This window comes from Stenotrophomonas maltophilia, from assembly GCF_013464485.1.
Lineage (GTDB): Bacteria > Pseudomonadota > Gammaproteobacteria > Xanthomonadales > Xanthomonadaceae > Stenotrophomonas > Stenotrophomonas maltophilia_AW.
On record NZ_RAUX01000013.1, the window covers coordinates 1 to 57,260 of the forward strand.

48 protein-coding genes, 1 tRNA gene and 1 pseudogene are annotated in these 57,260 nt (G+C 66.1%); 37 read left to right on the plus strand and 13 right to left on the minus strand.

Annotation, left to right across the window (positions count from 1 at the left end; genetic code table 11):
- Positions 1-104: 104 nt before the first annotated feature.
- From D7Y61_RS06250 to parE, 3 genes are all read right to left on the minus strand, one after another.
- Positions 105-1,601, minus strand: coding sequence for a S10 family peptidase (locus tag D7Y61_RS06250; RefSeq protein ID WP_180865566.1), 1,497 nt, complete (start codon positions 1,599-1,601; stop codon positions 105-107).
- A 109-nt stretch (positions 1,602-1,710) separates the two neighbouring features.
- The gene (locus D7Y61_RS06255) at positions 1,711-2,289 is read right to left on the minus strand and encodes a GNAT family N-acetyltransferase (protein ID WP_180865606.1); all 579 of its coding nucleotides are present in this window, start codon (positions 2,287-2,289) and stop codon (positions 1,711-1,713) included.
- Between the two features lie 153 nt (positions 2,290-2,442).
- Positions 2,443-4,332, minus strand: a complete 1,890-nt coding sequence (parE, locus tag D7Y61_RS06260; protein ID WP_180865567.1) for a DNA topoisomerase IV subunit B — start codon at positions 4,330-4,332, stop codon at positions 2,443-2,445.
- Between the two features lie 172 nt (positions 4,333-4,504).
- Here parE and D7Y61_RS06265 point away from each other — a divergent pair, with 172 nt between their 5' ends.
- The 9 genes from D7Y61_RS06265 to truD all read left to right on the plus strand — a co-directional run bounded on the left by D7Y61_RS06265 (position 4,505) and on the right by truD (position 11,619).
- On the plus strand, positions 4,505-4,738 hold the full coding sequence (locus D7Y61_RS06265) for a hypothetical protein (RefSeq protein WP_005408997.1): 234 nt from the start codon (positions 4,505-4,507) through the stop codon (positions 4,736-4,738).
- Positions 4,739-5,138: 400 nt separating this feature from the next.
- Positions 5,139-6,803: a CTP synthase gene (locus tag D7Y61_RS06270; protein ID WP_180865568.1), complete on the plus strand. Its 1,665-nt coding sequence runs from the start codon at positions 5,139-5,141 to the stop codon at positions 6,801-6,803.
- Between the two features lie 137 nt (positions 6,804-6,940).
- The gene (locus tag D7Y61_RS06275) at positions 6,941-7,288 is read left to right on the plus strand and encodes a hypothetical protein (RefSeq protein ID WP_180865569.1); all 348 of its coding nucleotides are present in this window, start codon (positions 6,941-6,943) and stop codon (positions 7,286-7,288) included.
- Entirely contained in the window at positions 7,288-7,617 is a 330-nt protein-coding gene (locus tag D7Y61_RS06280) for a hypothetical protein (protein WP_180865570.1), read from the plus strand. The genes D7Y61_RS06275 and D7Y61_RS06280 overlap by 1 nt, the downstream gene beginning before the upstream one ends.
- 96 nt (positions 7,618-7,713) lie before the next feature.
- The gene (gene eno, locus D7Y61_RS06285) at positions 7,714-9,006 is read left to right on the plus strand and encodes a phosphopyruvate hydratase (RefSeq protein ID WP_180865571.1); all 1,293 of its coding nucleotides are present in this window, start codon (positions 7,714-7,716) and stop codon (positions 9,004-9,006) included.
- Between the two features lie 4 nt (positions 9,007-9,010).
- On the plus strand, positions 9,011-9,364 hold the full coding sequence (ftsB, locus tag D7Y61_RS06290) for a cell division protein FtsB (protein WP_164138871.1): 354 nt from the start codon (positions 9,011-9,013) through the stop codon (positions 9,362-9,364).
- Positions 9,361-10,059, plus strand: coding sequence for a 2-C-methyl-D-erythritol 4-phosphate cytidylyltransferase (ispD, locus tag D7Y61_RS06295; protein WP_180865572.1), 699 nt, complete (start codon positions 9,361-9,363; stop codon positions 10,057-10,059). The genes ftsB and ispD overlap by 4 nt, the downstream gene beginning before the upstream one ends.
- Before the next feature lie 34 nt (positions 10,060-10,093).
- A complete protein-coding gene (gene ispF / locus D7Y61_RS06300) occupies positions 10,094-10,591 on the plus strand; it encodes a 2-C-methyl-D-erythritol 2,4-cyclodiphosphate synthase (protein ID WP_005409005.1) in 498 nt (165 codons plus the stop codon).
- Positions 10,588-11,619, plus strand: a complete 1,032-nt coding sequence (gene truD / locus D7Y61_RS06305; RefSeq protein WP_180865573.1) for a tRNA pseudouridine(13) synthase TruD — start codon at positions 10,588-10,590, stop codon at positions 11,617-11,619. The genes ispF and truD overlap by 4 nt, the downstream gene beginning before the upstream one ends.
- A 389-nt stretch (positions 11,620-12,008) precedes the next feature.
- On the opposite strand, the gene D7Y61_RS06310 is transcribed toward truD, so the two are convergent.
- Positions 12,009-12,548 carry a Smr/MutS family protein gene (locus D7Y61_RS06310; RefSeq protein WP_180865574.1) on the minus strand — a complete coding sequence of 180 codons (540 nt, stop codon included), beginning with the start codon at positions 12,546-12,548 and terminating at the stop codon, positions 12,009-12,011.
- 209 nt (positions 12,549-12,757) lie between these two features.
- Between D7Y61_RS06310 and surE the strand changes: the two genes are divergently transcribed.
- The 5 genes from surE to D7Y61_RS06335 all read left to right on the plus strand — a co-directional run bounded on the left by surE (position 12,758) and on the right by D7Y61_RS06335 (position 16,368).
- Entirely contained in the window at positions 12,758-13,537 is a 780-nt protein-coding gene (gene surE, locus D7Y61_RS06315) for a 5'/3'-nucleotidase SurE (RefSeq protein ID WP_012510655.1), read from the plus strand.
- Positions 13,534-14,211 carry a protein-L-isoaspartate(D-aspartate) O-methyltransferase gene (locus tag D7Y61_RS06320; RefSeq protein WP_180865575.1) on the plus strand — a complete coding sequence of 226 codons (678 nt, stop codon included), beginning with the start codon at positions 13,534-13,536 and terminating at the stop codon, positions 14,209-14,211. The genes surE and D7Y61_RS06320 overlap by 4 nt, the downstream gene beginning before the upstream one ends.
- Positions 14,212-14,229: 18 nt before the next feature.
- Complete coding sequence (locus D7Y61_RS06325) at positions 14,230-14,844, plus strand: YqaA family protein (RefSeq protein ID WP_180865576.1); 615 nt, start codon at positions 14,230-14,232, stop codon at positions 14,842-14,844.
- Positions 14,841-15,626, plus strand: coding sequence for a peptidoglycan DD-metalloendopeptidase family protein (locus D7Y61_RS06330; RefSeq protein WP_180865577.1), 786 nt, complete (start codon positions 14,841-14,843; stop codon positions 15,624-15,626). Before D7Y61_RS06325 ends, D7Y61_RS06330 begins: the two co-directional genes overlap by 4 nt.
- Positions 15,627-15,879: 253 nt before the next feature.
- Complete coding sequence (locus D7Y61_RS06335) at positions 15,880-16,368, plus strand: hypothetical protein (RefSeq protein WP_180865578.1); 489 nt, start codon at positions 15,880-15,882, stop codon at positions 16,366-16,368.
- A gap of 27 nt (positions 16,369-16,395) precedes the next feature.
- On the opposite strand, the gene D7Y61_RS06340 is transcribed toward D7Y61_RS06335, so the two are convergent.
- Together D7Y61_RS06340 and yhbY are read right to left on the minus strand one after the other, a co-directional pair.
- The gene (locus tag D7Y61_RS06340) at positions 16,396-16,770 is read right to left on the minus strand and encodes an Mth938-like domain-containing protein (RefSeq protein ID WP_180865579.1); all 375 of its coding nucleotides are present in this window, start codon (positions 16,768-16,770) and stop codon (positions 16,396-16,398) included.
- A gap of 13 nt (positions 16,771-16,783) precedes the next feature.
- Positions 16,784-17,089, minus strand: coding sequence for a ribosome assembly RNA-binding protein YhbY (yhbY, locus tag D7Y61_RS06345; protein WP_057495897.1), 306 nt, complete (start codon positions 17,087-17,089; stop codon positions 16,784-16,786).
- A 65-nt stretch (positions 17,090-17,154) separates the two neighbouring features.
- Between yhbY and rlmE the strand changes: the two genes are divergently transcribed.
- The 15 genes and pseudogenes from rlmE to D7Y61_RS06415 all read left to right on the plus strand — a co-directional run bounded on the left by rlmE (position 17,155) and on the right by D7Y61_RS06415 (position 32,531).
- Positions 17,155-17,787, plus strand: coding sequence for a 23S rRNA (uridine(2552)-2'-O)-methyltransferase RlmE (gene rlmE, locus D7Y61_RS06350; protein WP_005409014.1), 633 nt, complete (start codon positions 17,155-17,157; stop codon positions 17,785-17,787).
- A gap of 69 nt (positions 17,788-17,856) precedes the next feature.
- Entirely contained in the window at positions 17,857-19,791 is a 1,935-nt protein-coding gene (ftsH, locus tag D7Y61_RS06355; RefSeq protein WP_164171323.1) for an ATP-dependent zinc metalloprotease FtsH, read from the plus strand.
- Between the two features lie 103 nt (positions 19,792-19,894).
- Positions 19,895-20,080, plus strand: a complete 186-nt coding sequence (locus tag D7Y61_RS06360; protein WP_180865580.1) for a hypothetical protein — start codon at positions 19,895-19,897, stop codon at positions 20,078-20,080.
- A 583-nt stretch (positions 20,081-20,663) separates the two neighbouring features.
- Positions 20,664-21,560: a dihydropteroate synthase gene (gene folP, locus D7Y61_RS06365; RefSeq protein ID WP_180865581.1), complete on the plus strand. Its 897-nt coding sequence runs from the start codon at positions 20,664-20,666 to the stop codon at positions 21,558-21,560.
- Positions 21,560-22,513 carry a tRNA (adenosine(37)-N6)-dimethylallyltransferase MiaA gene (gene miaA / locus D7Y61_RS06370; protein WP_180865582.1) on the plus strand — a complete coding sequence of 318 codons (954 nt, stop codon included), beginning with the start codon at positions 21,560-21,562 and terminating at the stop codon, positions 22,511-22,513. The genes folP and miaA overlap by 1 nt, the downstream gene beginning before the upstream one ends.
- 96 nt (positions 22,514-22,609) lie before the next feature.
- Positions 22,610-22,885: an RNA chaperone Hfq gene (hfq, locus tag D7Y61_RS06375; RefSeq protein ID WP_004152891.1), complete on the plus strand. Its 276-nt coding sequence runs from the start codon at positions 22,610-22,612 to the stop codon at positions 22,883-22,885.
- Between the two features lie 14 nt (positions 22,886-22,899).
- A complete protein-coding gene (gene hflX, locus D7Y61_RS06380; RefSeq protein ID WP_180865583.1) occupies positions 22,900-24,210 on the plus strand; it encodes a ribosome rescue GTPase HflX in 1,311 nt (436 codons plus the stop codon).
- Positions 24,211-24,331: 121 nt separating this feature from the next.
- A complete protein-coding gene (locus D7Y61_RS06385; RefSeq protein WP_010484249.1) occupies positions 24,332-24,826 on the plus strand; it encodes a CinA family protein in 495 nt (164 codons plus the stop codon).
- Between the two features lie 34 nt (positions 24,827-24,860).
- Positions 24,861-26,186 (plus strand): annotated as a pseudogene (gene ubiB, locus D7Y61_RS06390) (2-polyprenylphenol 6-hydroxylase); the annotation flags it as partial.
- A gap of 585 nt (positions 26,187-26,771) precedes the next feature.
- On the plus strand, positions 26,772-27,407 hold the full coding sequence (lexA, locus tag D7Y61_RS22465; RefSeq protein ID WP_032128412.1) for a transcriptional repressor LexA: 636 nt from the start codon (positions 26,772-26,774) through the stop codon (positions 27,405-27,407).
- Between the two features lie 204 nt (positions 27,408-27,611).
- Positions 27,612-28,649, plus strand: a complete 1,038-nt coding sequence (gene recA / locus D7Y61_RS06395; RefSeq protein WP_180865607.1) for a recombinase RecA — start codon at positions 27,612-27,614, stop codon at positions 28,647-28,649.
- Between the two features lie 110 nt (positions 28,650-28,759).
- Positions 28,760-29,251 (plus strand): recombination regulator RecX, encoded by a 492-nt coding sequence (gene recX / locus D7Y61_RS06400; RefSeq protein WP_180865585.1) that lies wholly within the window; start codon positions 28,760-28,762, stop codon positions 29,249-29,251.
- Between the two features lie 109 nt (positions 29,252-29,360).
- Entirely contained in the window at positions 29,361-32,009 is a 2,649-nt protein-coding gene (gene alaS / locus D7Y61_RS06405) for an alanine--tRNA ligase (RefSeq protein WP_180865586.1), read from the plus strand.
- Between the two features lie 147 nt (positions 32,010-32,156).
- On the plus strand, positions 32,157-32,360 hold the full coding sequence (gene csrA / locus D7Y61_RS06410) for a carbon storage regulator CsrA (protein ID WP_004152909.1): 204 nt from the start codon (positions 32,157-32,159) through the stop codon (positions 32,358-32,360).
- Between the two features lie 78 nt (positions 32,361-32,438).
- Positions 32,439-32,531, plus strand: a tRNA-Ser gene (locus tag D7Y61_RS06415).
- 120 nt (positions 32,532-32,651) lie between these two features.
- Here the strand turns inward: D7Y61_RS06415 and D7Y61_RS06420 are convergent.
- A complete protein-coding gene (locus tag D7Y61_RS06420) occupies positions 32,652-34,982 on the minus strand; it encodes a TonB-dependent receptor domain-containing protein (protein ID WP_180865587.1) in 2,331 nt (776 codons plus the stop codon).
- Positions 34,983-35,121: 139 nt separating this feature from the next.
- Between D7Y61_RS06420 and D7Y61_RS06425 the strand changes: the two genes are divergently transcribed.
- The 3 genes from D7Y61_RS06425 (at position 35,122) to D7Y61_RS06435 (ending at position 38,948) form a co-directional block, all read left to right on the plus strand.
- Positions 35,122-36,060 (plus strand): helix-turn-helix transcriptional regulator, encoded by a 939-nt coding sequence (locus D7Y61_RS06425; protein ID WP_180865588.1) that lies wholly within the window; start codon positions 35,122-35,124, stop codon positions 36,058-36,060.
- A gap of 111 nt (positions 36,061-36,171) precedes the next feature.
- Positions 36,172-38,343, plus strand: coding sequence for a TonB-dependent alcaligin siderophore receptor FauA (gene fauA / locus D7Y61_RS06430; protein WP_180865589.1), 2,172 nt, complete (start codon positions 36,172-36,174; stop codon positions 38,341-38,343).
- A 122-nt stretch (positions 38,344-38,465) separates the two neighbouring features.
- Positions 38,466-38,948, plus strand: coding sequence for a LuxR family transcriptional regulator (locus D7Y61_RS06435; protein WP_180865590.1), 483 nt, complete (start codon positions 38,466-38,468; stop codon positions 38,946-38,948).
- A 51-nt stretch (positions 38,949-38,999) separates the two neighbouring features.
- On the opposite strand, the gene aceE is transcribed toward D7Y61_RS06435, so the two are convergent.
- Positions 39,000-41,669 (minus strand): pyruvate dehydrogenase (acetyl-transferring), homodimeric type, encoded by a 2,670-nt coding sequence (aceE, locus tag D7Y61_RS06440; protein ID WP_180865591.1) that lies wholly within the window; start codon positions 41,667-41,669, stop codon positions 39,000-39,002.
- Positions 41,670-41,913: 244 nt separating this feature from the next.
- Complete coding sequence (locus tag D7Y61_RS06445; RefSeq protein ID WP_032128423.1) at positions 41,914-42,213, minus strand: hypothetical protein; 300 nt, start codon at positions 42,211-42,213, stop codon at positions 41,914-41,916.
- Positions 42,214-42,351: 138 nt separating this feature from the next.
- On the opposite strand from D7Y61_RS06445, the gene D7Y61_RS06450 reads away from it, so the two are divergent.
- The 4 genes from D7Y61_RS06450 (at position 42,352) to D7Y61_RS06465 (ending at position 48,567) form a co-directional block, all read left to right on the plus strand.
- Positions 42,352-42,867 carry an RNA polymerase sigma factor gene (locus D7Y61_RS06450; protein WP_032128424.1) on the plus strand — a complete coding sequence of 172 codons (516 nt, stop codon included), beginning with the start codon at positions 42,352-42,354 and terminating at the stop codon, positions 42,865-42,867.
- The gene (locus D7Y61_RS06455) at positions 42,864-43,886 is read left to right on the plus strand and encodes a FecR family protein (RefSeq protein WP_180865592.1); all 1,023 of its coding nucleotides are present in this window, start codon (positions 42,864-42,866) and stop codon (positions 43,884-43,886) included. The genes D7Y61_RS06450 and D7Y61_RS06455 overlap by 4 nt, the downstream gene beginning before the upstream one ends.
- A gap of 141 nt (positions 43,887-44,027) precedes the next feature.
- On the plus strand, positions 44,028-46,961 hold the full coding sequence (locus D7Y61_RS06460; protein ID WP_180865593.1) for a TonB-dependent receptor: 2,934 nt from the start codon (positions 44,028-44,030) through the stop codon (positions 46,959-46,961).
- A 10-nt stretch (positions 46,962-46,971) separates the two neighbouring features.
- A complete protein-coding gene (locus D7Y61_RS06465; protein ID WP_180865594.1) occupies positions 46,972-48,567 on the plus strand; it encodes an alkaline phosphatase D family protein in 1,596 nt (531 codons plus the stop codon).
- 100 nt (positions 48,568-48,667) lie between these two features.
- On the opposite strand, the gene D7Y61_RS06470 is transcribed toward D7Y61_RS06465, so the two are convergent.
- The gene (locus D7Y61_RS06470) at positions 48,668-50,776 is read right to left on the minus strand and encodes a phosphocholine-specific phospholipase C (RefSeq protein ID WP_180865595.1); all 2,109 of its coding nucleotides are present in this window, start codon (positions 50,774-50,776) and stop codon (positions 48,668-48,670) included.
- An 8-nt stretch (positions 50,777-50,784) separates the two neighbouring features.
- The gene (locus D7Y61_RS06475) at positions 50,785-53,163 is read right to left on the minus strand and encodes a TonB-dependent receptor domain-containing protein (protein WP_180865596.1); all 2,379 of its coding nucleotides are present in this window, start codon (positions 53,161-53,163) and stop codon (positions 50,785-50,787) included.
- A 150-nt stretch (positions 53,164-53,313) separates the two neighbouring features.
- On the opposite strand from D7Y61_RS06475, the gene D7Y61_RS06480 reads away from it, so the two are divergent.
- A complete protein-coding gene (locus D7Y61_RS06480) occupies positions 53,314-54,843 on the plus strand; it encodes an OmpA family protein (protein WP_180865597.1) in 1,530 nt (509 codons plus the stop codon).
- Positions 54,844-54,855: 12 nt separating this feature from the next.
- Here D7Y61_RS06480 and D7Y61_RS06485 read toward each other — a convergent pair whose 3' ends face one another.
- Complete coding sequence (locus D7Y61_RS06485; protein WP_180865598.1) at positions 54,856-55,782, minus strand: c-type cytochrome; 927 nt, start codon at positions 55,780-55,782, stop codon at positions 54,856-54,858.
- Positions 55,779-57,125: a c-type cytochrome gene (locus tag D7Y61_RS06490; protein WP_180865599.1), complete on the minus strand. Its 1,347-nt coding sequence runs from the start codon at positions 57,123-57,125 to the stop codon at positions 55,779-55,781. The genes D7Y61_RS06485 and D7Y61_RS06490 overlap by 4 nt, the downstream gene beginning before the upstream one ends.
- Positions 57,126-57,260: the final 135 nt, after the last annotated feature.

Sequence of the window (57,260 nt, forward strand, 5' to 3'; positions counted from 1 at the left end):
CCCCACCTCTCCAGCCCACGGAAACCCGGCTTTTGACGTTGCCGTTGCCGTTGCCGTTGCCGTTGATCCGGCGGGTGCCGGGCCGCWGGCCCGGCCGAACCCCCTCAATTGCGCTGGAACAGCGCCTGCACATCCTTGCGGAACGCCGCCTGGCTGTCCGCCCGGCTGTAGAACATGTGCCCACCCGGATAGCTGCGCACCTGCACCCGGTCCGGGTCGCTGCCCATCGCCGGCATCTGGTCCACCGTCAGGATCGACCCCATGAACGGGCACGACAGGTCATTCCAGCCGTGCACGATCAGCACCTGCAGATGCGGGTCGATCGCCACCGCCTGGCGCAGCTGGGTCACCGCACCCTGACGCAGCTCGCCGTTGCGGTCCCACAGCCGGTTCACGTCGTAGTTCAGCGCCTGGTAGCGCGCATCCACCTTCCAGCCGACCACGCGCGTCACGAAGTCGACCATCGCGGTGGTGGTCGGCGCAATGATGCTGTCCAGCAGCGGATCATTGGCGCGCTGCTCCGGATCGTTCGGGAACGGATCGAACGCGGTCACGTTGGAATCGTAGCGGCTGCCCAGCGTGCCCTTGTCACGGAACACCTCGCGCAGGTACGCCTGCGTTTCCAGTCGCCCGCCGGCGCGGCGCACGAACTGCGGGTCCAGCCCGGTCAGCGCGGTCACCCGGCGCAGCATCGCCTCGGTCGCCTGCGGGTCGCTGCGGCCCTTCATCAACGCGGTGGCGTAGTCGCCGCGGGTGTACTCGACCACCTCGCGCATCGCCGCGTCGGTCAGCCTGCCCTGGCGCTCCAGGTGCGCGGCCGCGATCGACGGCAGCGTCTGCATCCATGCCATCGGCGAGACGTCGGCGTTGTCTTCCAGGGTCGGGCTCAGGTAGGGCGAGACCAGCACCAGGCCGTTCATCGCCACGCCCAGCCGGGTCTGCAGGAAGTGGGTGATGCGCGGGCCGCGATAACCACCATAGCTCTCGCCGGTCAGGTACTTGCGTGCGCCCATGCGCTGGTTGCGCAGCAGCCAGTCGTAGATCGAGCGCGACAGGTACTCGATGTCGGCGCTGGGGTTGTACAGCTGCTTCTTCGCCTCGTCATCGCCGACGCGCGCGCGGCTGAAGCCGGTGCCGACCGGATCGATGAACACCAGGTCGGTGAAATCCAGCCAGGTGCCCGGGTTGTCATGCAGGGTGGCCGGCGCCGAGGCGCTGTCGCCCTCCGAACCGAAGGTGACCACTTTGGGCCCGATCGCGCCCATGTTGAGGTAGACCGACGAGGCACCGGGGCCGCCATTGAGCGCGAAGGTCACCGGTCGGTCCTTGCCCGGCATCGTGTAGGCAGTGAACACCACATCGGCGATCACCTTGCCCTTCTCGTCGCGCACTGGCAGGGTGCCGACGGTGGCGGTGTAGTCGAGGGTGCGTCCGGCCAGGCGCATGCTCTGGCGGACCGACGCATCGGCGGGCAGTGCAGGGGCTTCGGTCTTGTCGTCTTTCGGGGCGGGCTTGGCGTCGGCGGCGGGTGCGGCCAGTACCGTGGCAGGGGCGATGAGCAGGCCGACGCAGAGCGCGGCAGTGTGCAGCAGGGACTTCATGGCACCGGATCGGCAGCGGAAGGGGGTTCCGATGCTAGGACGGTGATGCCCGGGCCGTATGTGTCCAAAGGCATGGCCACGAGCTGTAACGGCTTGCGGCCAGATTGGGTCAAGCGGGCAGGGTGGTTGCCGCTTCGTCGTTGGCCAACAGGCCATAGACGGCCGAGTCCGAAAGCTCGCCCTGGATGCGCCAGCGCTGGCGCAGCACCCCCTCGCGGTGGAAGCCGAGGCGGTCAAGCACGCGGGCCGACGGCACGTTGCGCGGGTCGATCTCTGCCTCGATGCGGTGCAGGTGCAGGGTACGAAACAGATAGGCCAGCATCTGCTGCAGGGCCTCATGCATGTAGCCCTGGCCCTGGCGGTCGGGTGCCAGCAGATAGCCGATCTCGGCCCGCGCAGCGTCACGATCGATGGCGAACACCACACAGATGCCCAGCAGCGGACCGTCCAATGATTCGCGCACGGCCAGCTTCAGCTGGGTACCGATGGCGTGCGCGGCAAGATCGTCGTCGATCTGTTCGCGGGCTTCGGCCGGACGTGTCCAGGCTGGGTGGTTCCACCAGCGCATCACGTCAGGATTGGATTGCAGCGTGAACAGCGCGGCCGCGTCGTCACGGCGGATCGGGCTCAGCACCAAACGCGCGCTGTGCAGCGGCAGGGCGGGGAACAGCAACGAGTGGCTGGCCAATACGGTGGTCCACACGGGTGGACGCGCATTATGGCGCCGTGGGGTTTGCCGATGGCGGCGGGATCTCTGTAGAGCCGAGCCGATGCTCGGCTGCCCGGCACGGCGCGGAATGCAGCCGAGCGTGGGCTCGGCTCTACAGGAGGGCTGCGGGAGTCAGACTTCCAGCGACGCCAGATCGCCCTTGCTCTCCAGCCAGCCCTTGCGGTCGGAGGCGCGCTTCTTGGCCAGCAGCATGTCCATCAGCGAACTTGTCTGTTCGCGATCGTCAACGGTCAGCTGCACCAGGCGACGCGTATCCGGGTGGATGGTGGATTCACGCAGCTGCGGCGGGTTCATCTCGCCCAGGCCCTTGAAGCGGGTCACGTTGATGGCGCCCTTGATCTTCTCACGTTCGATCTTGTCCAGCATCGAGCGCTTTTCTTCCTCGTCCAGGGCATAGAACACCTGCTTGCCCACGTCGATGCGGAACAGCGGCGGCATCGCCACGAACACGTGGCCGGCATCGACCAACGCCGGGAAGTGCTTCAGGAACAGTGCGGTCAGCAGCGTTGCGATATGCAGGCCGTCGGAGTCCGCGTCGGCCAGGATGATGACCTTGCCGTAGCGCAGGCCGCTGATGTCATCCTTGCCCGGGTCGCAGCCGATGGCGATGGCCAGGTTGTGCACTTCTTCCGAGGCCAGCACACTGTTGGACGAGACTTCCCAGGTGTTCAGGATCTTGCCGCGCAACGGCATGATGGCCTGGAAGTCCTTGTCGCGGGCCTGCTTGGCGCTGCCGCCTGCCGAATCACCTTCCACCAGGAACAGCTCGGTGCGCGACAGGTCCTGGCTGATGCAGTCGGCCAGCTTGCCGGGCAGGGCCGGGCCCTGGGTGACCTTCTTGCGGACGACCAGCTTCTCGGTCTTCAGGCGCGCGCTGGCGCGCTCGATGGCGATCTGCGCGATCTTCTCGCCCAGTTCCACGTTCTGGTTCAGCAGCAGGCTGAAGGCATCGTGGGCGGCGCCTTCAACGAAACCGGCGGCCTGGCGCGAGGACAGGCGTTCCTTGGTCTGGCCGCTGAACTGCGGGTCGGTCATCTTCAGCGACAGCACGAAGGAAACGCGATCCCACACGTCTTCCGGGGCCAGCTTGACGCCGCGCGGCAGCAGGTTGCGGAAGTCGCAGAACTCGCGCAGCGCTTCGGTCAGGCCGGTACGCAGGCCGTTGACGTGGGTGCCGTGCTGGGCGGTGGGAATCAGGTTGACGTAGCTTTCCTGCACCAGCTCGCCTTCCGGCAGCCAGGCCACGGCCCAATCCACCACCTCGGTGTCCTTCTTCAGGTTGCCGACGAACAGGTCGGCCGGCAGCGATTCGCGTTCACCCAGTTCCAGCTTCAGGTAATCTCGCAGGCCTTCTTCGTAGTACCAGGTATCGACTTCACCGGTGGCTTCGTCGGTCAGCTTGACGGTCAGGCCCGGACACAGCACGGCCTTGGCGCGCAGCAGGTGCTTGAGCGCGCGCACCGCGAACTTCGGCGTATCGAAGTACTTCGGGTCCGGCCAGAAGCGTACGCGGGTACCGGTGTTCTTCTTGCCGACGCTGCCGACCACTTCCAGCGGGGTGGCGCGGTCGCCGTTGCGGAAGGTGATGCGGTGCTCGGCACCTTCGCGCTTGATGTGCACTTCCACCAGGGTCGACAGCGCGTTGACCACGCTGACGCCGACGCCGTGCAGGCCGCCGGAGAAGGTGTAGTTGTTGTTGCTGAACTTGCCGCCCGCATGCAGGCGGGTGAGGATCAGCTCGACACCGGGGATCTTCTCTTCCGGATGGATGTCCACCGGCATGCCGCGGCCGTCATCGCTGACCTCCACGCTGCCGTCCTTGTACAGGGTGATCTCGATCGAGCGGGCGTGGCCGGCGAGGGCCTCGTCCACCGAGTTGTCGATCACTTCCTGCGCCAGGTGGTTCGGGCGCGCGGTGTCGGTATACATGCCGGGACGGCGCTTGACCGGGTCAAGGCCGGACAGGACTTCAATATCGGCGGCGTTATAGCGGGCGTTCATCTATCTTCTAAAGCGCGGAGCGACGCGCAAGTGTGCGGTCTGTGCGGCGAATTTGCACGCCTGCGGTTCAGCCTCGGCGGCGGGGAGGGGGTAAAATGGCAGTCGCTGGAATCTGAACGCCGGCGACCCCCGTTGGGTCGAAACATCCAAGCCATACCGCGAGGAGGACCTCATGAAGAAGTTGCTGACCATTGCGATCCTGGCCGCTGCCGCCGTTGCAGTGCCGCTGGTGGTGGCGCAGAACGCCGGCCAGCCGGCCCCGCAGCAGGGTGGCCAGGCCGACAAGGCACAGGCCGAAGCCGATGCCAAGGCCAAGCGCCGCGCTCAGGCCAATGCCGAAATGAAGGCGCAGGGCCAGCCGGCCCCGCAACAGGAAGAGGAAGAAGAGGCGAGGAAGAAGAAGTAATCCTTCCACCCTCCGAAGCCCTTGCCGCAAGGGATTCGCCCCCCGACGCCCCGCCCAGCGGGGCGTTTCTTTTGGGTGATGGCCGCAACTGCCTCTTGGGTTGGCGGCCATCAATCTGTAAACTATGGCTTTCCGGGAGTAAGTGCGTGTCCACCCTTTGCGAATGGGCTGGCACGACCATGCGTGGTCGCCAGCAATGCGGGTCGCAGGTGACGGTCGATATGACCGGCACGGCCGCCCCGACCTCGCAGGGTGGTCCCCGTCCGGCGCCTGCCGCCGCACGGCCCAGCACCTCCCTCGCTGCCCCAGCGAACCGGAAAACCCCCTTCAAGCTCCATGCCCGCCCTCCGGGTGCGCGTGGTGCTGCCGTTTTCCATTTCCAGACAGGATGCTTGCAGCCATGACTCCCTTGATTTTCGTAACCGGCGGCGTGGTGTCCTCGCTCGGCAAAGGCATTGCCGCTGCGTCACTGGCCGCCATTCTCGAAGCCCGTGGCCTGAAGGTCACGATGATGAAGCTCGACCCGTACATCAACGTCGACCCGGGCACCATGAGCCCGTTCCAGCACGGTGAGGTTTACGTCACCGACGATGGCGCCGAGACCGACCTCGACCTGGGCCACTACGAGCGCTTCGTGCGCACCCGCCTGAGCCGCAAGAACTCGGTCACCACCGGCCGCATCTACGAGAACGTGATCCGCAAGGAGCGCCGCGGCGACTACCTGGGCGCGACCGTGCAGGTCATTCCGCACATCACCGACGAGATCCGCCGCTGCATCGATGAAGCCACCGAAGGCTACGACGTGGCGCTGGTCGAGATCGGTGGCACCGTCGGCGACATCGAGTCGCTGCCGTTCCTGGAGGCGATCCGCCAGGTGCGCACCGAGCGTGGCCCGGAGAAGGCGCTGTTCATGCACCTCACCCTGGTGCCGTACATCGGCGCCGCCGGCGAGCTGAAGACCAAGCCGACCCAGCACTCGGTGAAGGAACTGCGCTCGATCGGCATCCAGCCGGACGTGCTGCTGTGCCGCTCCGAACAGGCGGTGCCGGATTCGGAGCGCCGCAAGATCGCCCAGTTCACCAACGTTTCCGAGCGCGCGGTGATCAGCGTGCCGGACGTGGACGTGCTGTACCGCATCCCGTCGGGCCTGCATGCACAGGGCCTGGACGAGATCGTGGTCAACCAGCTGAAGCTGGCCGACAAGGTGGGCCCGGTTGATCTGTCGATGTGGGAAGACGCAGTTGACGCGACCCTGCATCCGCTGGACGAAGTGACCATCGCCGTGGTCGGCAAGTACGTCGATCACCAGGATGCCTACAAGTCGGTGGGCGAAGCACTGAAGCACGGCGGCCTGCGCCAGCGCACCAAGGTCAACCTGAAGTGGCTGGAAGCACAGGATCTGGAAGGCACCGACATGGCTGCACTGGCCGATGTCGACGGCATCCTGGTGCCGGGTGGCTTCGGTGACCGTGGTTTCGAAGGCAAGGTGCTGACCTCCAAGTTCGCCCGCGAGCAGCAGGTGCCGTACTTCGGCATCTGCTACGGCATGCAGGCGGCCGTTGTCGACTACGCGCGCAACGTGGTGGGCCTGGAAGGTGCCAACAGCACCGAGAACGACCGCCAGTCGCCGAACCCGGTGATCGGCCTGATCACCGAGTGGCGTACCGCCAGCGGTGATGTCGAGAAGCGTGACGACAAGAGCGACCTCGGCGGCACCATGCGCCTGGGCCTGCAGGAACAGCGCCTGAAGCCGGGCACGCTGGCCCGCGAGCTGTACGGCAAGGACGTCGTCGCCGAGCGCCATCGCCACCGTTACGAGTTCAACAACCGTTACCGCACCCAGCTGGAAGATGCTGGCCTGGTGATCGCCGGCAAGTCGATGGACGACACCCTGGTGGAAGTGGTCGAACTGCCGCGCGACGCGCATCCGTGGTTCCTGGCCTGCCAGGCGCACCCGGAATTCCTGTCCACGCCGCGTGACGGCCACCCGCTGTTCATCGGTTTCATCCGTGCCGCGCGTGAGCGCAAGGCCGGCGGGAAGCTGCTTCAAGAGGCCCGCGCCTGAAGGGGCGGTCATGAAGTCGCAGCGATTGGGTTCGCAACCGAGGAAGCCGCAGTTGCGCACTGCGGTTCTCTCTGGGATGGCACGTCCTCGCTGCGGGCCCCTGTTCGGTGTAGGCGGAACTTCTGCGAGTGTTTCGCGTGAGTCGTGATCCGCAGGCGGCGCTGGAAGATCAGCGCCGCCGCCGGCACTGGAAACAGTTGCCGTGGGGCATGGTTGCACTGGGCCTGGCCGTGCTGTTCACCGTGGGCGTGTTCGGGCTGGTGTTGATCGGCGCAGCGTCCGTGCGGCCACCGGGTGATGGTGGCAGTGCACTCAATCTGCGCGCGTACTTCATCGCGCTGCTGGTCGGGGAGTTGGTGGCGGCCGCAGGCTGTGTCGCTGCCGCTGTACTGGCGTGGCGCCTGAACCGTGGCAAGGTGGCCGCCGGTCTGGCGATCATCCTTCTGTCGCTGTGGTTCGGCGCCCTGTTCTACGGATTGCTTTGATGAATACGACCACGTCAGCGCGCGGTTGGCCCTGGGGCCTGATCGCTCTGGGGTTGTCCGTGTTGACCTGGATGGCCCTGGTTGTGGGCGTGCTGGCCTTCACGGCCGGATTCCGGCCGCCGGGGGATGGAAACAACGGCGTGGAGGCCACGCAGTGGTGGGTACTGGGCGCGCTGGTCACGATGGTGCTGTCCTTTCTGGGCTGCCCGGTGGCGATGGTGCTGGCCTGGCGTCGGCAGCGTGGCCCCATCCTGGCGGCAATTGCCGGTGTATTGCTGGTGATGCTGGTATCGATGGTCCTGATCGTGATCGGGTCCAGCTGGGGCTGAAGCTGCCCATGCCATTTGGCAAGTGGCGGGCAGCCGGGGATAATCACGCGGCATTCGTTTTGTCGCCCCCTCTCCATACAGGTAACCGGCCCGACCATGAGTACGATCCGCAGCATCCACGCCCGTGAAATCCTCGACAGCCGTGGCAACCCCACGCTGGAAGCCGAAGTCATCCTGGAGGACGGTTCGTTCGGTCGTGCCGCGGTTCCCTCCGGCGCCTCGACCGGCACCAAGGAAGCGGTCGAGCTGCGTGACGGCGACAAGACCCGTTACCTGGGCAAGGGCGTGCGCAAGGCCGTCGACAACGTCAACGCCACGATTGCCGCCGCGCTGAAGGGCTTCGAGGCCACCGACCAGGCTGGCCTCGACCGTCGCCTGATCGACCTGGACGGCACGGAGAACAAGGGCCGCCTGGGCGCCAATGCGCTGCTGGGTGTTTCGATGGCTGCCGCGCACGCCGCCGCCGCATCGAACAAGCAGGCGCTGTGGCAGTACCTGGCCGCCAAGACCGGCGTGACCCCGTCGCTGCCGGTGCCGATGATGAACATCATCAATGGCGGTGCACATGCCGACAACAACGTCGACTTCCAGGAGTTCATGGTGCTGCCGGTCGGCTTCACCTCGTTCTCCGAAGCGCTGCGTGCCGGTACCGAAATCTTCCATTCGCTGAAGTCGGTGCTGAAGGGCCACGGCCTGAGCACCGCCGTGGGCGACGAAGGCGGCTTCGCACCGGACTTCCGCAGCAACGTCGAAGCGCTGGACACCATCCTCGAAGCGATCGGCAAGGCTGGCTACACTGCCGGTGAGGACGTGCTGCTGGGCCTGGACGTGGCCTCCAGCGAGTTCTTCGAGAACGGCAAGTACAACCTGGTGGGCGAGAACAAGCGCCTGACCTCCGAACAGTTCGTCGACTTCCTCGCCGACTGGGCCGCGCAGTACCCGATCATCACGATTGAAGATGGCCTGGCCGAGAACGACTGGGCCGGCTGGAAGCTGCTGACCGACCGCATCGGCAAGAAGGTGCAGCTGGTCGGTGACGACCTGTTCGTGACCAACCCGAAGATCTTCCAGGAAGGCATCGACTCGGGCACCGCCAACGCGATCCTGATCAAGGTCAACCAGATCGGTACCCTGAGCGAGACCCTGGAGGCGATCGCCATGGCCGACCGTGCCGGCTACGCCGCCGTGGTCTCGCACCGTTCGGGCGAAACCGAAGACACCACCATCGCCGACATCGCCGTGGCCACCACCGCCACCCAGATCAAGACCGGCTCGCTGTGCCGCAGCGATCGCGTGGCCAAGTACAACCAGTTGCTGCGCATCGAGGAAGCCCTCGGCGCTGGCGCGCGTTACGCCGGTCGTGACGCGTTCGTTTCGCTGAAGCGCTGAGCCGATGCGCGACTGGCGCTGGATGCTGCTGGTGCTGGCCCTGCTGCTGGGCTGGCTGCAGTACCGCTTCTGGTTCGGTCCGGGCAATTCGGGTGAAGTGATGATGCTCGAAGCCCAGGTCGCCAACCAGGAGCGGGACAATGAGGGCCTGCAGCAGCGCAATGATGCGCTGGCTGCGGAAGTGAAGGACCTCAAGGAAGGCCAGTCCGCCATCGAGGAACGCGCGCGCAGCGAGCTGGGCATGATCAAGCCTGGCGAAAAGTTCTACCGCGTGGTCGAGGATGCGCCGGTTCACCCGGCGCAACCTGCGGCAGGCGTCAGCGCGCAGGTCGGCGAACACCCGGCGGACGTGCCATGAGTGCGGCGATCTGGGTCGTGGTTCCGGCTGCTGGCCGTGGCACCCGCTTCGGCGCGCCGTTGCCCAAGCAGTACCTGCAGGCAGGTGGGCAGATCCTGCTTGCCCATACCCTGAACGCCCTGCTGGCGCACCCGGCTGTGGCCGGGGCGATGGTGGTGATCGGCCAGGACGACGCCGACTGGCCCGGCTGGAACGAGTGGGCGGGCAAGCCGGTGCGGACATGCATCGGCGGCGCGACCCGTGCCGCTTCGGTGCTGGCTGGCCTGCAGGCGCTGCCGGAGACGGTGCGCGCTGATGAGTTCGTACTGGTCCACGATGCCGCGCGGCCGAACCTGTCGCCGGCCGATCTCGGCCGCCTGCTTGAGGTCGGTCGTGCCGATCCGGTCGGCGCAATCCTGGCTGCCCCGGTGCGCGACACGCTCAAGCGTGCGGGTGACGACGGTGGCATCGATGGCACCGAGCCGCGCGAACGCCTGTGGCGCGCGCTGACCCCGCAGCTGTTCCGCCGCCATCAACTCAGCCGCGCGCTGGCCGATGCCGCGGCCGCCGGTGTTGAAGTCACCGACGAGGCAATGGCCATGGAGCGCCAGGGCCAGCGCCCGCTGCTGGTGGAAGGCAGCGAGGACAACTTCAAGGTCACCACCCCGGCCGATCTGGACCGGTTCGAATTCGTACTTTCCCGCCGCGCCAGCTGATTGCCCGCGCGGCCCTGCTGCAAGGGTTGCATCCATGAGCACCGCACCGTTTCCGCCCGTCCGCATCGGCCAGGGCTATGACGTCCATGCCTTCGGTGAAGGCGATCACATCATGCTTGGCGGCGTGAACGTTCCACACAGCTGTGGCGTGCTTGCGCACAGCGATGGCGACGTGATCCTGCACGCCTTGTGCGATGCGATGCTCGGTGCGCTGGCGCTGGGTGACATTGGCCAGCATTTCCCGCCGAGCGACGACCGCTGGAAGGGTGCCGACAGCAGTGATTTCGTTCGCCATTGCGACAGCCTGCTGCGCGAACGCGGCTGGCGCGTCGGCAACACCGACATCACCGTGATCTGCGAGCGGCCCAAGGTCGGCCCGCATGCGCTGGCCATGCGTGAGCGCATCGGTGGATTGCTGCAGCTGCCGTTGGATGCGGTCAGCGTCAAGGCCACCACCTCGGAGAAGCTGGGCTTCACCGGCCGTGGTGAAGGCATCGCCGCACAGGCGGTGGTACTGCTGGTGGCCGCATGATCCCGCTGCCGCTTGCATTCGGTGCGCCATTGCTCACGGCGCGCATCCGCACCACGCCGGAAGATTTCCAGGTGGACGAACTGCCGGCCTTCGAGGCCACCGGCGAGGGCGAGCACCTGCTGCTGCACATCCGCAAGCGTGGTGCCAACACCGTGCATGTGGCCAAGCTGCTGGCCAAGTGGGCGGGTCTGCCGGAAATGGCGGTGAGCTATGCCGGCATGAAGGATCGCCATGCGGTTACCACCCAGCGCTTCAGCGTGCACCTGCCCAAGCGCGTTGCGCCGGACCTGGCTGAGCTGGCCAGTGACGAGATCGAAGTGATCGAGTCCACCTGGCACAACCGCAAGCTGCAGCGTGGCGCACTGGCTGGCAACCGCTTCAAGCTGGTGCTGCGCGAGGTGCAGGGTGATGCCACTGCGATCAGCGGGCGCCTCCAGCAGATTGCCGAACGCGGCCTGCCGAACTGGTTCGGCGAACAGCGCTTCGGTCGCGACGGCGGCAACGTGCCGGCGGCATTGGCGATGTTTGGTGGCCGCCGCATGCGCAAGGACCAGCGTTCCCTGCTACTGTCGGCCGCCCGCTCGGCGCTGTTCAACCGTGTGCTGGCCGCACGCGTGGAGCAGGGCAACTGGGATCAACCGCTGGACGGCGAGGTGTGGATGCTTGATGGCAGCCGCAGCGTGTTCGGTCCCGAGCCGTACACTGATGTGCTGGCCGAACGCCTGGCGCGTTTCGACATCCATCCCAGTGCGCCGCTGTGGGGCGAAGGCGAGCTGCGCAGCACCGACGCTGCACGCGGGCTGGAGCTGGCCGCACTGGATGACGAGGAGTCCAAAGCGCTGCGTGCCGGCCTGGAAGATGCCCGTCTGAAGCAGGAGCGCCGCGCGTTGCGCCTGCGTCCGGCGTTGCTGCAGCACCAGTGGCTGGCCGATGACGTGCTGGAACTGTCATTCGCGCTGCCGCCAGGCTGCTACGCCACCGCCGTGCTGCACGAGCTCGGCCCGGTGGAAGACGCCTCGCAGACTTGAGCAGGGCGCGCGGTAGAGTCGACTGTTGGTCGACTTGCGCGCGCAGCGCGCGGTTTTCGCGTGCCGCTGGAGGGGCAGTCGACTAACAGTCGACTCTACAGGTCTGACCGGCGCGCGGGATTTTCGCGTGCCGCTGGAGGGGCAGTCGACCAACAGTCGACTCTACAGGTCTGACCGGCGCGCGGGATTTTCGCGTGCCGCTGGAGGGGCAGCCGACTAACAGTCGACTCTACGCCGCTGTGCTGCATGAGCTCGGTTCGGGCTGACCGGCGCGTGCGGTAGAGTCGACTGTTAGTCGACTTGCGCGCGCAGCGCGGGGTTTTCGCATGCCGTTGGAGGGGCAGTCGGCTGACAGTCGACTCTACCTGGATACATGGCGTCCTTTTGTTTCATCTGCGCGCCAGCAGCACCAGCACCGCACCGGTGCCGCCTTGCCCGGTCGGCGCGGAATGGAACGCCAGCACGTCGTTGCGCAGCCGCAACAGGCGATCCACCAGGTTCTTCAACACCGGCGCGCCGCCATCGGACTGCAAACCCTTGCCATGGATGATGCGCACGCAGCCATATTCGTGCGCATGTGCCTCCAGCAGGAACTGGCGCAACAGCGTCTCCGCCTGCGACGCGGTGGCACCATGCAGGTCCAGTTCGTCCTGCACCGAATACTGGCCGCGCTTGAGGCGCTGGAACAGGCGTGGTGGCAGGTTGTCGCGGCGATAGCTGGCCACGTCGCCGGCTTCCAGCGGGGTGCTGTCGCGCAGCAGCCGGGCGAACTCGCCGGCCGCTTCGGCCTCGTCGCGTTCGGCCATGCGCGCGCGCGGCTTCGGCCGGGGCGCAGCCGGTGCCGGCTCGGCATCCTTGCGCAGCGGCGTCACTTCGCCGATGGCCGCACGGAACAATGCGGCCGGATCTTCGTCTTCAGGGTGCGACATGCGCACAGGGTAAACCGCTGGCGCAGGTATGCCTATGACGGTTCGATGTCGGTCGTGACCGCTGGCAGGGTAGGACCGGCGGCTCGCTTGCGGCACAATAGACGATGCCCTTGCAGGGTCGACGGCTTCCGCAGGGGAGTGCGACGGTCCCGCCCACACTGCACGGTGATGGAATCGAATTCTTGGAAAATCAAGCGGTTAAATCGAAGATGCGAATCCTGGTCAGTAACGACGATGGCGTCGACGCCGCAGGTATCAGGATGCTGGCCTCGGTGCTGCGCGAGGCCGGACACGAAGTCACGGTGGTCGCCCCCGACCGCGATCGTTCCGGTGCCAGCAACTCGCTGACCCTGGACCTGCCGATCCGCCTCAAGCGCATCGACCACTACACGGTCTCAGTGGCCGGTACGCCCACCGACTGCGTGCACCTGGCGCTGACCGGCCTGCTTGAATTCGAGCCCGACATTGTCGTGTCCGGCATCAACAATGCCGCCAACCTCGGCGATGACGTGATCTATTCCGGCACCGTCTCGGCGGCGATGGAAGGTCGTTTCCTTGGCCTGCCGGCGGTCGCTGTTTCACTGGTCAGCCGCAATCACGACCCGAAGCATTTCGAAACCGCTGCGCGTGCCGCGGTCGAGATCGTCGCCCGGCTCAAGGCCGATCCGCTGCCCGCCGACACCATCCTCAACGTCAACGTGCCTGACCTGCCGTGGAACGAGGTCAAGGGCTTCGAGGTCACGCGCCTGGGCAACCGCCATCGCGCAGAAGGCTGCATCGCGCAGAAGGACCCGCGCGGCAACGAGGTCTACTGGATCGGCCCGGCCGGTCGTGAGCAGGACTCCGGCCCCGGCACCGATTTCCACGCGGTACGCACCGGCCACATCTCGATCACCCCGATCCAGGTCGACCTGACCCGCTACCAGGCCCTGGAGAAGGTGGCCAGCTGGGTCGGCGGCCTCAGCGCCGCGCTGGACCAGCCGGCATGAGCCCACGTCTTCGCCTGCAACCGGAAGCCGTTGGTATCGGCATGACCTCGCAGCGCGTGCGTGACCGCCTGGTCGATCGCCTGCGCGAAGCCGGCATTGTCGACGAGGCGACCTTGAATGCGATCCGGGTGGTGCCGCGTCATCTGTTCATCGATGAGGCGCTTGCGTCACGCGCCTACGAAGACACCGCGCTGCCGATCGGCCATGGCCAGACCATTTCGCAGCCCTGGGTGGTGGCGCGGATGACCGAAGCCGTGCTGCAGGTATCGCCGAAGAAGGTGCTGGAAGTCGGCACCGGTTCCGGTTACCAGGCCGCCATCCTTGGTGCGCTGGGCCTGGAGGTCTACACCGTCGAGCGCATCGGCGACCTGCTGCGGCAGGCGCGCAAGCGCTTCCGTGCGCTGGGCATGAACATCCGTACCAAGCACGACGATGGTCGCGTCGGCTGGGCTGAGCACGGGCCATTCGATGCCATCGTGGTTACTGCGGCGGCACCGGCACTGGTCGATGCGCTGGTCGAGCAGCTGGCCGAAGGCGGGCGGCTGGTGGCACCGGTTGGCGGCCCCGGCGCGCAGTCGCTGGTGCAGCTGGATCGCAAGGCCGACGGCAGCATCGAACAACGCGTGTTGGCACCGGTCACCTTCGTACCGCTGCTGTCTGGCATGCTCGACTAATCCACGGAGCGGGGTTGCATGAAGATTTTCGGGCCGCTGTACGAGCGGGCGATGAAGTGGGCGGCGCACGAACGCGCGCCGACCTACCTGACGGTGTTGAGCTTCTTTGAGGCGATCATCTTCCCGGTGATGCCGGAAGTGATGCTCGCGCCGATGTGCGTGGCCCAGCCGAAACGTGGCTGGTGGTTCGCCACCCTCAGCCTGGCCGGCTCGATGGTCGGCGCGCTGGTCGGCTACGCATTGGGTCATTTCGCCTTCGAGGCGATCAAGCCGTTGTTCGAGGCGCTGGGCATGCTGCCGGCGATCGAGCAGGGCATCACCACCGTACAGGCGAAGATGGCCGAGTCGCCGTGGGCGGTGTTCACCTTCCTGGTGCTGGGTGGCTTCATGCCCATCCCGATGAAGGTCTTCACGTGGGCATCGGGTATCGTCGGCGTACCGATGCCGCAGTACCTGCTGAGCATGCTGATCGGTCGTGGCAAGCGCGTGTACGTGCTGGCCGCAGTCATCCGTATCGGCGGTGCGCGCGCCGAAGCGGCGCTGCGTCGCTGGATTGAACCGCTGGGTTGGATCGCCACCGCGTTGGTGGTGGTGCTGATCGCCTGGCTTGTATGGAGGTCGAAGTTCGCATGAGTCCTGATCGTCTGAGCAAGGGAGTGCGCATCGGCGCGCTGGCGTTGCTGGTTTCCACCCTGGCCGCTTGTGGCACCGCCACCGTGGTCCGCCCGGGGGGCGGCAGCACCGGCGGTGGCGTGACCACGCCGAAGACTTCGGTGCCCAAGCCGGGCCAGACCGTGGTCGTGCGCAAGGGCGACACCATCTATGCGCTGGCCCGCATCCACGACATCACGCCGGCGGACCTGATCGCCTGGAACAGTCTGGACAACCCGTCGACCATCCATCCGGGCCAGGTGATCCGTCTGTACCCGCCGGGTGCCAGCAGTGGCCGCGCGCCGACCACGGTGGTGACGCCGCCGCGTACCGGCGGTGGCAGCACGGGCAGCACCGCGCCCACCACGGCCCCGGTCGGTCCGGTGAAGAGCAACATCGCCTGGCGCTGGCCAGCCGATGGCGCGATCGTTGGCCGCTACGTGGCCGGTGATGCGACCAAGCAGGGCGTGGACATCGCCGGCACCAGCGGCCAGGCGGTGAAGGCCACCGCCAATGGCGTGGTGGTGTACTCCGGTGCCGGCCTGGTTGGCTACGGTGAGCTGATCATCATCAAGCACAGTGACCAGTGGCTGTCGGCCTATGGCCACAACCGCAAGCGCCTGGTGAATGAAGGCCAGAGCGTGAAGGCCGGTGAGCAGATTGCCGAAATGGGCCGTACCGGTGCGAACCGCGACATGGTCCACTTCGAGATTCGTTACAACGGCAAGCCGGTCGATCCGCAGCAGTATCTGCCGGCGCGCTGACGCAGGCAGAGACGGGCAGCGCCACATGTAGAGCCGAGCCATGCTCGGCTGCTCTTCGCTGCGATGCGGCGCCGCCCGAGCGTGGGCTCGGGCGCTACAGGCCACGGGTGATCCAGGGTAGGGCCGGACATGTCCGGCGTGCGCCCAGGCTGAACGGTAATGGCCGTTTACGACCCTGATTGCCGCGTCTCCATCTTCCCGGTCCACCGCGAACGCGGCATCCTGCCACAGACCCCATCGCCTGTGGTGCCGCATGATCCGCCGCCTTCCCGTTCTGGCGTTGCTTGCCATCCCGCCGCTGGCCACTGCGGCCAGCGATCCGCACGAGGTCGCCACCCGTTTCTACGCCGCTCTGCAGGCCAGTGGGCCAGACCAGCCCGTGATTGCGCCGCTGCTCGGCGATGCCCTCCGCTCAGCCATCGATGCGCAGCGTGCATATGAACAGGCCTGCACCGCACTGGCGGCGCCCGACGAAAAGCCGCACATGCTGGACCAGAGTCCGTATCTGATGGCGCCGGATCGGCCGGAAACGGTAAGCGTGGGGCTGCCCGCGACGAGTGGCGATGCCGGTTGGGTGCCCGTCGAAATGGCAATAGGCGACCATCGCTGGACCGACCGGGTCCTGCTGCAAAGGCAGGGCCAGGACTGGAAGGTCATGGACATCCGCTGGGGCCAGGGCGGCAACCTGATCGGGCGGTTGAAGGACTTCTCGGCCTTCCGTTGTACTGCCACGCGCGGATAGCACCGGGCCATGCCCGGCGGCGCCATGTCAGCCTTCGAGAATGAAGGCGGCCGCGACCTTGCGGCCTTCGCCGGCCAGGATGTTGAACGTGCGTGCGGCGGCCGGATTGTTCATCACTTCCAGGCCGATGCCGCGCGAAAGGCAGGCTGCCATCAGCGCCGCCGGCGGAAATACCTGACGGTCTCCGGTACCAAGCACGATCAGCGCCGGATTCAGCGCCAGGATCGGTTCCAGGTCAGCCAGCTGCAGTTCGGCGGCCTGCTTCACCGGCCAGTGCTCGACCAGCTGGTCCGGGGTCAGGAAGAAACTGCTGCCCAACACCTGGTCATTCACCTTGGCCGAGCGGCCATCGGCGGCGCGCAGGCTGTAGGCGTAATCCGGCGGTTCGTGGTTCAGCTGCATGGCAGTCGGGCGATCAGCCGCGCGGCAGCACGATCTGGCGCTGTTCCCTGCTCGGGCGGTACAGCACGGCGACGTGGCCAATGCGCTGCACCAGCGCACTCCCGGTGGCTTCGACGATCTCGCCGATCATCACGTCACGGGCGTCACGATCCTCGGCAGCGACCTTCACCTTGACCAGCTCGTGGCGCTCCAGCACTTCGTTCAGCTCAGCAATGAAGGCCGGGGTCACGCCCTTGCCGCCGGTCTGCAGCAGGGCCTTCAGGTCGTGGGCTTGGCCGCGCAGGAAACGGGTCTGGGAGGCGGTCAGGGCGATGGACATGCAGGAAAAGACGGTTGAATGGGGCGATCAGGGTATCATGAGGACCCCATCAGCCCCTATTTTCAATGGCTACCCGCAGCAAAAGCAGCCAGCGCTGGCTCAAGGAACACTTCTCCGACCCCTTCGTGAAGAAGGCCCAGGCCGAAGGCATGCGCTCGCGCGCCGCCTACAAGCTCGAAGAGCTGCTTGAACGTGACCGGTTGCTGAAGCCGCACATGGTGGTGGTCGACCTCGGTGCGGCCCCGGGCGGCTGGTCTCAGCAGGTGCGGAGACAGATCGGCGACACCGGCCGCGTGCTGGCGCTGGACATCCTGGACATGCCGCCGCTGGCCGGCGTGGAGTTCCTTCATGGTGACTTCAGGGAAGAAGCCGTCCTATCGCAGTTTGAAGCCATGCTCGGGGATCAGCCGGTAGACCTTGTGCTGTCGGACATGGCCCCCAATAAGAGTGGTGTGGGCGCGGTTGACCAGCCGCGGATGATGCACCTGGCGGAGCTGGCCCTGGATTTTGCCGACAACCACCTGAAGACCGGTGGGGCGTTCCTGATCAAGCTGTTCCAGGGTGAAGGCTTTGACGACTACGTGCGCGACATGCGCCGCAGGTACGACAAGGTTTCCATCCGCAAGCCGGAAGCGTCGCGCAAGCGCTCTCCCGAGGTGTATGCCTTGGGTCAGGGAAAACGCGCCCACATGAAGTAAGCTCGCAACGTACGCAAGTTCGACCCCAACGCAACGCCAGCACTAAGAGGAACACCGGAGCCAATGAGGATGAACGACTTGACCAAGAACCTCCTGCTATGGGTGGTCGTCGCCGTCGTGCTGATGGTGGTCTTCCAGAGCTTCTCGCCGAAGTCCTCCGGGGCCGGGGCGCAGGGCGCGTCGTATTCGCAGTTCCTGGACCAGGTGGACAGCGGCAACGTGCAGAAGGTCGCTTTCGGCGGCGACATGCGCGGCGGCACCAGCCAGCTGACCTACACCACCCGCGGTGGGCAGTCGTCCACCATCACCGCGCCGTTCGATCGTGACCTGATCAACGTGCTGCGCACCAAGAACGTGGAGATCGTGCAGGAGGAGCCGTCCAGCGGCATTTCCCTCGGCGCGATCCTGATGAATTTCCTGCCGGTCATCCTGATCATCGGCTTCTGGTTGTTCATCATGCGCCAGATGCAGGGCGGTGGCGGCGGTGCCAAGGGCGCGATGTCCTTCGGCAAGTCGCGCGCCAAGCTGCAGGGCGAAGACCAGATCAAGGTCACCTTCGCCGACGTCGCCGGCTGCGACGAGGCGAAGGAAGAAGTGGGCGAACTGGTCGACTTCCTGCGCGACCCGTCCAAGTTCACCAAGCTGGGTGGCAAGATTCCGCGCGGCGTGCTGATGGTAGGTCCGCCGGGTACCGGCAAGACGCTGCTGGCCAAGGCCATCGCCGGCGAGGCCAAGGTGCCGTTCTTCTCGATCTCCGGTTCGGACTTCGTGGAAATGTTCGTCGGCGTCGGCGCGAGCCGCGTGCGCGACATGTTCGAGCAGGCCAAGAAGCACGCACCGTGCATCATCTTCATCGACGAAATCGACGCCGTCGGCCGCCACCGTGGTGCCGGCCTGGGCGGCGGTCATGACGAGCGCGAGCAGACCCTGAACCAGCTGCTGGTCGAGATGGACGGTTTCGAAGGTGGCGAAGGCGTGATCGTGATTGCCGCGACCAACCGTCCGGACGTGCTGGACCCGGCGCTGCTGCGCCCGGGCCGCTTCGATCGCCAGGTCGTGGTCGGTCTGCCGGACGTGAAGGGCCGCGAGCACATCCTGAAGGTGCACATGCGCAAGCTGCCGCTGGCCGACGACGTCGAGCCGATGGTGATCGCGCGTGGTACCCCGGGCTTCTCCGGTGCCGACCTGGCCAACCTCTGCAACGAGGCGGCCTTGTTCGCCGCGCGTGGCAACGAGAAGGAAGTCCGCATGGACCACTTCGACCGTGCCCGCGACAAGATCCTGATGGGTGCCGAGCGCCGCTCGATGGCCATGAGCGAAGACGAGAAGACCCTGACCGCATACCACGAAGCCGGCCACGCCATTGTCGGCCGCCTGGTGCCCGAGCATGACCCGGTCTACAAGGTCACCATCATTCCGCGCGGCCGTGCGCTGGGTGTGACCATGTACCTGCCGGAGGGCGACAAGTACTCGATGAACCGTGTAGCGATCCAGTCGCAGCTGTGCTCGCTTTACGGCGGTCGCGTTGCCGAGGAGCTGATCTTCGGCGAGGACAAGGTCACCACCGGTGCCTCCAACGACATCGAACGCGCCACCAAGATGGCCCGCAACATGGTCACCAAGTGGGGCCTGTCCGAGCAGCTCGGTCCGATCGCCTATGGCGAGGAGGACGATGAGGTGTTCCTGGGCCGCTCAGTCACCCAGCACAAGAGTGTGTCCAACGACACGGCGCGCCGTATCGACGAGGAAGTGCGCAACATCCTCGACAAGGCCTACGCCCGCACCACCCAGCTACTGACCGACAACATCGACAAGCTGCACGCGATGTCCCAGTTGCTGCTGCAGTACGAGACCATCGATGCGCCGCAGATCGACGCCATCATGGAAGGACGCGATCCGCCGCCGCCGGCCGGCTGGAACAAGTCGAACAAGGACGGCGGCAATGACAAGGGCGGCGACGCCCGTCCGCTGCCGCCGATCGCAGGCCCGGCCGAGTCGCACTGACGGCCCGCGGTACGTGACACGAGACGAGGCCGGGGCAACCCGGCTTCGTCGTTTCCGGGCCACCGGCCCGCTCTCGAAGAACCGAACTGATGTTGGAGCCTGCATGTCCGCCCCGAAGCCCGAACCGATTTCCCACAACGTAGAGATGGTGATCGCCACCGTAGTCGGCGTGGGCGTAGGCCTGAGTGCCGATAACCTGCTGCTGGGGTGCGTGGTGGGTATCGCGGTCGGCATCGTGCTGAGCATCGCCAGGACCCTGTACATGGACCGCAAGCGCCGCCGCCGTTGAGGGGTATCGGCAGGGCTGCGCCCTGCACCCGTGGTAGTGCCGGCCGTTAGCCGGCAACTTCAGCAGCAACAGCAACAGCGGCATTCCGTGGTTTGGCTGGGCGGTGTGGCTGCGCAGGACACGCCGTAAACCCATCCATGGGAGCTCGATGGCGCCATCCTTGGCGCCAACAGTCCTGCGCAGCCACACCGCCCAGCCTCTGACAGATTTCGGCGGCTGTTGGTAGGTGTCGACCTTGGTCGACACGGTAGATCCACGCCATGCGTGGATGCATTTCGCCTCCAGTTCGAAATATTCGATTCCGATGGAGATTCATCCACGCATGGCGTGGATCTACTGCAGATCGCGAGAAACTGTCGAAGACGGGGTGGGTCCGGTTGCGGGAGTGTCCGCGGCATGGATGCCGCGGCCAAGCCCCCATGGATGGGTTTACGGCGTCTCCCGCAGCCGGACCCACCCCGGCTACCCTCAGGAAACCAGCTTCTGCTATTGCTTGGGCTCTTGCCGTGGCTGTTGCCTCTGCGGGTGCAGGGCGCAGCCCTGCCGAACTAAACTACCCGCCGTTGTCCCTGCAGGATTGCCCATGTTCGATACCTCGCTCCAGCTCGATTGCGCCGGTCGCATCCTGCGCCTGGACCGTGCCCGGGTCATGGGCATCGTCAACGTCACCCCGGACTCGTTCTCCGATGGCGGCGCGCACGACACTACCGAAGCCGCGGTCGCGCACGGCCTGAAACTGGTGAAGGAGGGCGCCGACCTGCTCGACATCGGCGGCGAATCGACCCGTCCGGGCGCTGCGCCGGTATCGGTCGAGGAGGAGCTGCGCCGGGTGATTCCGGTGATCGAGCAGTTGGCCGCCCGCACCCCGGTGCCGATCAGCGTCGACACCTTCAAGCCGGAAGTGATGCGAGCAGCCGTGGCCGTCGGCGCCGGCATGATCAACGATATTTTCGGCCTGCGCCAGGACGGCGCATTGGAAGCCGCTGCCGACGCCGGCGTGCCGGTGGTGCTGATGCACATGCAGGGCGAACCTGGCCATATGCAGGCCGATCCGCACTACGACGATGTGGTCGCCGAGGTGCATGGTTTCCTGGTGCAGCGGCTGTTCGCTGCGGAAATGGCCGGTATCGCCAAGAAGAACCTGCTGATCGATCTCGGTTTCGGTTTCGGCAAGACCACCGCCCACAACATGACCCTGCTGGCACGCTCCGAGCGCTTCCTGGAACTGGGCGTGCCGATGCTGGCTGGCCTGTCGCGCAAACGCAGCCTGGGCGAGCTGACCGGCCGCGATACGCCATCCGAACGGGTGGCGGCTTCGGTAGCCGCGCACCTGATCGCGGTCCAGCGCGGCGCGCGCATCGTACGCGTGCATGACGTGGCGGCCACGGTGGATGCGCTGAAGATCTGGCAGGCGGTCGAGGCCGTGCCGACGCCGCGTGCCGACGCCACGCCGACGATCCGTTGGCCGGACGAAGATTGATGGGCATCGACCGGCGGCCACTGGCGATCGCCGTGATGGGGCCGACCGCCAGTGGCAAGACCGCCACCGCGATCGCCCTGGCCCGGCAGCTGGATGGCGAAATCGTCAGCGTCGATTCGGCGCTGGTGTACCGCCATCTGGATATCGGTTCGGCGAAGCCCGATGCGGCCGAGCGCGGGCAGGCGCCGCACCATCTGCTGGACCTGCGCGATCCCTGGCAGACCTACTCGGCAGCCGAGTTCGCCGCCGATGCCGGCCGGGTCGTGGCCGACATCGTGGCGCGTGGCAAAGTGCCGATCCTGGCCGGTGGCACCGGCCTGTACTTCCGTGCGTTGCTGCAGGGCCTGTCGCCGATGCCGGAGGCCGACCCGGCAACGCGCGAGGTCCTCAGCGCCGAAGCCGCCGAACGCGGCTGGGCGGCATTGCATGCCGAACTGGCCGAGGTCGATCCGGCCGCGGCCGCGCGCATCCATGCTACCGACCCGCAACGCATCCAGCGGGCGCTGGAGGTCTACCGCCTGACCGGTACCCCGATCACCGAATGGCAGCGCCGGCCGGGTGTGGCGCCGTTGCCGGTACGCACCCTCAAGCTGATCCTGGCCCCACGTGACCGCGCGGTGCTGCACCAGCGCATCGAGGCGCGCTTCGACGCCATGCTGGCGCAGGGCTTCCTGGATGAGGTGCGGGCACTACGTGCAATGCCGGAAATGGCCGCCGTGACGGCGCCGCTGGACCTGCCGGCGGTGCGCGCGGTCGGCTACCGCCAAGCCTGGGAATACCTCGACGGCGAGAGCGATGCCGCCCGTTTCCGTGACAAGGCGATCTTCGCCACCCGCCAGCTGGCCAAGCGCCAGCTGACCTGGCTGCGCGGCGAGCTTGATGCGCGCTGGTTCGACCCCCATGTTGATGGGGAGCGCCTGGCAGGCGCGGTGTCGACCTTCGTCGCACGCTGAACCCCCGCCAGCCGTGTAACATCATCGGTCGGCGGGCGGCTCGGGGGCCGTGGCAACCGTCGGCAACCCAATAAGAACAATAATCAGGAGTGTGCAATGTCCAAGGGGCAATCGCTGCAGGATCCTTTCTTGAACGCACTGCGGCGCGAACGCGTGCCGGTTTCGGTGTACCTGGTGAACGGCATCAAGCTGCAGGGCACGATCGAGTCGTTCGACCAGTTCGTGGTCCTGCTGCGCAACACGGTCAGTCAGATGGTCTACAAGCACGCCATTTCCACGGTCGTTCCGGCACGCAACGTGAAGGTTGGTCCGGGCGGTGGTTATGTGCAGTCGGGTGAAGGTGGTCAGGCAGGTGATGAAGCAGACGAGTAAGATCGGAGCGGTGAATGTTTGACCGCTCGAAAAAGGGCGAACACGCCCTGCTGATCCAGCCCCATTTCGGCAAGCTGGAAGACGATGTGCTGGAAGAGTTCGGTGATCTGGCCCGCTCGGCTGGGGCCAGCATCGCCGCGACGATCACCGCGCGCCTGGATCGTCCGAACCCGTCGACCCTGATCGGCAGCGGCAAGCTGGACGAGATCAAGGCGGCGGCCGATGCCAGTGGTGCCGATCTGATCCTGGTCAACCATGCGTTGAGCCCGGGCCAGGAGCGCAACCTGGAACGGTTCCTGGAGCGCCGGGTGATCGACCGTACCGGCCTGATCCTCGATATCTTCGCCCAGCGTGCGCACAGCCACGAGGGCAAGCTGCAGGTCGAGCTGGCACAGCTGCGCCACCTGGCCACGCGGTTGGTGCGCGGCTGGACCCACCTGGAGCGCCAGCGCGGTGGTTCGATCGGCCTGCGTGGCCCGGGTGAAACCCAGCTGGAAACCGACCGTCGCCTGCTGCAGAAGCGGGTCGAGCAGCTGCAGAAGCGCTTGGAAAAGGTTGAAGTGCAGCGCACCCAGATGCGCCGTGCGCGCGTGCGCAGCGAGCTGCCGCGCGTGGCCCTGGTGGGTTACACCAACGCCGGCAAGTCGACCCTCTTCAACGCCATGACCGGCGCCGAGGCCTATGCCGCCGACCAGCTGTTCGCAACGCTGGATCCGACCGTGCGCCGCATTGCGGTGCCTGGTGGCAACGTGGTGCTGGCCGACACCGTCGGCTTCGTCCGTGACCTGCCGCATGATCTGGTCGCCGCGTTCCGCTCGACGCTGTCGGAGGCGCGCGAGGCCGATTTCCTGCTGCACGTGGTCGACGCTGCCGATCCGCACCGCGAGGAGCGCATCGCCCAGGTCGACGAGGTACTGACCGCAGTCGGTGCCGGTGACCTGCCGCAATTGCTGGTGTTCAACAAGATCGACCGTATTGACGGTGCCGACGTCCGCCATGATGGCCAGGACGGCATCCCGGACGAATCGCGCCGCGAACGAGTGTGGATTTCCGCCCGTGACGGGCAGGGACTGGAGCTGTTGCAGGCGGTACTGGGCAAGCGCCTGGGCCTGCAGCACGTCACCGGCGAACTGCGCCTGCCGCCGGATGCGGGCCGCCTGCGAGCGCGCCTGCACCAGCTGGAAGTGATCCGCGGCGAACAGGCCGATGAAGCGGGCTGGCTGCTGCAGGTTGACCTGCCGATTGCCGAAGCCGAAAAGCTGGCCGCCAGTGCCGACGGTGCGCCGATCCGGGCGCTGCTCCCGGAGAAGCTGCCGGAGTGGTGAGCTAGAGGCACATGCACGGTAGTGCCGGCCGCTGGCCGGCAGCGCAACCGTGGCGGGGGCCGCGACATCCGCCTGTCATCTGCGGTACAACGTGCAGGTTCTTCACCCCACCGTCATGCCGATGTCCATCCCCACCGACGCTGAACTCAATGCCCAGTCTGCCGCGCTCGGGCAGCGCCTGCAGCAGGCCTCGCTGCAGCTGGTGACCGCTGAAAGCTGCAGTGGCGGCTGGATCGCCAAGTGCATGACCGACATTGCCGGGTCCTCGGCCTTCTTCGACTGCGGCATGGTGGTCTACAGCTACGAAGCCAAGCAGCGCCTGCTCGGCGTGCGCGCGCAGACCTTGGAGCAGTTCGGTGCGGTCAGCCGCGAAACCGTGCTGGAAATGGTCTCCGGCGCACTGGTCAATTCCGGTGCCGGCATCGCGGTGGCGGTGACTGGCATCGCCGGCCCCGGCGGTGGCAGCCCGGACAAGCCGGTCGGCAGTGTCTGGATCGGCTGGAAGCGCCGTGGCGGCTATGCCCGCGCCGAGCTGTTCCAGTTCGATGGCGACCGCGAAGCCATCCGCCGGCAAACCGTGGCGGCGGCATTGCGCGGTATCGACGCCCAGCTGTGACATGCTGCTCCGGTAATCGTCCGGAGCACGCATGATGTGGGAAACGCTGGGCACGGTCCGTGACCTGGGCCGACTGCAGGAAATTGCGGTTGTCCTGATCCGCTATGGCTTCGGCGACGTGGTGCGGCGCATCGGCCTGGCCACTACGCTGGAGCGGGCAGGGCGCCTGCTGCACTGGAACGAGGACCGCCAGGAGCTGCTGCGGATGACTGCGCCGGTGCGCGTGCGCAGTGCGATGCAGGATCTCGGTCCCACGTTCGTCAAGCTTGGCCAGGTGCTGGCGACGCGCGTCGACCTGCTGCCGCCGGAATGGATCGCTGAACTGTCCGAGCTGCAGAATGCGGTGCCGGCGCTGCCGTATGCGGATATCCGCGAGCAGCTCGAAGCCGATCTTGGTGCGTCTCCGCAGGACGTGTTCGCGTTCCTCGATGCAACCCCGATGGCGGCGGCCTCGCTGGCGCAGGCCCATCGTGCGCGCCTGCATGACGGTCGCGAGGTGGTGCTGAAGGTACGGCGCCCCGGCATCCGCGATGTGGTCGAGGCCGACCTGCGGTTGCTGGCCCGCCTGGCCGAGATCGTCGAGGCCCGACTGCCGGATCTGCGTCGTTACCGCCCGGCCGAAGTCGTGCAGCAGTTCACCGTGTCGCTGCGCCGCGAGCTGGATTTCGCCGCCGAATGCCGCAATGCCGAGCGCATCGCGCGCAACTTCAATGGTCGTGATGACATCCTGATTCCCCGCGTGCATTGGCAGTGGACCTGCGAAAGCCTGAACGTGCAGGACTTCGTTGACGGCATTCCTGGGCGTGACCTGGCCGGCGTCGATGCCGCAGGGCTGGACAGGCGCGAGCTGGCACGGCGTGGCGCCGACATCGTGCTGAAGATGGTACTGGAGGACGGCAGCTTCCACGCCGACCCGCACCCCGGCAACATCATCTATCTGCGTGATGGCCGCATCGGCGTGATTGACTTCGGCATGGTTGGCGCGCTGTCCGAAGTGCGCCGCTTCCAGGTCGCGCAGCTGCTGCACGGGCTGGTCGAGCAGGACCCGCAGGGCGTGGCTGACGTGCTGCTGGACTGGGCCGGCGGTGTTGAGGTGGACGAGAACCGGCTGCAGCACGACATCAGCCAGTTCGTTGACCAGTACCGTGGCGTGCCGCTGAAGGACCTGCGCATCGGCCTGATGCTGGGCGACATCACCCAGCTGCTGCGCAGCTACAGCCTGACCCTGCCGGCCGACCTGGCGTTGATGATCAAGGCCTTCCTGACCCTGGAGGGCATGGGTCGCCAGCTTGACCCGGATTTCGACATGGCCAGCGCCGCGCGCCCGTTCCTGGAACGGGTGGTGCTGCAGCGCTATGCGCCCAAGGCGCTGCTCAAGCGTGGCCGCCGCAGCCTGCTGGGTCTGGTCGACTTTGCCGGTGAGCTGCCGCGCGACCTGCGCAAGCTGGTGCAGGCGGCGCGTCGGGGCCGCCTGCAATTGAAGGTGGAAACCACTGCGCTGCAGGGCTTCGGCGAACAGGTGAACCGCGCAGCGAACCGGCTGGTGATGGGCATCGTGACCGCCGCGCTGATCATCGGCTCCTCGATCGTGATGCACAGCGTCGGTGGCGTTTCCAGCCGCTGGCTGCTGGCGCTGGGCGTGTGCGGCTTCATCGGCGCCGGCTTCTGCGGGGTGTGGATCCTGTTCTCGATATGGAGAAGCGGCAAGCACACCTWGTGTGCTTGCCGCAGCGGTACCCAAAGGGAACCGCGGAATCGCGCAGCGATTCCTGTAGAGCCGACTGTTAGTCGGCTGCATCTGCTATTGCCCTTGCTTTTGCCTTCGCCTTCGCCGGCCGGCTGGCCGGGGCACGCCTGCCGAGCATGCCTCGGCCCCACAGGTCCGCCCCCCCCCTGTCGCCCGCGGCACTTGCAGTTCCGGGTATTAGTAGTAATACTACTAATCATGGACCTAACCGACACCCAGCAGGCGATCCTGCAGTTGATCGCCGAGCGTATCGAGAGCGAAGGCGCACCGCCGTCGCAGACGGAAATCGCACGTGCGTTCGGCTTCAAGGGCGTGCGCGCGGCCCAGTACCACCTGGAGGCCCTGGAGCAGGCCGGTGCGATCCGTCGCATCCCGGGCCAGGCCCGCGGCATCCGCCTGGTGCAGGCGCCCCCGGTCGAGAAGCTGGCCGAGCCGGGCCTGCCTGACAGCGTGCTGCGCCTGCCGGTGCTGGGCCGGGTTGCGGCCGGCCTGCCGATCGGTGCCGATATCGGCTCGGACGACTTCGTGGTGCTGGACCGGGTGTTCTTCTCGCCGGCACCGGATTACCTGTTGAAGGTGCAGGGCGATTCGATGATCGACGAGGGCATCTTCGATGGTGACCTGATCGGCGTGCACCGCACCCGCGACGCCCATTCCGGGCAGATCGTGGTGGCGCGCATCGATGACGAGATCACCGTCAAGCTGCTGAAGATCGCCAAGGACCGCATCCGCCTGCTGCCGCGCAATCCCGATTACAAGCCGATCGAGGTGCTGCCGGATCAGGACTTCTCGATCGAGGGCCTCTATTGCGGCCTGCTGCGGCCCAACCGTTGACCAGTTCCATAGCGCATTACCCCGCGGTCTTTTGTGGCGATTCTCTGGTTCCACTGAGGTTGGTACGGATGTCCGATAATTCTTTTCAGAGCGCCGGGCAGAATCTCAGCCTGTGCGATACGTCCGACTTAAAGTGAGCCCATGGCAAAGAAGACCCCCAAAGACAGCACCTCCAACGACACGACCTCTGCAAGGACCCATCCGATGGACGAGAACAAGAAGCGCGCCCTCGCTGCAGCTCTGGGCCAGATCGAAAAGCAGTTCGGCAAGGGCTCGGTGATGCGCATGGGCGACCGCGTGGTCGAGCCCGTCGAAGCCATCCCGACCGGTTCGCTGATGCTCGACATCGCACTGGGCATTGGCGGTCTGCCGAAGGGCCGTGTCGTCGAGATCTACGGGCCGGAATCCTCGGGCAAGACCACCCTGACCCTGCAGGCCATCGCCGAATGCCAGAAAATGGGCGGCACCGCAGCCTTCATCGACGCCGAGCACGCGCTGGACCCGATCTACGCCGCCAAGCTGGGCGTAAACGTGGACGACCTGCTGCTGTCGCAGCCGGATACCGGCGAGCAGGCGCTGGAAATCGCCGACATGCTGGTCCGTTCGGGTTCGGTCGACATCCTGGTGATCGACTCGGTCGCCGCGCTGACCCCGAAGGCCGAAATCGAAGGCGAGATGGGCGATCAGCTGCCGGGCCTGCAGGCCCGCCTGATGAGCCAGGCGCTGCGCAAGCTGACTGGCAACATCAAGCGCTCCAACACCCTGGTGATCTTCATCAACCAGCTGCGTATGAAGATCGGCGTGATGATGCCGGGCCAGAGCCCGGAAACCACCACCGGCGGCAATGCGCTGAAGTTCTACGCCTCGGTCCGCCTGGACATCCGTCGCATCGGCGCGATCAAGAAGGGCGACGAGATCATCGGCAACCAGACCAAGATCAAGGTCGTCAAGAACAAGCTGGCACCGCCGTTCAAGCAGGTCATCACCGAGATCCTGTATGGCGAAGGCATCAGCCGTGAAGGCGAACTGATCGACATGGGTGTGGATGCCAAGCTGGTCGAGAAGGCTGGCGCCTGGTACAGCTACGGTGAAGAACGCATTGGCCAGGGCAAGGACAACGCCCGCGGCTACCTGCGCGATAACCCGGCCGTCGCCGCCAAGCTCGAGGCCGAGCTGCGCGAGAAATTCCAGCCGGCCGAAGCGGCCCGCGAGGAAGGCGACGACGAAGGCGACGACGAGTAAGGCTTGCTGTGGGGCAGGGCGGCGCCGTCAGTGACGTCGCCCTGTCCCGCAGGTTCGAATCGCCCAGGGATGGGCTGGGTGCCACGGATGGCGCCACCCTTGGAGTACCCATGTCCGACGCCGAAGACATTCCGACCGGCCGCAAGCGCCGGCCGCGTGAGCAGACCCCCGTGCAACGAGCGCTGGGCCTGCTGGTCCGTCGCGAGCACTCGCGCAAGGAACTCACCCGCAAGCTGACCGCCCGTGGCATCGAAGACGAAGCCGCGCAGGCGGCTGTCGCCAAGCTGACCGAGGCCGGCTGGCAGGACGACACCCGTTTTGCCGAGAACCTGGTGCGGATGCGCGCCAACACCGGCTATGGGCCGATCCATGTCCGTGCCGAGCTGGGGACCCACGGCCTGGACAGTGCCGCGATTGCTGCGGCGATGGACAGCTATGAAGGAGACTGGCAGGAAAACGCCCGTGATCTGGTCCGCCGACGCTTCGGCGAGGCCGGCCCGAAGGACCTGGTGCAGCGGCGCAAGGCCGCCGATCTGCTGGCCCGACGCGGCTTCGACGGCGACAGCATCCGCCGCGCGACCCGCTACGACCCGGATGACTGAGACTGGCGGCGCCGGGCCTGATACCCTTTAGGTTTTCGGCGGTCCCTCGCGACCCTGGCCAACGCGGCCGGTGGTCCGGGTCCGCCGGCCCGCAGACTGCCAGCCCCCAATGAACGCATCCGCCAAATTCACGACTTCCCAGATCCGCAGCGACTTCCTTGAATTCTTCAAGGGCAAAGGCCACACCATCGTGCCGTCGGCGCCGCTGGTGCCGGGCAATGATCCCACCCTGCTGTTCACCAACTCCGGCATGGTGCAGTTCAAGGACGTGTTCCTTGGCGCGGAGAAGCGCAGCTATGTGCGTGCAGCCGACGTCCAGCGCTGCCTGCGCGCGGGCGGTAAGCACAACGACCTCGACCAGGTCGGCTACACCGCACGCCATCACACCTTCTTCGAAATGCTGGGCAACTGGTCCTTTGGCGACTACTTCAAGAAGGACGCGATCGCCTGGGCCTGGGAACTGCTGACCCAGGTCTGGAAGCTGCCAGCCGAGCGCCTGCTGGTCACCGTGTACCAGACCGACGACGAAGCCTACGAACTGTGGCGCGACATGGTCGGCATTCCGGAAGCGCGTATCGTGCGCATCGGCGACAACAAGGGTGCGCCGTTCGCTTCGGACAACTTCTGGCAGATGGCCGACACTGGCCCCTGTGGCCCGTGCACCGAGATCTTCTACGACCACGGCGACCATATCGCCGGCGGTCCCCCGGGTTCCCCGGATGAAGACGGTGACCGCTTCATCGAAATCTGGAACCTGGTGTTCATGCAGTTCGACCGCCAGCCGGATGGCACCCTGGTGCCGCTGCCGGCACCGTGCGTGGACACTGGCATGGGCTTGGAACGCCTGGCGGCGATCCTGCAGCACGTGCACACCAACTACGAGATCGACCTGTTCCAGGCACTGATCCGCAAGGCTTCCGAGCTGACCGGCACCGCCGACCTGGAAAACAAGTCGCTGCGCGTGATCGCCGATCACATCCGCGCCTGCTCGTTCCTGATCGTCGATGGCGTGCTGCCGTCCAATGAAGGCCGTGGCTACGTGCTGCGCCGTATCATCCGCCGCGCCCTGCGCCACGGCTGGATGCTGGGCGTGCGCCAGCCGTTCTTCAGCAAGCTGGTACCGACCCTGGTCGAGCAGATGGGCGAGGCCTATCCGGAACTGCCGGCAGCAGTAGACACCGTCACCCGTGCGCTGCAGGCCGAGGAAGAGCGTTTCGCTGAAACCCTCGACGCCGGCATGAAGATCTTCGAGGACGTCGCGGGCAAGGCCAGCAATGGCGTGATCCCGGGCGTTGACGCCTTCCGCCTGTACGACACCTATGGCTTCCCGCTCGACCTGACCCAGGACATCGCCCGCGAGCGCGACCTGACGGTCGACATCGCCGGCTTCGATGCTGCGATGGAGCAGCAGCGCGAAACCGCACGTGCGGCCGGCAAGTTCGGCGGCGGCGTGACCCTGCCGGCGGAGCTGGTTGCGACCCTCAGCCCGACCCGGTTCCTGGGCTATGACCGCCTGCAGGCCGATGGCCTGACCGTGCTGGCCGTGCTGAAGGACGGTCGACCGGTGCAGTCGGCCGATGCCGGTGACGCCGTCATCGTGATCACCGACCAGACCCCTTTCTATGCCGAGTCCGGCGGCCAGGTCGGTGACACCGGCGTGCTGACCGGCAACGGCGTGCGCCTGGCGGTGGACGATACCCAGAAGTTCGCTGGCCAGTTCCACGGCCACGTCGGCACCCTGTCCGAAGGCGGCCTGAAGGTCGGCGACGTCCTGTCCGGCCAGGTCGATGGCGAGCGCCGTGGCGCCACCATCCTCAACCACTCGGCCACCCACCTGCTGCACGCCGCCCTGCGCGAAGTGCTGGGCACCCACGTGCAGCAGAAGGGCTCGCTGGTCGCTCCGGACCGCCTGCGTTTCGACTTCTCGCACTTCCAGCCGATCAGCGCGGAAGAGCTTGCCGTGATCGAGCGCAAGGTCAACCAGCAGGTGCGCGCCAACAACGCCGCCGAAGTGCACAACATGGGCATGCAGGAAGCGCTGGACTTCGGTGCGATGGCGCTGTTCGGCGAGAAGTACGGCGAGCACGTGCGCGTGCTGAAGATGGGTGACTACTCCACCGAGCTGTGCGGCGGTACCCACGTCAACCGTACCGGCGACATCGGCCTGTTCAAGATCACCTCCGAGGGTGGTGTCTCCGCCGGCGTGCGCCGCATCGAGGCGGTTACCGGCCAGGGCGCCCTGGATTACGTGGACGCCGAAGAGGCCCGCCTGGCCGAGGCCGCTGAACTGCTCGGCGGTAGCGCTACCGACGTGGTCGAGAAGATCCGTGCCCTTGGCCAGCGCCAGAAGCAGCTGGAGCGCGAACTGGAAGCCGTGAAGGCCAAGGTCGCCGCAGGTGCCACGGCCGACCTGTCCAGCCAGGCCGTCGAGGTTGCCGGCGTGAAGGTGCTGGCGGCCCGCCTGGAGGGCTTCGATGCCAAGGCCCTTCGTGACGCCGTGGACCGCCTCAAGCAGCAGCTGGGCAACGCGGTGATCGTGCTGGCCGGCGCCCAGGACGGCAAGGCCGCCCTGGTCGCGGGTGTGAACGGCAGTGCAATGGGCAAGGTCAAGGCCGGGGAACTGTTGTCCCATATCGCCAGTCAGATCGGGGGCAAGGGCGGCGGACGCCCGGACCTCGCCCAGGGTGGTGGCGAGGACGGGCCCGCCCTTGCCACTGCGCTGGCTGCAGTCGTCGAATGGGTCAGCCCCCGCCTGTGATGAACCTGGCCGTCCCCCTCCTTGTAGGAGCGGGATGGCTGACGGTACCATTGCGAATCTTTTCCCTTTGTCGTGGTAGCGCTTCTTGACGGAGCGTCAAGCCGGTGGGGGATACCCTTCCACACGGTTCCATGGAGACTTACAAAAATGTTGATCCTGACTCGCCGCGTCGGCGAAACCCTGATGATCGGTGACTCGGTGAGCGTCACCGTGCTTGGCGTCAAGGGTAACCAGGTGCGTATCGGCATCACCGCGCCGAAGGACGTCGCTGTGCATCGCGAAGAGATCTATCAGCGCATCCAGCGCGGTGACGAAGCCGGTGGCACCGGTAGCGAAAATTCTGCCGAATAACGCTTTACCTTCGCACTCGATTAACGTTATGATTCACGCCCCGCTGAGGTGCAACGCACCAGACGCGGAGAAAACCCCGGAGTGATGCCCGAGTGGCCGAAGGGGCTCCCCTGCTAAGGGAGTATAGGGTCAAAAGCTCTATCGAGGGTTCGAATCCCTCTCACTCCGCCAGATACAAAGAAGCGCCTGCAGATCCTCGATCTGCAGGCGTTTTTCTTTATGGCGGCACTCATTGCCGGTGCACCACCCACTGATCATCGATCAATGGATGGTGCTTCGGATGCCCCCGGCTCAGAGCCTTACCGTCACCCCCACCTGGAACCCACGCCCCGGCAACGGCGCGATGTATTTCAGCGGCGAGTTGTGCGGGCGTGCTTCCTCGTTGAGCAGGTTGCTGCCATTGACGAACACTTCCATGCCGGCGATGTAGCTGTTGCGTACCGGCAGTTCGCGGCTGACCTGCAGGTCGACCAGATTGAACGCATCCAGCGGCACTTCCTCGCTGACGTTGCGGCCGAGGTACTTCTGCGTGTCGTAATAGGTGCTGGACAGCTGCGCCTTCCAGCCTTCGCGCTGCCACTGCAGGTTGGCACCGTAGCGGTTGGTCGGCATGTTCGGCAGGTACTCGCCATCGTTGTGGGCGCGCAGCGAATCGGGGCGATCGGCCTTGTTCTTCACCAGGTCGGCGAAGGCGGAGAGGTTCAACGTGCCATAGCGGCCCAGATCCAGAGCCTGCGATGCGTCGATCTCGAAGCCCTTCACCGTGGTGTCGGTCTGCTTCCAGTATTTCAGCGGCAGGCGGTTGGCCGTCTGCACGCCGGAATAGCCGAGGTAGAGATAGTTCCCGTACTTCATCCGGTAGGCGGTGGCAGACAGTTCGAAACCGCCGACGTGGAACAGGCCGGTCAGCTCCAGGTTCTTCGCGCGTTCCGGCTCAAGGTTCTGGTTGCCTTCTTCCTGGGTCATGACCGAGTAATGCGCGTTGCTCGCATACAACTCGTTGATCTCCGGTGCGCGCTGCGAGGACGAGTAGCGCACCTTGGCGGCGAACAACGGACCGAGCTCGACATACGAACCCAGGCTGTAGCTGTTGAGCCGGTAGGAACGATCCTGCAGTTTCCTGTTGGCAGCATTGCGCGCGGTCTTGAAGCGGCTCGGCTGCAGTTCGTGATCGACACGCTCGTGGCGCACGCCGGCATTGAAGGTGGCCCAGCCGACGTCCAGCGTTTCCTTCAGGAACACCGCGTTGCTGCGGGAGTCCACATCAGGCAGATAGCGCAGCGAGCCACTGCCGGTCACGTCACGCGACTGGTGGCTGAAACCGAGCAGGCCGCTGAGCGGTCCGATCCGCTGGTGGCTGAGCAGCAGTTCGGCCTGGGTACTCTCGAAATCGTAGTCGTTGGCTTTGGAAGCACCCAGCCGTTCGCCGGAGGTGTTGTCGAGCCTGGAAACGCGCAGTTCGGCACGCTCGAACCCCGGCAGCGGATCGCGCAGCAGTGCTTCCAGCGCGTAGCGCTGCTGCTTGATCACCACGCCCACCGGCAGCCCATCCTTGTAGTTGGAACCAAACGACAGGTTCTGCATCGAGAAGCCCGGCACGCCGTATTCGCTGTCCTTGGCATCAATGCTGACACCGACGTAGCCGCGATCGAAGAACAGCGTGGAGCCGAACGCCACCTGCGAGTTGCGCGCGTAGCTGTTGCCCAGCCGGTGATGGTAGTCGGGCGTCACATCGTTGTTGATCTGTTTCTGCACGTATGAGGGTGTGCCAGCAACATAGGCAGGATTGACCGGATTGATGTAGGTGCGGCGCTGCCAGACCGAAGTCGGGTTGTTGGTGTAGAACGAGAAATCACCGTCGGCCCAGTCCGGGTTCTCGGTCATGAACTGGTCGATGTAAGGCTGCGAGGCCTTGTTGTAGATCTGCTGCACGCGCGCTTCCTTCTGGCAGCTGTCGGCCAGCGCCGAGTTCACGCCACCGGTCGGCGGGAACAGGCGCGTGTTGCAGACACTGGCCTTGCTGTTGCCGGGGATGTCGTAGTGCGAGATGCGCTGGCGCGAGACCTGCAGGTTGGTCGAGACGTTGTGCTGGTTGTTGAAGTTCATGCGGAAGCCCTGCGCGTCGGCGGCATTGAAGCCCTTGCGCAGGACCAGTTCCATCGACTGGTCCTTGTCTTCCATGCTGCGCGAGATCAGGCCGGAGTCGATCTCCACGCTGCCGCCGATCGCGTTGCTACCGTAGCGCACGCTATCGGACGACTTGTTGACGGTGACGCTGCGTACGAACAGCGGGTCGAACGGAATGTTGATGTCGCCGCTGATCGCGTTCATGCCGAGGACGGACTGGCCATCCTGCAGGATCTGCACGCGGTTGCCGCCGAGACTGCGGATGACCGGCGCGCCGGCGTTCGGGCCGAAGGCGCTGCTCTGCACGCCGGAGACGTGCTCCAGCAGGTTGCCCAGGGTGCGGTTCTGCGCCTGCGGGTTGTCGACGGTGACCCGGCTGTCGATGCGCGAGGGTTGGGTGGCCTCGACCCGGAGGGTGGGAAGGGTGGGTTCGTCCGCGGCATGAGCGGACTGGATGGCGAACAGAATGGCTGCAGCAAGGAGATGACGACGCATGACACGATCCGTGAAAACAAGATGAAATGTTATAACGTCACCATTTATGTCAACAAGGGCGGATCGGGCCTTGCCACGAGGACTGGATATGAGAATGGTTCTCATATCAGAATGGCCGCAGATTCTCTGCAGGTGCACCATGCAAAGCCTCTCCCTTGCCGACCTCGATCGACTGGGCCGCAGCAGCGGCTTCCACTATCGGTTGCCTGCCGCGGCGTCAGCCGACGGGTCGGTCGAGCGTTGCGTGGTCCAGGGCAGGGTGGAGCAGCGATGCCTGCGTCCGGGGATGACGCTGGCGCTGTCGGACGTGATCGCCCATCAGCCGTTCGAGGCGACGTCGGAGTCGCCGCCGGCGTTCTCGGCGATCGTGATGATGGAGGGACGTGCAGGGGCCCGGTTGGCCGGGCAGACGGTGATCGGCATGAGCCCAGGTGCCGGCGCGATGGTGCTGGCCGAGGCCGCGCCGATGACCGCGATCCATCCCGCCGGGCAACGGATGCGCAGCCTGAACGTCTCGCTGGATGCACCGGCCGGGATCGACGACCCGGTGATCAGCGAACTGCTGTCCACTGCGCGCCGCACCGGCCAGCCCCGCCTGCACAGCTGGCAGGTGCCCGGGCATCTGGAGCACGCCGCCGATCAGGTGCTGTCGGGCACCTGGCACGGCGCGATGCATGCGCTGCTGTGCGAGGGTATCGGCCTGCAGGTGCTGGCACAGGCACTGGGCACACCTGCAGGGGATGCCTTGCCGGACCTGCGTGTTTCAGCGCGTGACCGCCGCATGCTGCAACGGGTAATCGATTGCCTGCAGGCTGCACCGGCCGCCGACCACAGCCTGGAGCAGCTGGCGCGCCTGGCCTGCATGAGCCCGAGCAGCCTGCGCCTGAAGTTCCAGCAGGTGCACCAATGTTCCGTGTTTGGCTGGCTGCGCGAGCGGCGCCTGCAACTGGCCTGCGAACAGCTGCGACAAGGCTGCAGCGTGCAGCAGGCCGCACATCGGGTCGGCTATCGGCACGCCACCAACTTCGCGACCGCGTTCCGTGCACGTTACGGCATCGCACCCAGCCAGTTCCGCTGAATCCGGATCAGCGTCGGCAGCGCGCATACACCTGCTGCGTCCGCGCATACCTGCGCTCACGCTCAGATGACAATAATTCTCATCCAGCCTTTCTCCCCTGCTGGATCTCCCATGCCTGCCTGTACCCGCCCGAGTGCCCTGGCAACCGCCATCGGCGCGACCCTGGCGCTGTTCAACGCCGCCCACGCCGCCGAGCGTGCCACGACCGCGACAACCTCGCAGCTGCCGACCGTGCAGGTCACTGCCGACCTTGATGGCAGCACCGAAACGTCGCGTTCCTACACCACCGATTCCATGAGCACGGCGACCGGGTTGTCGCTGACCTCGCGGCAGACGCCACAGTCGGTCAGCGTCATCACCCGCCAGCAGATCGAGGACCGCGGGCTGCTCAGCACCGCCGATGCATTGGCCACCGCGCCGGGCATCTCGGTCACGCGCAGCGATGCCAACCGCTACTCGTTCTCGGCGCGCGGCTTCGACATCGACAACTACCAGTTCGATGGCGTGGTCATGCCGGTGCTGTCGCCGTGGAATTTCGGCGAGAACAACCTGGACATGGTGGTGTACGACCGCATCGAGATCGTACGCGGCGCCAATGGCCTGATGACCGGTGCCGGCAATCCTTCAGCGGCGGTGAACTATGTGCGCAAGCGTCCGCTGCGTGATTTCGCCGCCAGTGGTGGCATCAGCCTCGGCAGCTGGGACGCGCGCCGCGCCTGGGTGGACGTGTCCAGCCCCCTCAGCCGGGAAGGGCGGGTGCGTGGCCGCGTGGTCGCCGCGCAGGCCGAGGGCGACAGCTACACCGCTGGCCTGGACACCACCGCGAAGACGCTCTACGGCGTGATCAGCGTGGACCTGGGCGAGGACACCGGATTGATCGCCGGTATTTCCTACCAGGGCAACGACAATCGTGGCTTCGGCAGCGGCTTCGCGCTGTTCAACGCCGACGGCACGCGTACCCGCTTCGACCGCTCGGTATCGGCCACCGCACCGTGGGCACGGATGACCACCGATACCCGCAACGGCTTCTTCGATTTCAACCATCGTTTCGGCAACGACTGGCAGGCACGCGTGTCCTACAGCCGCTCGCATACCGACATGGAGATGAAGCATCTCTACCGGGGCGGCTATCCCGATCCGGCTACCGGGGCGATGCCCAATGGCAACAGCTTCACTCGTTACGACGGCCCAGTGCGCCGCGAGGCGGTCAGTGTCAGCCTGACCGGTCCGTTCCAGCTGTTCGGCCGCCAGCACACTGCGTCGGTCGGCTGGTCGCGCTCGCGTGACGAGATCGCGCTGGGGCAGTACCGCGCGTTGGCGCCGTTGCCACCGCTGGCCAGCTATTTCGACTGGCACGGGCCGGGCACGCCGGAGCCGGTGTGGGCCAGCAGCACGACCCAGGCCGATGATCTGGACAACCACCAGAGTGGTGCCTATGCAGTGGCACGGTTGTCGCTGGCCGATCCGCTGCATGTGATCGTCGGTGGCCGCCTGAGCAACTGGGAGACCGACCAAGTCTACTTCGGCAGCAAGCGGAAGTACCGCTACCGCAACGAATTCGTACCGTATGCCGGTGTGGTCTGGGACCTGAACGACTACAGCAGCGCGTATGCCAGCTACACCGGCATCTTCAAACCACAGAACAACCGCAATGAATCCGGGCAGTTCCTCGACCCGGTCAGCGGCCGCAGCTATGAGCTGGGCCTCAAGGGCAGCTGGTTGCAGGAGCGCTTGAATGCCTCGGCGGCACTGTTCCGCACCCAGCAGGACAACCTTGCCGAAGCTACCAGTGGGCTGGTCGAGGGCAGTACGCAGGCGGCGTATCGTGCGGTGAAGGGCGCAACGGTGGACGGCCTGGAAGTGGAACTGGCCGGTGAGCCGCTGCCGGGATGGAGCCTGGGCACCAGCTTCACCACCTTCATCGCGCAGGACGCGCAGGGCAGGGCGATCAACACCGCCAAGCCGCGCAGCCTGTTCAAGCTGTTCACCACCTGGCGACTGCCCGGTACCTGGGACCGGCTGACCATCGGCGGTGGCGTGGACTGGCAGAACCGCATGTACCAGACCGCCACTGCGCCAGGGAACCGGCGGGTGCCGGTGGAGCAGCCCAGCTACGCACTGGTGAACCTGATGGCGCGCTACCAGTTCAGCTCCAATGTGTCGGCGGCGGTCAACATCAACAACCTGTTCGACCGCCATTACTACTCGCAGATCGGCTTCTACAACCAGGGCTGGTACGGCGCGCCGCGAAACGTGATGTTCACGGTGAAGGTCGGCTATTAAGTTACGGCGTTGCCCTCCGTTCAGCGCCCTGCCTTGTGCGGGGCACCGATGCTGTGCACGATCCGGATGCTGCGCCCCACAGCGCTTCACGCAGCATCTTCTTCACGGGAACGGAGCAACGTATGAAGCTGCTGTCCGCTGTGTTGTTGTCTGCGCTTTCGATCTCCGCCGTTCCGGCGCTGGCGGTGGAAGCTTCGCCCTCACCGCTGCTGGGGCGCTGGTCGCTGGACATTGCTACCTCGGCGCTGCCCGAGGCGCAGCGCCCGAAACAGGTGGTGCTGGAATTCAAGGATGCCGGGAGTGGACGCTGGAGTTCGCACGTCGACATCGTCCTGCACGACGGCAAGACCATGAAGTCCGATGGCACGCTGTCCCTCGACGGCACGCCGGGCGTCTTGTCCGGCACCTACGGCGCAGACAAGGCCAACCTGAAACTGCCGGCGCCGAACACCCTGGTGATGCAGCTGGTGGACCACGGTACGCCAGCGTCCACCCGCATCTATACAGTAGCGGCCGACCGCACGACGATGACCGAGACCAAGGCGTTCTACGGCCACGACGGTACCCCGATCCTGCAGACCAATCTGTTCAAGCGGATGCCGTAGCGACGTCGTCTGCACCACGCCTGCACAGCGGGCGTGGTGCATGCAGCAGCCTTACATCGCAGCCGGATCGCGCTTGCCGGTGTCGATGCCGTACCTGTCGATGGCCTCCTGCATTCGCGAACGCTCGATGCGGCCTTCGTCGGCCAGGGATTTCAGGGCCGCCAGCAGGACGAAGTGGCGATCCACTTCGAAGAACGTGCGCAGCGACTCACGCGTGTCGGAGCGGCCGAAGCCATCGGTGCCCAGTGCGGTGAAGCGGCGGTCGTTGATGAAGGGACGGATCTGGTCGCCGACGATCTTCATGTAGTCGGTGGCCACCACCACCGGGCCGTCGTGGCCCTGCAGGCACTGCTGCACGTAGGGCACGCGCGGCTCTTCGGCCGGATGCAGCAGGTTCCAGCGTTCGGCGGCCAGGCCATCGCGGCGTAGTTCGGTCAGGCTGGTCGCGCTCCACACATCGCTGGCGACGCCGAAGTCATGCTGCAGCAGCTCTGCCGCGGCTTCCACTTCGCGCAGGATCGAGCCACTGCCGATCAGCTGCACGCGTGGCCGGGTGGTGTCGGCGACCGCCGGGTGCAGCAGGTACAGGCCCTTCAGGATGCCCGCTTCGGCGCCCTCGGGCAGGGCCGGCTGCGGATAGTTCTCGTTGAGTACGGTGATGTAGTAGTAGATGTCTTCCTGGTCGACATACATGCGGCGCAGGCCATCGTGGATGATCACCGCCAGCTCGTAGTTGAAGGTCGGGTCGTACGATACGCAGCTCGGAATCACCGACGACAGCACGTGGCTGTGGCCGTCATCATGCTGCAGGCCTTCGCCCATCAGCGTGGTGCGGCCCGACGTCGCGCCGAGCAGGAAGCCGCGGGTACGTGCATCGGCAGCGGCCCAGGCCAGGTCACCGACGCGCTGCAGGCCGAACATCGAGTAGAAGATGTAGAACGGAATCGTGGCCAGGCCATGGTTGCTGTAGGCAGTGCCGGCGGCGATCCACGAACAGATCGCACCGGATTCGTTGATGCCTTCCTGCAGGATCTGGCCGTCCTTGGCTTCCTTGTAATAGCTCAGCTGGCCGGCATCCTGCGGGGTGTACAGCTGGCCCAGGTAGGAGTGGATGCCGATCTGGCGGAACAGGCCCTCCATGCCGAAGGTGCGCGATTCATCGGGCACGATCGGAATCACCAGCCTGCCCAGGTCCGGGTCCTTCAGCAGGCTGGTGAGGATGCGCACGAAGCCCATGGTGGTGGACTGGCCGCGATCGCCGCTGCCCTGCAGCTGGGTGTTGAAGATCGACAGCGGTGGCAGCGGCAGCGGATCGACCTTGGCCAGGCGCGCCGGTAACTGCCCACCCTGGATGCGGCGGCGCTCGGCGAAGTAGGCCGCCTCGGCGCTGCCCGGTTCCGGGCGCAGATAGGGCATCTCTTCCAGCTGTTCGTCGCTGACCGGCAGGTTGAAGCGGTCACGGAAGGCGCGCACCGCGTCGGCGCTCATCTTCTTCAGCTGGTGGTTGATGTTCTGGCCTTCGCCGGCTTCGCCCATGCCGAAACCCTTGACCGTCTTGGCCAGGATCACCGTCGGCCGGCCGCTGGTGTTGACGGCCTGCTCGTAGGCGGCGAACACCTTATGCGGATCATGGCCACCACGCGCCAGACCCCAGATATCGTCGTCGCTCATGTGCGCGACCAGCTCCAGCAGCTCGGGGTAGCGGCCGAAGAAGTGTTCGCGCACGTAGGCGCCGCTCTGCGACTTGAAGGTCTGGTAGTCGCCGTCCACGCACTCCATCATGCGCTGGCGCAGCAGGCCGCTGTGGTCGCGGGCCAGCAGGTCGTCCCAGCCGCTGCCCCAGATCAGCTTGATCACGTTCCAGCCGGCCGCACGGAAGGTGCCTTCCAGTTCCTGGATGACCTTGGCGTTGCCGCGTACCGGCCCGTCCAGACGTTGCAGGTTGCAGTTGACCACGAACACGATGTTGTCCAGCCGCTCGCGGCCAGCCAGCGAGATCGCCGCCAGCGATTCGGGCTGGTCCATCTCGCCGTCGCCGAGGAAGGCCCAGACCTTGCGGCCCTGGTGTTCCTTCAGGCCGCGGTATTCCAGGTAACGCATGTAGCGCGCCTGGTAGGCGGCGGTGAGTGGCCCCAGGCCCATCGACACGGTGGGGAACTGCCAGAACTCCGGCATCAGGCGTGGGTGTGGATACGAGGACAGGCCTTCGCGGCCGGCTTCGCGGCGGAAGTTGTCCATCCGTGCGGGATCGATGCGGCCCTCTACGTACGCGCGGCCATAGATGCCCGGCGCCGAGTGGCCCTGGATATAGATCATGTCGCCGTCGAAGGTGTCGGTGCGGCCACGGAAGAAGTGGTCGAAGCCCACGTCGTACAGCACTGCCGCGGACTGGTAGGTGGCGATGTGGCCGCCGACGTTGGAATGCTTGCCGGCACGCAGCACCATCACCATCGCGTTCCAGCGGATCATCGCGTTCAGGCGGCGCTCGATGGCCAGGTCGCCCGGGTAGGCCGGCTGGCGCTCGGGCGGGATGGTGTTGACGTAGGCCGTCCAGGCGCGGGTATGCAGGTCGCCGTGCTGCTGGGCATCCAGCTCGCTCAGCTGGTCGATGAGGTAATGCGCGCGTGGCCGGCCGCCGGCCCGCATCACCGCCTCCAGCGATTCACGCCACTCCCGCGTTTCCAGCGGGTCGGTATCGAAGGGGATCAGGGCTTGGTTCATGACTGTCTCCAGAGGGCGCCGGTCGGACGTCTGCCTGGGCGACAACACCGGCAGGGCGCACAGCACTGGAGCGGGGTCGCAACGGCGGGGCCGTGACGCGAAGGGCGGCCGTGGTGGCCACCGAGAAGACAAGCGTAGGTGCGTGCCCGGATCGCGGGTAGACGGGCGCGGCTTGGGTCTCTGGCAAGCAAGGGTTGGCACGGGGCGCCGTATCATGGCCGGGCGCGCCGGGTGCGGCCGCTGATCAGGCCGGGGACAGGCCCGGGAAGAACATCGGGATGACCGCCACACCAACCCCCAGCAGGCACCAGGCCACGATCGGCAGCCAGCCCGAGAGCTGCTGGCAGCGTTCCGGCAAGCGGCGTCCTCCGATCCACAGCAGCAGGGTGAGCAGGCCCAGCGCGTAGGCGAGGGCGACGACCACCGGATGCACGTGGACGACACGGCTGGGCGGCCACATCTGCTGCTGGTAGGCGGTGGTGTGGGCGACCAGCAGCAGGAACAGCAGGCTGCTGAGGGTGTTGATGGCGGTGCGGGCGTTCATTGCGGGGCACTCCTTGTGCCGGCTGCTGGAAACTGCAGGGGCGGCATTCTAGCGGCTGCGTGCCGGCAGTTGAAACGCCACTGTCATCGATGGCCGTCACCCTGCGGGGCTTTCCAGCCTTGGGGTGGTTGGCCGGCCGTGAACAGCGTGAGGATCTGGGAGAAGAGCTATGCGCTGCGGCGGCGGCTGCTGCGCGGCTTCTTCCTGCGCCGGGGTTCTGCCAGCGAAGATGCCGAGGATCTGGCGCAGGAGGTTTACCTGCGGCTGCTGCGCAGCACCGGTGAGCATGCCGACGCGGTCGAGAACCCGGAAGCCTACCTGTTCACCGTGGCCGCCAATCTTGCACGGGAGCACGCGCGCGCACGTTCGTCGCTGCCGCCGCTGGAGGACGTCGACCTCCTGGCCGAAGTGTTGAAGAGCGAAGAAGACATCGAAGGCGAATTCGAGCGCGCGCAGCGGTGGAGCGATATCCGCAGCACCATCGCACGGCTGCCGGCGACCACGCGGCGGGTGATGGAGCTGCATTATCGCGACGGGCTGGACTGCCCGGCAATCAGCCAGCAGCTGCAGGTCTCGGTGCACATGGTGCGCAAGCATATCGGCAAGGGGCTGGACGCCTGCAGGAAGGCGCTGGGCGCCAGGGAGCTCACATGAAACGGAATCCATCGGGTGCGGCCGACGACGTGATCGCCAGCGAGGCCATGGACTGGTTCCAGCGCAATCGCGAGGGCGTGCTGGGCGAAGCCGAGCGGGTTGCGTTGCTGGACTGGATGAAGCGCTCGCCGGAGCATGTGCGCGCCTATATGCACGCCCTCGCACTGCACCGGCAGGTTGGTGAGGCGCTGCAATCGGCATTGGCTGAAGAGGCCTCGGTGCCGCCACAGCAGGCCGCTGCCAAGGTCGTGCCGCTGTTCGGACACGCACAGGCCCCGCTGCGCAGTGCGCCGCACAGCCGTCGCACGCGTTGGTGGGTGGCGGCTGCCGCAGCCTGTATCGCCCTGCTCGGCGTGGGCCTGGTACCGCAGCTGATGCCCACCGAGCAGCTGTACAGCGCCGACCATGGTGAACTGCGTGACCTGGTGCTGCCCGATCAGACCCAGGTGCGGCTGAACGCGGACAGCCGCCTGCGGGTGCGCATGGGCGGGTTCAGCCGCAGGGCGGAACTGCTGCAGGGCGAGGCGACGTTCGACATCGCCCAGGACCGACGGCCGTTCGAGGTGCAGGTGAACGGATTGCAGATCCGCGATATCGGCACGGTGTTCGACGTGTCGCGACGGCTGCAGGGCACCCGCATCGGTGTGGTATCCGGCGAGGTGGAAGTGTGGAGCCACGGTGCGGATGCGCGGCGTCTTGCACAACTGGGTAAAGGTCAGGTGGTGCAGGTCGACGCGCGCAGCCATGCGGTCGAGTCGTTGGATGTGCCGTTGTCGATGCTGCTGGACTGGCAGCAACGCAAGGTCTCTTTCCTGGACGAGCGGCTGGATGAGGTGGCCGCCGCCTTTAACCGCCACAACCAGGTGCAGGTTCGGGTGCTGGATGAAGGTGCGGCGTCGGCGCGGTTGTCCGGCAGCCTGGACGCGCATCGCATCGGTGCGCTGCAGGCCTTCCTCGAGCGCGATCCGCGTTTCGTGGTGCGGCGCGAAGGCGACACCGTGCGGGTTGGCAGTCGCTGAGGTCGACATGGCCGTGGGTTGTCAGAAAAAATTCATCAAATCCGCGTTCTCCACTTCGGTGGATGCGGGCTCTTACTTGGGAGAAGCCGCTGCCGAGTCACGCAGCGGCACCTGCTGCTTTCTCTCTTCCAAGGACCCGTGATGCGCAACACGCTTTACCTGTCGATCATCCTCGCGCTGTCTCCCTGCAGCGTGCCGCTGGCGGCTGCGGCCACTGCCGATGGCCTCGAGGCCCGCGTTTCGGCGCCGATCGCGGCGCAGCCGCTGGCGCGCGCGCTGGAGCAGTTGTCGCGCAGTTCCGGCGTGCAGTTCCTGTATTCGGGCAGTGGTGAAGTGCACATGGCCGGGGCGGTGCCGCGCGGTGCCACCGTCAAGCAGGCGCTGGACGCGCTGCTGGCAGGGACCAGCCTGGGCTACACCGTGGTGGATGGCAACGTCATCGCCATTGATCCTGCGCCGGCACACAACGAACCGAAGCCGGCCGCGCCGAAGCCGCGCGAGGCCGAAGCGGTGGTGGCGCCGACCCTGGGCACGGTGAAGGTGATTGCTGCGCATGAGGTGATCGACCAGAAGAAGACCTCGCCGGTGATCAAGGATTCGGTGGTCTACGACGAGATGGACAGCTACGGCGACGAGACCCTGGCCGAGAGCCTGATGGCCGCGCCGGGCCTGAGTGCCGTGGAGGATGCCGGTGAGCCCCGTTACGTGACGGTGCGTGGCGTGCAGGCCAACCTCAACTACACCACCATCGATGGCATCGCGATTGCCAGCGTGGGTGGCAGTGGCTCGGGTGAGCGCATGAACAACCTGCAGCTGATTCCCAGCGACATCGGCACCCGCACCGACATCTACAAGAGCTTCAGCGCGGAGCAGGCGCCGGATGCGATCGGCGGCGTGATCGACATCATCAGCCGCAGTGCCTTCGACCGGTCCGGCAAGTACGTGTTCGCCGATGTGGCCGGCATCTATTCCACGGCCGAGACCAATGTCGAGCGCAGTGCCGGTGGCAACCACGAGACCCTGGGGCATTTCGGCAAGAGCGCCAAGATGGTGTTCTCCAACCAGTTCGGTGCCGACCAGGAATTCGGCCTTGTTGCGGTAGCGCGCTATGAGCAGCGTTCGCGCAACAGCGTCAAGCGCTGGGTGGAGTCGAACTACTACTACAACGACGCCGGCAAGTACCTCACCGACGGCACCACCGGGCCGGACGAGGCCAAGGGCTGGAACGGGCTGCGTGCGCCTGGCAACTTCAGCACCGGTACCTATACCAACTTCATCACCAATTTCGGAGGCTCGGCCAAGCTGGAGTGGAAGCCGTCGGACGATCCGTTCTACGCGTCGCTGCTGCTCTACTCGTACCGGTTCTACGAGAACTCGACGATGAACAAGACCGATCTGTACGGGAACGCCAAGTTCCCGATCCGCAACCAGACCGAAGACAGCGGCACCGCCCAGATCAACAGCATCTACATCAAGAACCGCCACGACCGCTGGGACCGCAGCAACCGTGGCGCCATCGCCAGCTTCAACTGGGATATCGGTGATCGCTCGCGGCTGACCCTGCGCGGTGGCCACACCGAAGAGACCTTCCACAACAACCAGGTCTACTGGGGTGTGCGCGCCTACCCAAGCAATCTGTTCGTCGACTACGAGAACGACAGCCACGGCTTCCCGAACGCAGTGGCGGTTTCCGATTCCAGCCTGCTGACCAGCTCGGCGTTCAAGCTGAACCCGGCACAGGCCTATGTCTCGCCGCGCGACGCCAAGGAGAGCATCGACAACCTGCGTGCCGACTTCAGCTACAACATCGACGCCGATGCGCGTGGCTTCGGCCTGGCCGCCGGCGCCGAATACCGCCATCTGAAGATCTGGCAGGACATCGACTTCGACTACTTCAAGAGCAGTGCCACGCTCAACGATTACCTGTATCCGGGTTCGACGCTGCTGGGCAGCGTGCCGGGCTTCCCGCTGATCGACAACCGCAAGTGGAACGAGGAACTGCTGCCGAAACTGGGCAACAACAATGCGGCGTATCCAAATGCCAACTTCACCAGCGACTACAAGTACGTGGAGGACATCACCAATGCCTACTTGTCCGCACACTACGCCTGGGACCGGCTGCTGCTGATCGGCGGCCTGCGCTACGACCACACCCGCTTCGATGCCTACAGCCCATTCAGCGATGATGGCGGCACTACGTATACCTCTGCCTTCCGCAATACGAGCGGTGGCTACAGCAACCTGCTGCCTTCATTGAATGCGACGTTCAAGTTGAGCGAGGACCAGCGCCTGCGCTTCTCCGCCAGCCGAACGCTGGGCCGGCCGACACCCAGCAACATCGCCCAGGCCACCAGCACCAGCTGTGGTGATGACGAGGAGGGCAGGGGCTTCTGCACGATCAAGCAGGGCAACGCCAACCTGCAGCCGCGACGTTCCACTAACATCGACCTGGCGTGGGACCTGTACTTCAATGGCAATAACGGCCTGGTCTCGATCGCGCTGTTCGACAAGGTGATCAAGGACGACATCTACACCCTGACCACCTTCGAGAACGTGGGTGACACGCGCTACCGGGTCACCCAGCCGATGAACGCCGATGAGTCCAGGCTGCGCGGCGTCGAGTTCGCGGTCGCCAACCGCAACCTGCAGTGGGGCCGCCAGCGCTTCGACATGTACTTCAACGCGACGCGGCTGGAAGGCCAGACCAACTACCGCATCAGTGATGGTACCGAGCGTCGCCTGGACCGTCTGTTGTACCAGCCGGACTGGTCGCTCAACGGCTCGGTGATCTGGCGCATGCCGTGGAAGAGCGCGCAGCTGCGTCTGTCTGGCACCTACCGCAGCCGGATGCTGGTCGACTTTGGTGATACCCAATGGCTGGATTCGTACTACGACCCGTACGTGACCTTCAACATGGCCTTCAGCCACAAGGTCAGCAGGCACGTGACGCTGAAGTACGAGGCCAAGAACCTGTTCAACACGCAGCCGACCTACAGCACCGGTCCGAATGGGCGCTTCCGTACCGAGATCGACGACTACGGCCGCTTCTTCTACTTCCACATCATCTACAACTGAGGGCGCAGCCGTGGATAAGATCAATCGCAGGCGATTCCTGGCCCTGGCCGGCCTGTCCGCTGCCGGCGCGTGGATGGGCACGGCGCACGCGCTGGCCGCACAGACCGATGCCGCCGCGCTGAACCCGCGCAACCTGCTGGCGTCGCCGCGGTTCGCCAGCACGCCGTTCACCCTGGGCGTGGCCTCGGGTGATCCTTCGGCCGATGGCATGGTGCTGTGGACACGGCTGGCGACCGAGCCGCTGGTGTTCGGCGGTGGCATGCCGACCCGGCCGATGGTGGTCGAATGGCAGCTGGCCGCGGACGAGGGCATGCGCAAGGTGGTACGCCAGGGTTCGGCGATGGCGCATCCCGAACTCGGCCACGCCGTGCACGTGGAGCTGGGTGGGTTGGCGCCCGCACGGCCTTACTGGTACCGCTTCACCGTAGGCGGCCACGCCAGTGCGGTCGGTTGCACCCGCACGCTGCCCGCAGCCACGGCCGCAGTGGATCGCGTGCGGTTTGCGGTGGCCGGTTGCCAGCACTACGAAGAAGGCCACTACACCGCGTGGCGGCGCATTGCCGAGGAACCGCTGGATTTCGTCTTCCACTACGGTGATTACATCTACGAAGGCGAATGCCAGCCGGGCCTGCGGAAGATGAACGGCCAGCCGTTCACCAATCTGCGCAACCACGTCGGCCCGCAGATCTACACGCTGGATGATTACCGCCGCCGCTACGCCCAGTACAAGAGCGATGCCGACCTGCAGGCCGCGCATGCGGCGGTACCGTGGTTCGTCACCTTTGACGATCATGAAGTGGACAACAACTGGGCCGGTGCCGAAGACCAGGATGACACGCCCAGCGAAGTGTTCCTGCTGCGTCGCGCACAGGCGTTCCAGGCCTACTACGAGAACATGCCACTGCGCCGCTCGGCATTCCCGCGCGATGGCCACATGCAGATGTACCGACGCGCACGCTACGGCACGCTGATGGATCTGCACCTGCTCGACACCCGCCAGTACCGCAGCAAGCAGGTGAACATGGCGCTGCGTGAGGAGGTGGAATCGCCGGAGCCCAACATTGTGGGGGCGAAGCAGGAGCGCTGGCTGTTCGACGGCCTGGCCGATGCTGCACCGCGCTGGCATACCGTCGCCCACCAGGTGGCGCTGGGCAACTACATGCGCGAGAAGGACGGCGTGGTGCAGTCGTCAGACGACCAGTGGTCAGACTATCTGGACAGCCGCCGGCGCCTGCTTGACCACATCCAGAAGGTGGGCTTCGGCAACGTGGTGACCGCCTGCGGCGACGCGCATCGCCACTATGCCAGCGATCTGGTGCAGGACCACCGTGACTCGGGCGTGATCTCCAGCGAGTTCCTCGCCACGTCGATCACTTCCGGCGCCGATGGCCAGGGTGTGGACGCGTATGCCAGGAACCAGCTTGCGCACAGCCCCTATCTGAAGGCGACCACCGACAAGCGTGGCTACGTGCTGTGCGATGTCACCCGCGATGCATGGATCGGCGACATGAAGACGCTGGATACCGTGATGCAGCCGAATGGCGCGGTGCAGAGCTGGAAGCGCTATGCGGTGGAGCACGGCCGGCCGGGGCTGCAGGAGGCCTGAATCTACCGGTCTACCCTGTAGAGCCGAGCCCATGCTCGGCTGCTCTTTGATAGCTGACCGGAAAAGCAGCCGAGCATGGGCTCGGCTCTACAGAGATCCTTCAATCGTGCTCGAACCGCAATGGCTCGCTGCCCATCGCCGGATCACTGGTGCCGGGGCGCCCATCCTCGGCGCGGCCGGCCAGGCGCAGGGCACTGTCGCCCGCACCGACGAGCAGGTCGTACCAGCCTGCGGTGGGCGCTGCGTCCCACGCCAACGCGGTCTCTGCATGTGCGGGCAGCACCAGCGTCTGCTCGGGCATATGCCCGGCATAGGCGCCAGGCTGCACACGCGCCTGCTGCGCGCTGTCACCCAGATTGCGCAGGCGGAGCCGCAGTTGGTCATCGACGCGATCGATTGAAGCCTGCAGGGCAGGACCCGTGGCCGCTCCCTGGAAGTGGCGGTGGAAGCCGTTCGGGCCCAGCAACCACAGGTCATAGCGACCCTGGGCGTCCAGCGGCCAGCGCTCGCGCAGCGGCATGCCCGGCAGCAGCGTGTAGCGGCGTGGCACCGCATCCAGCCGCAGCCGGTCGTAGACATGCAGCACTGCTGCTGCGCCTTCGCAGGACAGCGCCAGATCCACACCCGAGGCGTCGACAGCGGCAATCGATGCCTGCGGCCGGTAGGGCAGGGCACGCGCCGGGCGTACACCGCTTTCCTGTTTCGCTGGCTTCAGTCCCTCGGGCAACGCGGGCACGGTGCGTCCCGGAAGGGCTGCCGCACGTGCCGCCACCGCGCTTACATCGGGCAGGCCGCGCACGAACGGGCGGATATCGCGCTGGGCGAAGTCGAAGGCGCCGGTCAGGTCTCCGCAGACCGCACGGCGCCATGGCGAGATGTCCGGCGCAGCCACACCGAAGCGGCGTTCGATCAGCCGCATGACCGCGGTGTGGTCGTACACCTGCGAATCGACCCAGCCGCCGCGGCTCCACGGCGAAATCACGTACAGCGGCACACGCGGACCGAGACCATACGGGCGTCCGCGCAGCTCGGCAGCATCGTACTTTTCGTCGCCCGGCGCGGGATGACGGTGATACTCGCCCTCGGTACTGACCGACGAAGCACCTGCCCATCCACCGTTCACCGGTGAGGGAGGGGCCGGTGGCGGCATATGGTCGAAGAAGCCGTCGTTCTCGTCGAACATCAGCAGCAGGGCGGTGCGGCTCCACACCTCCGGATCGGCGGTCAGCGCGTCGAGCACGCGTGCGGTATAGGCCGCACCCTGTGCGGGGCTGGACGGGCCGGGATGCTCGCTGCCGGCCGCGTCGGCAATGATGAAGCTGACCTGCGGCAGACGCCCACCGACCACGTCCTGGCGCAGCTGCGCCAGGCCACGGGTGCTGACGCCACGTGCGCGCAGCTGCGGGTCATGTCCCGGCGCAGCGCGGAAGGCCTGGCGGAACGCCTCGAAACCCGCCAGCGGGTTGTCGGTGAAGTTGTCGGCCATGTCCTGGTAGATCTGCCAGGACACACCCGCCTTCTGCAGGCGTTCGACATAGCTTGTCCAGCGATACGACGCCGGATGCCCGCCGTGCTCGGGGAAGTTGTCGTGCGAGTTGGCGATCACCGGGCCGCCAGCACGCGCGTGTGCATCATTGTGACCGGTCCACAGGAACACCCGGTTCGGGTTGGTTCCGGCCTGCATCGCGCAGTGGTAGGCGTCGCAGATGGTGAAGGCATCGGCCAGGGCGAACTGGAAGGGCAGGTCGCTGCGCTGGAAGTAGCCCATCGAGTGGTTCTGCTTGGCCTTCGGCCATTGCCCCATGCGTCCATGGTCCCAGGCCTGTTGTGCATCCGGCCAGGTGTGCGGTGTGCCCTCCACCCGCATGTAGCCGAAGTGCGCAGCGGTATCCAGCGGGAACGGTGCGATCGCGCGCGTGCCGCTGGCATCGGGTTGCAGCCACAGGCTGCGCGTGCGGCCGCCGGCTTGCAGCGCAGCGGCCGGGGCCACGAAGCGGTCGCCGAACCCCCGTACGCCCGGCAGCGTACCGAAGTAGTGGTCGAACGAGCGGTTCTCCTGCATGAACACCACAATGTGCTGCAGGTCTTCCAGGCTGCGCGTCCGTGCGGCGGGGGCGATCGCTGCGGCCCGGGCGATGCTGGGCAGCAGCTGGGAAAGGCCGGCGGCAACGCCGGCCTGCAACAACCGGCGTCGGCCGATATCGGTCACGGGCTCACTCACAGGTCCACGCGGAAGGAGATGCCGACGGTGCGCGGAGCGCCGATGAAGGCGTTGTCGCGGCCGTCCACCCCTGCAAGATACCGCTTATCGGTGAGGTTGCTCACCACCAGGTTGGCACCCATGCCCTTCAGGCGCGGCGACAGGCCCTGCAGGTCGAAGCCGATGTTGGCGTTGAACACGGTGGCCGAAGGCAGCTTGTTGACGTCGGCGGCATCGAGATAGCGCGTGCCCTGGTAACGCCCGGAGAGGCCGAAGTTCCAGTTGGTGCCCTGCCAGTCGGCCGACAGCACCAGGGTGTTCTCCGGCTGGCCGATTACCTTGGCGCCGTCGACGATGCCCAGCTGGGTATCGCGGGCGGCATTGCCGCTGCCCAGGTACTTGGAACGGTTGTAGGTGTAGGCCGCGTTGATCCGCCAGCCATTGTCCCAACCATAGCCGAACGCCGCTTCCAGGCCGTTGCTTTCCACGCCACCGAAGTTTTCGTAGACGCCGTCGGTCTCGCCCAGGTAGTCGATGCCGCTGACGAAGCCCGCCGGCAGGTAGACGATGCGGTTGTCGAACTTGATGTTGTAGAGCGTGACCGAAGCGGTCAGCGGCCAGCGGCTGAGGCGCATGCCCACTTCGATGTTGTCGGCGGTTTCGGGCTCGACGTTGCGGAAGCGCTGCGGGTCGGTCTCGCCGAGCACGCCGGAGGGAATGGCGGCGAAGTTCTGCGAGAAGCCAGCGAACAGCTCCATGCCTTCCACACCGGGCGCCCAGGTGAAGCCGGTGGACAGCAGCGGATCGGACCTGGAATCGGATTTGACGTGCTCGCTGGCACCGATCACGCGGCGGCGCGACTGGTCGACGAAGAACTGCTTCACGCCCAGGCGCGCGCTGAACGGACCGAAGCGGGCCACGTCCTCGATGTAGTACATCTGCTCGTCAACCTTGTACTTGTCTTCGAACTGCACCCAGTACGGCTGGTGGTCGAAGTCGATGCTCTGGCCGACATTGAGAAGGCGATGCCAGTCGCGGCGCGCCGAACGGTCCAGCTTCTCCACCCACAGGCCGCCACGGATCGTGTTGTCGACCGCGCCGAAGGTCTGTCGCCACTCGACGTCGGCGGTCACGCCCATGCGGTCGTTGTCGTAGTGGGTATGGCGATACGACTGCGCACCCAGCACGTTGCCCGCGTAGCAGTTCGGATCGTACTCGGCGGTGAAGCCCAGCCGTGGGGTGCAGCTGGCCAGGCGCTGCGCGGCGCTGCCATCGGGATTGACGAAGAAAATCTGGCCGCGGTTACTGCCACCGTACACGGTCTTTCCACCGATGTACTCCGACTCCGGGCGACCGGCACCATCATCGCTGACCTGCGCCAGGTAGGGGGGCAGCCAGTCGCCACGACCTTCCATGCGGTGCCCGTAAGCCGCCACCGAGGCCTTGAAGCCGTTGCCGCCGTCGAAGGCCGCGCGCAGGTAGCCGAAGGTGTTCTCGCGCAGCGCACGCGAGCCGGAACGGTAGTTCTGGTCCAGGTACGGAATGCCGGTGAGGGTGCCGACCAGGTTGTCGCGGTCCGGATTGGTGGCGAAGCCCTTCGGCGAGACGCTGGTGTACTCCGGCTCGTCGGCATCGTTGTAGGACAGGTAGCCGGTCAGCGTCCAGCGATCCAGCTCGGTGATGAACTTGCCGGCGATGTGGTCGTTGCTGGTCTTGCCGCTGCCATCGATCCAGTCGTGCACACGTGCGGAAGAAGCGCTGACCCAGGCGCGGGTATGGCCGCCGAGCAGGCCGGTGTCGTAGCGCACGTAGTACTTGCGCGCTTCGTTGTCACCGGCACCGACCACGAAGCGCAGGCGGCTGTCCTGCAGCGGATCGCTGGTAAGGAAGTTCAGGGTGCCGCCGAGGGCTTCGTTCGAGCGCGAGGAGATGTCGGCAGTGCCCTGGCTGACTTCCACTGTTTCCAGGTCCAGGGTATCGATGTAGCGGTTGGCCAGCGAACCGCCACCGTAGCCCGAGCCGCCATTGGGCAGGCCGTCGATGGTGGTGCCGATCTGCTGGGTGTCACGGTTGGTCACGAAGCCGCGCATGCTGATCTGCGTGCCCCACACCGACGAACCGGTGGCATCGGCCTCGCTGACCACCACGCCGGGCACTTCGTTGAGCGCGTCGTTGACGCTGCTCATCACGGTCTGCCGGTTCAGTGTTTCCGCGCGCACCGACGTCTTCGCGTAGCTGGTGGCCTGACCAATCACCTGTACCTGGTCGAGGGTACGCGCATCGCTGCTGCGCGCTTCGCCCGTATCGCCCTGCGGTGCTTCTGCGAGGGCGTCCAGCGCGGGGGCGATCAGCAGGGCCAGCAGCGAGACGCGGGGAAAACGCGCAATCGTTCGCATCGAAACCGGACCTTCAGAGGGAGGAAACCCCGGAGTGTCGGCAGCGCCAATGACATCGGGATGACGTGGCAGCGCAGGAACGATGGCACTGTGGGGGCGGTCACGGCCTTCGGGTATGCTCGGCACTTCAATGGACCTGAGGTGGTGACGATGCAGAAGCGATCGAAGATCTGGCTGGGAGGTGCAGCCCTGGTGCTGCTGGCAGGGTGCAACCGGACGCCCTCGGATGGAGAGGTGGCACCGCCTGCGCCAGCCACGGCGGACGAGGCCGCAGCACCGGCCGCCGCCCCAGCGGGTTCAACGGCCGCCGCCGACGGCACCGCACTCACCGACCGCGATGGCAAGCCGGTGCCGCTGGTGCCTTTCGACACCAGCAGCGTGCCGCTGAGCGACACCGCGCTGGGCGGACTGCCGTTCTTCAGCCTGCCGCAGGGCTACGCGCCGCAGAACGCCCCGCACCCGCGCGCCTGGGCGCGCTTCCCGTTCCGGATGGGCGAGGGTGTGCATTGGGTGGAAGGTCCGAGCTGGTCGGCACGCATCGTGACCGACAGTGAGGCGGCCCCCGACAAGGCGTTCTCTGCGCTGGAAGTGCAGCGCAACTTCGACGGTGTGATCACCGCCGCTGGCGGCCGCAAGGTCTTTGAAGGCACGCTGCTGCGCGACATCTACTACGGCCCGCAACTGGAAGGCGAGATCGGTGGTGGCTTCATCGATGCGGTGAACGGTGAACAGGACGCACCCACCACCGTCTACGTGCTGCGCCAGGCCAACCGCACCGTGTGGGTGCAGCTGGCGGTGGACAGCAACGGCGCCGGTCTGGTGGTCGTGGATGACGTTCCGTTCAAGGCCACCGCGCAGTGGTCGGACAGTTTCCCGCACCTGTCCCTGCCGGCCGGCTATCGTGAGCGCAACACGCCCGAGCAGCGTGATTTCGATGCCTTCCCGTTCTGGACCGGAGATCACTTCGAACCGGTCGAGGGCCGCACCTTCGCTGCCGATTTCGACAAGGGCGAGCGCGAATACTCGATGCATGAAGTCCGTCGCAACCTTGAGGCGATGATGGCCCAGGTCAACGGCACCAAGGTGTTCGAGGGGCGCATCCCGCACGAGGCGGCCGAGGGTGTGTCGAAGCAGGTGCAGTCGTCCTACGGCAACGCGGCCAGCTACAGCTGGGACAACTACGACACCGTTGTCTATCGCGTCGATCTGGCTGACGGCCGCCAGGTGTGGGTACATGCTCGCCTCGAATACCTCAGCGCAGGCTGGGTCGTGGTCGAGCGCAAGGGTTTCACCCAGACCGCGGCGCTGCTGCCGGCCGATGCGTTGAAGAAGAAGCTGGACAGCGACGGCCGCGTGGCGATCCAGGTCAACTTCGCCACCGACAAGGCGCAGATCCTGCCGACGTCCGAACCGCAACTGGCGCAGGTGCTGGACCTGCTGCGTGCCGACCCGTCGCTGAAACTGTCGATCGAAGGCCACACCGACAACAGTGGCGCGGCCGCGCACAACCGCAGCTTGTCCGAGGATCGTGCGCGGTCGGTGGTGGCGGCGTTGACCGCCAAGGGCATCGCCGCCGACCGCCTGCAGGCGGCCGGCTTCGGTGCCGACAGGCCGGTAGCCGACAATGGCAGCGAGCAAGGCAAAGCGCGCAATCGCCGGGTCGAGCTGGTCAAGCGCTGAACCACGCCCTCCTCAGTACCGCGCGTCCTTGGGTTTCGGGTCGCGCGGCCAGTCCTTGGCCTTGTTGGCGAAGTCCGGCCGCGGTTGGTTGATGAAGTAGCTGGCGATGTCCACCGCATCCTGGTCGGGCATCACCTGCTGCCCGAGCGGGGGCTCGCGGGTCACTGCCGGTGGCATGTTGTGCTTGACGAAACCTGCGGCCTTGTAGAGGCGCGCCATGCCGGCGCCGATGTTGAAGCTGTGGTCACCCCACAGCGGCGGGAAGGCGATGTCACCGCTGGCGTCGCGCCGGCCTTCGCCGTTGTCGCCATGGCAGGCGGCACACTGCACGGCGTACAGCGCCTGGCCGCGGATCGGGTCCGGCGTCAGTGTGTTGTTGATCGGGCCTTCGCTTGGAGCGGCGACCTTTGCACCGTCCGGCACAGGACTGCTCAGCCACGCCATGTAGTCGAGCATCGCGCGCATCTGCGGCGCGTCCTTCGGCAGCGGCTTGCCGTTCATCGAACGCTGCAGGCAGCCGTTGATGCGCTCGGTCAGCCCGATCACCTTGCCCGGGCGCGGCATGTAACGCGGATAGGCACCACCGCCAGTGTTGAAGTAGTGGTTGCCAAGCGGCCGCTTGCCCTCGGCCATGTGGCACGAATTGCAGTTCAGGTCGTTGCCGACGTTGTCCGGCAGCAGCCGTGCGGTTTCGTTGAGGAGGCGACGGCCGAGCATCACCGACTCGGCGTTGCCGAGCGCGGCGATCTCTTCGGCACTGGGCGCCTGGTAGTGCCCGACCACCTTGCCCTGCGCATCGAGGATGTCGAGCGTGCTGGCCGCCGCGGCGTCCAGGTCCGGGTACAGATGACGATAGGCGAGGGTGCCGGCACCGGCCAGCAGCACAAGGGTGATGGCGCTGCCGATGAGCCAGCGGGAACGTCTGCGCGAACGCTTCATCGTGCGGCCTCCTGCGGAACGTAGTGGACCGGCTTGTCGCGCACCACCCGGCGCATCCGCGCCACGTCGACCTCGCTCACCGCGCTGGCCTGGTTGCCCCAGCTGCTGCGGATGAAGGTCAGGATCTGTGCCAGCTGCGCGTTCGGCAGCTGCTCGAAGCCGGGCATGGTGAAGGCCATGCGGTCATGCGGCGTATGCGGCGTGCGGCCGCCGATCAGGGTCACCTGCACCAGCGAACTGGGGTCGTCAGCGAACACGATCGAATTGCCGGCCAGGGCCGGGTAGACGCGCGGCATGCCGCGGCCGTCGGCGCGATGGCAGGCCTGGCAGTGCTCGGCATAGGCCAGCGACCCGGCGACGCGGTAGTCGCCGCTGCGCATCGCGGTGGTGGTGGTATCCGCACCAGCCGACCATTGCGCGCTACGGCCCTCGCGTGCCGGCAGCTGCTTCAGGTAACGCGCCATCGCCAGCAGATCGGCGTCGGACAGGTATTGGGTGCTGTGCTCGACCACATCGGCCATGCCACCGAAGGCCGCCGAACGATCGGTTCGTCCGGTGCGCAGGAAGTCGACGATCTCGCCCTCGCTCCAGCTGGCCAGACCTGTCGATTCATTGCGCAGGTTCTTCGCATACCAGCCTTCCAGCACCGAGCCGGACAGGAACTGGCGGCTGCCATCATCGGCCATCGCCTTTTCCTGGAACGCCAACCCGCGTGGTGTGTGGCAGGCGCCGCAGTGGGCCAGGCCTTCCACCAGTTCGGCACCGCGCTGTTGGCTGGCATCCAGCGATGGATCCGGGTTGAACGTGCGCGGGCGTGCGAACAGAAGCTGCCACCAGGCCAGTGGCCAGCGCATGTTGGCGGGCCACGGAATCGTGCTGTCGGCGTTGTCCTGCTTCACCGGCTGCACCGAGCCCATGAAGTAGGCGTACAGCGCCTTGATCTCGGCGTCGCTGGCGATCACGTACGAGGCGTACGGCATTGCCGGGTACAAAGGCTGCCCATCGTGACGGAAGCCGCGGCGCACCGCGCGCTCGAAGTCGGCGTAGTCGTAGGTGCCAATGCCAGTGTCCGGATCAGGCGTGATGTTGGTCGAGTAGATCGTGCCCATCGGCGTCTGCATGCCGAGGCCACCGGCGAACGGCTTGCCGCCGGGCGCGGTGTGGCAGGCCGCGCAGTCGGCCGCGCGCGACAGGTACTGTCCCTGCGCGATCAGCGTTGGATCGTGGATGTCGACCTGCGCCGTCTGTCGCGGTGCGAACCAGTAGGGCGTGGTGCGGGCGATGCCGTAGGCGGCGGCCAGCGTGGCGGCCAGGGCAATGGCGAGCTTGAACGAGGTGCGCATGGCGGCACTGTGCGCATTCCCGTGCGCGCGTTCCTTGATCCGGATCAATGACTGAACGGATACAGCTTGTACACCAAGCTGAATCGTTCCTGCGTTGTCATCAAGCCGTCATCCGCGCGCGATAGATGGCCGGCG

What these genes read in the sequence shown, in the direction of transcription:
- D7Y61_RS06445 (WP_032128423.1), bottom strand. Translation starts at nt 42,213, where the DNA reads ATGAACGCCCGCACCGCCATCAACACCCTCAGCAGCCTGCTGTTCCTG.
- D7Y61_RS06455 (WP_180865592.1), top strand. Translation starts at nt 42,864, where the DNA reads ATGAAACGGAATCCATCGGGTGCGGCCGACGACGTGATCGCCAGCGAG.
- hflX (WP_180865583.1), top strand. Translation starts at nt 22,900, where the DNA reads ATGTTTGACCGCTCGAAAAAGGGCGAACACGCCCTGCTGATCCAGCCC.
- lexA (WP_032128412.1), top strand. Translation starts at nt 26,772, where the DNA reads ATGGACCTAACCGACACCCAGCAGGCGATCCTGCAGTTGATCGCCGAG.
- recA (WP_180865607.1), top strand. Translation starts at nt 27,612, where the DNA reads ATGGACGAGAACAAGAAGCGCGCCCTCGCTGCAGCTCTGGGCCAGATC.
- D7Y61_RS06460 (WP_180865593.1), top strand. Translation starts at nt 44,028, where the DNA reads ATGCGCAACACGCTTTACCTGTCGATCATCCTCGCGCTGTCTCCCTGC.
- ftsH (WP_164171323.1), top strand. Translation starts at nt 17,857, where the DNA reads ATGAACGACTTGACCAAGAACCTCCTGCTATGGGTGGTCGTCGCCGTC.
- D7Y61_RS06435 (WP_180865590.1), top strand. Translation starts at nt 38,466, where the DNA reads ATGAAGCTGCTGTCCGCTGTGTTGTTGTCTGCGCTTTCGATCTCCGCC.
- D7Y61_RS06330 (WP_180865577.1), top strand. Translation starts at nt 14,841, where the DNA reads ATGAGTCCTGATCGTCTGAGCAAGGGAGTGCGCATCGGCGCGCTGGCG.
- D7Y61_RS06310 (WP_180865574.1), bottom strand. Translation starts at nt 12,548, where the DNA reads ATGTCGCACCCTGAAGACGAAGATCCGGCCGCATTGTTCCGTGCGGCC.
- recX (WP_180865585.1), top strand. Translation starts at nt 28,760, where the DNA reads ATGTCCGACGCCGAAGACATTCCGACCGGCCGCAAGCGCCGGCCGCGT.
- D7Y61_RS06270 (WP_180865568.1), top strand. Translation starts at nt 5,139, where the DNA reads ATGACTCCCTTGATTTTCGTAACCGGCGGCGTGGTGTCCTCGCTCGGC.
- D7Y61_RS06340 (WP_180865579.1), bottom strand. Translation starts at nt 16,770, where the DNA reads ATGCAGCTGAACCACGAACCGCCGGATTACGCCTACAGCCTGCGCGCC.
- D7Y61_RS06475 (WP_180865596.1), bottom strand. Translation starts at nt 53,163, where the DNA reads ATGCGAACGATTGCGCGTTTTCCCCGCGTCTCGCTGCTGGCCCTGCTG.
- D7Y61_RS06490 (WP_180865599.1), bottom strand. Translation starts at nt 57,125, where the DNA reads ATGCGCACCTCGTTCAAGCTCGCCATTGCCCTGGCCGCCACGCTGGCC.
- ftsB (WP_164138871.1), top strand. Translation starts at nt 9,011, where the DNA reads ATGCGCGACTGGCGCTGGATGCTGCTGGTGCTGGCCCTGCTGCTGGGC.
- D7Y61_RS06280 (WP_180865570.1), top strand. Translation starts at nt 7,288, where the DNA reads ATGAATACGACCACGTCAGCGCGCGGTTGGCCCTGGGGCCTGATCGCT.
- D7Y61_RS06425 (WP_180865588.1), top strand. Translation starts at nt 35,122, where the DNA reads ATGCAAAGCCTCTCCCTTGCCGACCTCGATCGACTGGGCCGCAGCAGC.
- truD (WP_180865573.1), top strand. Translation starts at nt 10,588, where the DNA reads ATGATCCCGCTGCCGCTTGCATTCGGTGCGCCATTGCTCACGGCGCGC.
- D7Y61_RS06320 (WP_180865575.1), top strand. Translation starts at nt 13,534, where the DNA reads ATGAGCCCACGTCTTCGCCTGCAACCGGAAGCCGTTGGTATCGGCATG.
- aceE (WP_180865591.1), bottom strand. Translation starts at nt 41,669, where the DNA reads ATGAACCAAGCCCTGATCCCCTTCGATACCGACCCGCTGGAAACGCGG.
- D7Y61_RS06360 (WP_180865580.1), top strand. Translation starts at nt 19,895, where the DNA reads ATGTCCGCCCCGAAGCCCGAACCGATTTCCCACAACGTAGAGATGGTG.
- rlmE (WP_005409014.1), top strand. Translation starts at nt 17,155, where the DNA reads ATGGCTACCCGCAGCAAAAGCAGCCAGCGCTGGCTCAAGGAACACTTC.
- ispD (WP_180865572.1), top strand. Translation starts at nt 9,361, where the DNA reads ATGAGTGCGGCGATCTGGGTCGTGGTTCCGGCTGCTGGCCGTGGCACC.
- D7Y61_RS06265 (WP_005408997.1), top strand. Translation starts at nt 4,505, where the DNA reads ATGAAGAAGTTGCTGACCATTGCGATCCTGGCCGCTGCCGCCGTTGCA.
- ispF (WP_005409005.1), top strand. Translation starts at nt 10,094, where the DNA reads ATGAGCACCGCACCGTTTCCGCCCGTCCGCATCGGCCAGGGCTATGAC.
- hfq (WP_004152891.1), top strand. Translation starts at nt 22,610, where the DNA reads ATGTCCAAGGGGCAATCGCTGCAGGATCCTTTCTTGAACGCACTGCGG.
- D7Y61_RS06485 (WP_180865598.1), bottom strand. Translation starts at nt 55,782, where the DNA reads ATGAAGCGTTCGCGCAGACGTTCCCGCTGGCTCATCGGCAGCGCCATC.
- parE (WP_180865567.1), bottom strand. Translation starts at nt 4,332, where the DNA reads ATGAACGCCCGCTATAACGCCGCCGATATTGAAGTCCTGTCCGGCCTT.
- D7Y61_RS06250 (WP_180865566.1), bottom strand. Translation starts at nt 1,601, where the DNA reads ATGAAGTCCCTGCTGCACACTGCCGCGCTCTGCGTCGGCCTGCTCATC.
- alaS (WP_180865586.1), top strand. Translation starts at nt 29,361, where the DNA reads ATGAACGCATCCGCCAAATTCACGACTTCCCAGATCCGCAGCGACTTC.
- D7Y61_RS06385 (WP_010484249.1), top strand. Translation starts at nt 24,332, where the DNA reads ATGTCCATCCCCACCGACGCTGAACTCAATGCCCAGTCTGCCGCGCTC.
- D7Y61_RS06335 (WP_180865578.1), top strand. Translation starts at nt 15,880, where the DNA reads ATGATCCGCCGCCTTCCCGTTCTGGCGTTGCTTGCCATCCCGCCGCTG.
- csrA (WP_004152909.1), top strand. Translation starts at nt 32,157, where the DNA reads ATGTTGATCCTGACTCGCCGCGTCGGCGAAACCCTGATGATCGGTGAC.
- D7Y61_RS06420 (WP_180865587.1), bottom strand. Translation starts at nt 34,982, where the DNA reads ATGCGTCGTCATCTCCTTGCTGCAGCCATTCTGTTCGCCATCCAGTCC.
- yhbY (WP_057495897.1), bottom strand. Translation starts at nt 17,089, where the DNA reads ATGTCCATCGCCCTGACCGCCTCCCAGACCCGTTTCCTGCGCGGCCAA.
- eno (WP_180865571.1), top strand. Translation starts at nt 7,714, where the DNA reads ATGAGTACGATCCGCAGCATCCACGCCCGTGAAATCCTCGACAGCCGT.
- D7Y61_RS06480 (WP_180865597.1), top strand. Translation starts at nt 53,314, where the DNA reads ATGCAGAAGCGATCGAAGATCTGGCTGGGAGGTGCAGCCCTGGTGCTG.
- D7Y61_RS06325 (WP_180865576.1), top strand. Translation starts at nt 14,230, where the DNA reads ATGAAGATTTTCGGGCCGCTGTACGAGCGGGCGATGAAGTGGGCGGCG.
- folP (WP_180865581.1), top strand. Translation starts at nt 20,664, where the DNA reads ATGTTCGATACCTCGCTCCAGCTCGATTGCGCCGGTCGCATCCTGCGC.
- surE (WP_012510655.1), top strand. Translation starts at nt 12,758, where the DNA reads ATGCGAATCCTGGTCAGTAACGACGATGGCGTCGACGCCGCAGGTATC.
- miaA (WP_180865582.1), top strand. Translation starts at nt 21,560, where the DNA reads ATGGGCATCGACCGGCGGCCACTGGCGATCGCCGTGATGGGGCCGACC.
- fauA (WP_180865589.1), top strand. Translation starts at nt 36,172, where the DNA reads ATGCCTGCCTGTACCCGCCCGAGTGCCCTGGCAACCGCCATCGGCGCG.